At 34.0% G+C, this 44,405-nt stretch carries 46 protein-coding genes, 3 tRNA genes and 1 rRNA gene; 28 read left to right on the top strand and 22 right to left on the bottom strand.

Translation table 11 applies throughout. From position 1 onward, the window contains the following. The first annotated feature begins 23 nt into the window (after nt 1–23). Nucleotides 24–140 (top strand): 5S ribosomal RNA (rrf, locus tag ACQY56_RS10065). A gap of 72 nt (nt 141–212) precedes the next feature. Further along, nucleotides 213–289: transfer RNA gene (locus ACQY56_RS10060), tRNA-Thr, on the top strand. Here the strand turns inward: ACQY56_RS10060 and aat are convergent. The 4 genes from aat to ACQY56_RS10040 are packed head-to-tail and all read right to left on the bottom strand — an operon-like array spanning nt 252 to nt 4,664. After that, nucleotides 252–935, bottom strand: coding sequence for a leucyl/phenylalanyl-tRNA--protein transferase (gene aat / locus ACQY56_RS10055; RefSeq protein WP_428738903.1), 684 nt, complete (start codon nt 933–935; stop codon nt 252–254). The two genes, ACQY56_RS10060 and aat, sit on opposite strands and share 38 nt — an antisense overlap. Next, nucleotides 916–3,117, bottom strand: a complete 2,202-nt coding sequence (gene clpA / locus ACQY56_RS10050; RefSeq protein ID WP_428738902.1) for an ATP-dependent Clp protease ATP-binding subunit ClpA — start codon at nt 3,115–3,117, stop codon at nt 916–918. Before clpA ends, aat begins: the two co-directional genes overlap by 20 nt. 3 nt (nt 3,118–3,120) lie before the next feature. Beyond that, the gene (gene clpS / locus ACQY56_RS10045) at nt 3,121–3,420 is read right to left on the bottom strand and encodes an ATP-dependent Clp protease adapter ClpS (protein ID WP_428738901.1); all 300 of its coding nucleotides are present in this window, start codon (nt 3,418–3,420) and stop codon (nt 3,121–3,123) included. 5 nt (nt 3,421–3,425) lie between these two features. Beyond that, on the bottom strand, nt 3,426–4,664 hold the full coding sequence (locus tag ACQY56_RS10040) for a PLP-dependent transferase (protein WP_428738900.1): 1,239 nt from the start codon (nt 4,662–4,664) through the stop codon (nt 3,426–3,428). A 120-nt stretch (nt 4,665–4,784) separates the two neighbouring features. Here ACQY56_RS10040 and ACQY56_RS10035 point away from each other — a divergent pair, with 120 nt between their 5' ends. The 3 genes from ACQY56_RS10035 to ACQY56_RS10025 all read left to right on the top strand — a co-directional run bounded on the left by ACQY56_RS10035 (nt 4,785) and on the right by ACQY56_RS10025 (nt 5,376). Next, complete coding sequence (locus ACQY56_RS10035; protein ID WP_428738899.1) at nt 4,785–5,012, top strand: hypothetical protein; 228 nt, start codon at nt 4,785–4,787, stop codon at nt 5,010–5,012. 6 nt (nt 5,013–5,018) lie between these two features. Continuing rightward, nucleotides 5,019–5,243: a hypothetical protein gene (locus ACQY56_RS10030; RefSeq protein ID WP_428738898.1), complete on the top strand. Its 225-nt coding sequence runs from the start codon at nt 5,019–5,021 to the stop codon at nt 5,241–5,243. 56 nt (nt 5,244–5,299) lie between these two features. Beyond that, nucleotides 5,300–5,376 (top strand) — tRNA-Arg (locus ACQY56_RS10025). Between the two features lie 48 nt (nt 5,377–5,424). Here the strand turns inward: ACQY56_RS10025 and ACQY56_RS10020 are convergent. The 5 genes from ACQY56_RS10020 to ACQY56_RS10000 form a co-directional block, all read right to left on the bottom strand. Beyond that, nucleotides 5,425–6,486: a tyrosine-type recombinase/integrase gene (locus ACQY56_RS10020; RefSeq protein ID WP_428743756.1), complete on the bottom strand. Its 1,062-nt coding sequence runs from the start codon at nt 6,484–6,486 to the stop codon at nt 5,425–5,427. Nucleotides 6,487–6,654: 168 nt separating this feature from the next. Continuing rightward, nucleotides 6,655–7,746, bottom strand: coding sequence for a replication endonuclease (locus ACQY56_RS10015; protein ID WP_428738895.1), 1,092 nt, complete (start codon nt 7,744–7,746; stop codon nt 6,655–6,657). Continuing rightward, nucleotides 7,739–7,933, bottom strand: coding sequence for a hypothetical protein (locus ACQY56_RS10010; protein WP_428738894.1), 195 nt, complete (start codon nt 7,931–7,933; stop codon nt 7,739–7,741). Before ACQY56_RS10010 ends, ACQY56_RS10015 begins: the two co-directional genes overlap by 8 nt. Nucleotides 7,934–8,175: 242 nt before the next feature. Continuing rightward, on the bottom strand, nt 8,176–8,442 hold the full coding sequence (locus ACQY56_RS10005; protein WP_428738893.1) for a hypothetical protein: 267 nt from the start codon (nt 8,440–8,442) through the stop codon (nt 8,176–8,178). Continuing rightward, nucleotides 8,439–8,819, bottom strand: a complete 381-nt coding sequence (locus ACQY56_RS10000; protein WP_428738892.1) for a hypothetical protein — start codon at nt 8,817–8,819, stop codon at nt 8,439–8,441. Before ACQY56_RS10000 ends, ACQY56_RS10005 begins: the two co-directional genes overlap by 4 nt. 279 nt (nt 8,820–9,098) lie before the next feature. On the opposite strand from ACQY56_RS10000, the gene ACQY56_RS09995 reads away from it, so the two are divergent. From ACQY56_RS09995 to ACQY56_RS09985, 3 genes are read left to right on the top strand one after another with little or no spacing between them, the layout of a single operon-like run. Next, nucleotides 9,099–9,488, top strand: coding sequence for a hypothetical protein (locus tag ACQY56_RS09995; protein WP_428738891.1), 390 nt, complete (start codon nt 9,099–9,101; stop codon nt 9,486–9,488). Nucleotides 9,489–9,533: 45 nt separating this feature from the next. After that, nucleotides 9,534–9,956, top strand: a complete 423-nt coding sequence (locus ACQY56_RS09990) for a MarR family winged helix-turn-helix transcriptional regulator (RefSeq protein ID WP_428738890.1) — start codon at nt 9,534–9,536, stop codon at nt 9,954–9,956. A gap of 45 nt (nt 9,957–10,001) precedes the next feature. Beyond that, nucleotides 10,002–10,568: an NAD(P)H-dependent oxidoreductase gene (locus ACQY56_RS09985; RefSeq protein ID WP_428738889.1), complete on the top strand. Its 567-nt coding sequence runs from the start codon at nt 10,002–10,004 to the stop codon at nt 10,566–10,568. Here the strand turns inward: ACQY56_RS09985 and trpA are convergent. Both trpA and ACQY56_RS09975 read right to left on the bottom strand, forming a co-directional pair. Then, nucleotides 10,558–11,298 carry a tryptophan synthase subunit alpha gene (gene trpA, locus ACQY56_RS09980; protein ID WP_428738888.1) on the bottom strand — a complete coding sequence of 247 codons (741 nt, stop codon included), beginning with the start codon at nt 11,296–11,298 and terminating at the stop codon, nt 10,558–10,560. The genes ACQY56_RS09985 and trpA overlap by 11 nt on opposite strands. Continuing rightward, nucleotides 11,295–11,702 (bottom strand): Hpt domain-containing protein, encoded by a 408-nt coding sequence (locus ACQY56_RS09975; protein WP_428738887.1) that lies wholly within the window; start codon nt 11,700–11,702, stop codon nt 11,295–11,297. Before ACQY56_RS09975 ends, trpA begins: the two co-directional genes overlap by 4 nt. Before the next feature lie 79 nt (nt 11,703–11,781). On the opposite strand from ACQY56_RS09975, the gene panB reads away from it, so the two are divergent. From panB to ACQY56_RS09960, 3 genes are all read left to right on the top strand, one after another. Next, nucleotides 11,782–12,573, top strand: a complete 792-nt coding sequence (panB, locus tag ACQY56_RS09970; protein ID WP_428738886.1) for a 3-methyl-2-oxobutanoate hydroxymethyltransferase — start codon at nt 11,782–11,784, stop codon at nt 12,571–12,573. Continuing rightward, nucleotides 12,573–13,586: a Holliday junction branch migration DNA helicase RuvB gene (gene ruvB, locus ACQY56_RS09965; RefSeq protein WP_428738885.1), complete on the top strand. Its 1,014-nt coding sequence runs from the start codon at nt 12,573–12,575 to the stop codon at nt 13,584–13,586. Before panB ends, ruvB begins: the two co-directional genes overlap by 1 nt. A gap of 91 nt (nt 13,587–13,677) precedes the next feature. Then, complete coding sequence (locus tag ACQY56_RS09960) at nt 13,678–14,733, top strand: AI-2E family transporter (protein ID WP_428738884.1); 1,056 nt, start codon at nt 13,678–13,680, stop codon at nt 14,731–14,733. On the opposite strand, the gene ACQY56_RS09955 is transcribed toward ACQY56_RS09960, so the two are convergent. Both ACQY56_RS09955 and waaC read right to left on the bottom strand, forming a co-directional pair. Then, nucleotides 14,730–15,626 (bottom strand): lipid A biosynthesis lauroyl acyltransferase, encoded by an 897-nt coding sequence (locus ACQY56_RS09955; protein ID WP_428738883.1) that lies wholly within the window; start codon nt 15,624–15,626, stop codon nt 14,730–14,732. The two genes, ACQY56_RS09960 and ACQY56_RS09955, sit on opposite strands and share 4 nt — an antisense overlap. Then, complete coding sequence (gene waaC, locus ACQY56_RS09950) at nt 15,617–16,615, bottom strand: lipopolysaccharide heptosyltransferase I (protein ID WP_428738882.1); 999 nt, start codon at nt 16,613–16,615, stop codon at nt 15,617–15,619. The genes ACQY56_RS09955 and waaC overlap by 10 nt, the downstream gene beginning before the upstream one ends. A gap of 79 nt (nt 16,616–16,694) precedes the next feature. Between waaC and ACQY56_RS09945 the strand changes: the two genes are divergently transcribed. The 7 genes from ACQY56_RS09945 to ACQY56_RS09915 all read left to right on the top strand — a co-directional run bounded on the left by ACQY56_RS09945 (nt 16,695) and on the right by ACQY56_RS09915 (nt 22,812). Continuing rightward, nucleotides 16,695–17,600, top strand: a complete 906-nt coding sequence (locus ACQY56_RS09945; RefSeq protein ID WP_428738881.1) for a PDC sensor domain-containing protein — start codon at nt 16,695–16,697, stop codon at nt 17,598–17,600. Then, entirely contained in the window at nt 17,597–18,208 is a 612-nt protein-coding gene (gene hisH / locus ACQY56_RS09940) for an imidazole glycerol phosphate synthase subunit HisH (RefSeq protein WP_428738880.1), read from the top strand. The genes ACQY56_RS09945 and hisH overlap by 4 nt, the downstream gene beginning before the upstream one ends. A gap of 19 nt (nt 18,209–18,227) precedes the next feature. Further along, entirely contained in the window at nt 18,228–18,938 is a 711-nt protein-coding gene (gene hisA, locus ACQY56_RS09935) for a 1-(5-phosphoribosyl)-5-[(5-phosphoribosylamino)methylideneamino]imidazole-4-carboxamide isomerase (RefSeq protein ID WP_428738879.1), read from the top strand. Nucleotides 18,939–19,008: 70 nt separating this feature from the next. After that, nucleotides 19,009–19,383 (top strand): chemotaxis response regulator CheY, encoded by a 375-nt coding sequence (locus ACQY56_RS09930; protein ID WP_428738878.1) that lies wholly within the window; start codon nt 19,009–19,011, stop codon nt 19,381–19,383. Then, the gene (locus ACQY56_RS09925) at nt 19,383–20,210 is read left to right on the top strand and encodes a 50S ribosomal protein L11 methyltransferase (RefSeq protein WP_428738877.1); all 828 of its coding nucleotides are present in this window, start codon (nt 19,383–19,385) and stop codon (nt 20,208–20,210) included. The genes ACQY56_RS09930 and ACQY56_RS09925 overlap by 1 nt, the downstream gene beginning before the upstream one ends. Nucleotides 20,211–20,213: 3 nt before the next feature. Continuing rightward, nucleotides 20,214–22,190 carry an ATP-dependent zinc metalloprotease FtsH gene (ftsH, locus tag ACQY56_RS09920; protein ID WP_428738876.1) on the top strand — a complete coding sequence of 659 codons (1,977 nt, stop codon included), beginning with the start codon at nt 20,214–20,216 and terminating at the stop codon, nt 22,188–22,190. After that, a complete protein-coding gene (locus ACQY56_RS09915) occupies nt 22,177–22,812 on the top strand; it encodes a phosphatidylserine decarboxylase (protein ID WP_428738875.1) in 636 nt (211 codons plus the stop codon). The genes ftsH and ACQY56_RS09915 overlap by 14 nt, the downstream gene beginning before the upstream one ends. Before the next feature lie 9 nt (nt 22,813–22,821). On the opposite strand, the gene ACQY56_RS09910 is transcribed toward ACQY56_RS09915, so the two are convergent. The 3 genes from ACQY56_RS09910 to ACQY56_RS09900 all read right to left on the bottom strand — a co-directional run bounded on the left by ACQY56_RS09910 (nt 22,822) and on the right by ACQY56_RS09900 (nt 27,404). Beyond that, on the bottom strand, nt 22,822–25,155 hold the full coding sequence (locus ACQY56_RS09910) for a tetratricopeptide repeat protein (protein WP_428738874.1): 2,334 nt from the start codon (nt 25,153–25,155) through the stop codon (nt 22,822–22,824). A gap of 80 nt (nt 25,156–25,235) precedes the next feature. Next, nucleotides 25,236–26,480, bottom strand: coding sequence for a serine--tRNA ligase (gene serS / locus ACQY56_RS09905; RefSeq protein WP_428738873.1), 1,245 nt, complete (start codon nt 26,478–26,480; stop codon nt 25,236–25,238). A gap of 12 nt (nt 26,481–26,492) precedes the next feature. Further along, nucleotides 26,493–27,404, bottom strand: coding sequence for a methylenetetrahydrofolate reductase (locus tag ACQY56_RS09900; protein WP_428738872.1), 912 nt, complete (start codon nt 27,402–27,404; stop codon nt 26,493–26,495). Between the two features lie 54 nt (nt 27,405–27,458). Here ACQY56_RS09900 and serB point away from each other — a divergent pair, with 54 nt between their 5' ends. Genes serB through ACQY56_RS09885 form a run of 3 tightly spaced genes read left to right on the top strand, consistent with a single transcriptional unit; the run spans nt 27,459 to nt 28,808 of the window. Then, on the top strand, nt 27,459–28,082 hold the full coding sequence (gene serB / locus ACQY56_RS09895) for a phosphoserine phosphatase SerB (protein WP_428738871.1): 624 nt from the start codon (nt 27,459–27,461) through the stop codon (nt 28,080–28,082). Further along, nucleotides 28,082–28,408, top strand: a complete 327-nt coding sequence (locus ACQY56_RS09890) for a hypothetical protein (protein ID WP_428738870.1) — start codon at nt 28,082–28,084, stop codon at nt 28,406–28,408. The genes serB and ACQY56_RS09890 overlap by 1 nt, the downstream gene beginning before the upstream one ends. 58 nt (nt 28,409–28,466) lie before the next feature. Beyond that, entirely contained in the window at nt 28,467–28,808 is a 342-nt protein-coding gene (locus ACQY56_RS09885; protein WP_428738869.1) for a cytochrome C, read from the top strand. Nucleotides 28,809–28,832: 24 nt separating this feature from the next. On the opposite strand, the gene ACQY56_RS09880 is transcribed toward ACQY56_RS09885, so the two are convergent. The 4 genes from ACQY56_RS09880 to rpsF are packed head-to-tail and all read right to left on the bottom strand — an operon-like array spanning nt 28,833 to nt 31,868. Then, the gene (locus ACQY56_RS09880) at nt 28,833–30,542 is read right to left on the bottom strand and encodes an OmpA family protein (protein ID WP_428738868.1); all 1,710 of its coding nucleotides are present in this window, start codon (nt 30,540–30,542) and stop codon (nt 28,833–28,835) included. A 54-nt stretch (nt 30,543–30,596) separates the two neighbouring features. Then, nucleotides 30,597–30,860 (bottom strand): 30S ribosomal protein S18, encoded by a 264-nt coding sequence (rpsR, locus tag ACQY56_RS09875; RefSeq protein ID WP_428738867.1) that lies wholly within the window; start codon nt 30,858–30,860, stop codon nt 30,597–30,599. A gap of 28 nt (nt 30,861–30,888) precedes the next feature. After that, nucleotides 30,889–31,449 (bottom strand): single-stranded DNA-binding protein, encoded by a 561-nt coding sequence (locus ACQY56_RS09870; RefSeq protein ID WP_428738866.1) that lies wholly within the window; start codon nt 31,447–31,449, stop codon nt 30,889–30,891. A gap of 14 nt (nt 31,450–31,463) precedes the next feature. Then, nucleotides 31,464–31,868, bottom strand: a complete 405-nt coding sequence (gene rpsF, locus ACQY56_RS09865) for a 30S ribosomal protein S6 (protein WP_428738865.1) — start codon at nt 31,866–31,868, stop codon at nt 31,464–31,466. Between the two features lie 242 nt (nt 31,869–32,110). Here rpsF and ACQY56_RS09860 point away from each other — a divergent pair, with 242 nt between their 5' ends. From ACQY56_RS09860 to ACQY56_RS09835, 6 genes are read left to right on the top strand one after another with little or no spacing between them, the layout of a single operon-like run. Next, a complete protein-coding gene (locus tag ACQY56_RS09860; protein WP_428738864.1) occupies nt 32,111–33,121 on the top strand; it encodes a divergent polysaccharide deacetylase family protein in 1,011 nt (336 codons plus the stop codon). 5 nt (nt 33,122–33,126) lie between these two features. Then, nucleotides 33,127–33,909: a DNA-processing protein DprA gene (locus ACQY56_RS09855; protein WP_428738863.1), complete on the top strand. Its 783-nt coding sequence runs from the start codon at nt 33,127–33,129 to the stop codon at nt 33,907–33,909. 57 nt (nt 33,910–33,966) lie between these two features. Then, nucleotides 33,967–36,483, top strand: coding sequence for an EAL domain-containing protein (locus ACQY56_RS09850; RefSeq protein WP_428739951.1), 2,517 nt, complete (start codon nt 33,967–33,969; stop codon nt 36,481–36,483). A 57-nt stretch (nt 36,484–36,540) separates the two neighbouring features. After that, the gene (locus tag ACQY56_RS09845; protein ID WP_428739952.1) at nt 36,541–37,749 is read left to right on the top strand and encodes an HD-GYP domain-containing protein; all 1,209 of its coding nucleotides are present in this window, start codon (nt 36,541–36,543) and stop codon (nt 37,747–37,749) included. A gap of 52 nt (nt 37,750–37,801) precedes the next feature. Beyond that, on the top strand, nt 37,802–39,784 hold the full coding sequence (gene uvrB, locus ACQY56_RS09840) for an excinuclease ABC subunit UvrB (protein WP_428738860.1): 1,983 nt from the start codon (nt 37,802–37,804) through the stop codon (nt 39,782–39,784). Between the two features lie 9 nt (nt 39,785–39,793). After that, a complete protein-coding gene (locus tag ACQY56_RS09835) occupies nt 39,794–40,351 on the top strand; it encodes a DedA family protein (protein WP_428738859.1) in 558 nt (185 codons plus the stop codon). Nucleotides 40,352–40,372: 21 nt separating this feature from the next. Here ACQY56_RS09835 and pckA read toward each other — a convergent pair whose 3' ends face one another. Then, a complete protein-coding gene (pckA, locus tag ACQY56_RS09830) occupies nt 40,373–41,950 on the bottom strand; it encodes a phosphoenolpyruvate carboxykinase (ATP) (protein WP_428738858.1) in 1,578 nt (525 codons plus the stop codon). 268 nt (nt 41,951–42,218) lie between these two features. Between pckA and ACQY56_RS09825 the strand changes: the two genes are divergently transcribed. Next, a tRNA-Val gene (locus ACQY56_RS09825) sits at nt 42,219–42,293 on the top strand. Between the two features lie 8 nt (nt 42,294–42,301). On the opposite strand, the gene ACQY56_RS09820 is transcribed toward ACQY56_RS09825, so the two are convergent. Next, nucleotides 42,302–44,143, bottom strand: a complete 1,842-nt coding sequence (locus ACQY56_RS09820) for an EAL domain-containing protein (RefSeq protein ID WP_428743755.1) — start codon at nt 44,141–44,143, stop codon at nt 42,302–42,304. Between the last annotated feature and the right edge of the window lie 262 nt (nt 44,144–44,405).

Below are 44,405 nucleotides of genomic sequence, written 5' to 3'. Positions count from 1 at the left end.
CTTACCTTTACACTTGATCTTGTCTAGGTGGCTATAGAGAGAGGGAAACGCCTGGTCCCCATTCCGAACCCAGAAGCTAAGCCTCTCATCGCTGATAATACTGCTCTTTGCAAGAGTGGAAACGTAGGTCGCTGCCTAGTTCGATCAATTTCTCCAATCCAATTTTAACTGTTTATAAAAAGTTAACGATGGGATAGAAGTCTTTAAAATTTGCCGACATAGCTCAGTTGGCTAGAGCAGCTGATTTGTAATCAGCAGGCCCGGGGTTCAAATCCTCGTGTCGGCACCACTTCGTAAGCTGATTTTTCTAATCTCATTAAAAAATAATCACGAGCAACCTCTTTGGCACCTAAACTTTTTAGATGATTTGTTGGTACTTGACAATCTACAAAATCAAAATCCAATTTTTTGAGATGATCAATTAAAACTGCGTAAGCAGCTTTGGAAGCATCATTCATGTGTGCGAACATAGACTCGCCACAAAATACTTTTCCCACTACCACACCATATAATCCACCTACTAGCTTATCATCATAGTAGGCTTCAATAGAGTGAGCATGACCCATATGAAAGAGTTCCGTATACGCTTCTATAACATCTTTATTTATCCATGTACCTATTTGATCTCGTCTTGGTGTAGAGGCACATTTAAGCATAACCTCTTGGAAATTATTATCAAACTTATAGGTGAATTTTTTCATATTTTTTTTAAGAGATTTGGAAAGTTTAAAATCATCAAGCTCCATAATGAGTCTTGGATTAGGTGACCACCAAATGATAGGATCACCTTGTGAATACCATGGAAAAATTCCATTTTGGTATGCACGTATTAAGCGGGAAGGGTTTAGATCGCCTCCCCATGCGAGGATACCATCTTCATTGGTATCTCTTGGATTAGGGAAGGTTAGGGAGTATTTATTGAGCTGGGGTATCATCAACTTCTAGTGGCGAAAAATTTAGTTGTAATTGCTCGTCTAAAACTGTTACATTTACTAGCCCACCTTTTTGAAGTGCACCAAATAAAATCTCATCACTGAGTTTATTTGTAATATTATCTTGAATGTAACGCTTTAACGGTCTAGCTCCCATCTCTTTTGAATAGGCTGATTTTGCTATAAACTCTCTAGTACTCTGATCAATTGTGACTGTGATTTTTTTCTTTTTAAGATCACTGTTTAGATCAGATATAAATTTATCCACAATACCTTCAATAATCTCTTGAGTGAGTTGGTTAAACTCTACAATAGCATCAAGTCTATTTCTAAATTCAGGTGCAAAGAAAGATTTTAACTCCTCATCTTTTGAAAGTGATTCATCTTTATTAAATCCCATTACTGAACGAGAATTTGCAGTAATATTTGATGTCATAATGAGTATAACGTTTTGAAAATTTGCCTTATATCCGTTGTTATCAGTAAGTGTCGCACTATCCATGATTTGAAGTAAAATGTTGATCAGATCAGGGTGTGCTTTTTCGATCTCATCTAAAAGCAGTACACAGTACGGATGCTTTTTAATAGCCTCAGTAAGTAGTCCACCTTGTTCAAAACCAACATAACCTGGAGGTGCACCGACTAAGCGCGAGAGTGCATGTTTTTCCATATATTCACTCATATCAAACTTCTCAAAATGAATGCCTAATGTTTGACTTAGTGCCAGTGCTAATTCTGTTTTACCAACACCAGTTGGTCCGGAGAATAAAAACGATGCTATAGGTTTATTTTCTGGTGTAAGACCGGCTTTAGAGATTTTTATAGCTTGTGATACAAGCTCTACTGCTTTATCTTGTCCGATAACACGAGATTTTAGTTTCTCTTCAAAACTTTGTAAAAGCTCAATATCATTGTTTTTCATTTTACCAGTTGAGATACCTACAATTCTTGCGATCGTATTTTGGATATCTTTCGCATTTACTTTAGATTTGTGTGCTTTTTTTAGATGAAACGATGCTGCAGTTTCATCGATAAGATCAATTGCTTTATCTGGTAAAAATCTATCTGTGATATATCTTTTGGATAGCTCTACGGCAGATCGCAGTGCTTTGTTTGTATACTCAACATTATGGTGTTGTTCATATTTTGATTTTAAACCTTTTAAGATTTTGTAACTAACTTCTAGTGATGGTTCAGCTACATCTACTTTTGAAAATCTACGACTGAGTGCTTTATCTTTCTCAAAACTATTTCTATACTCTGCAAATGTTGTTGCACCCATACATTTGATCTCTCCAGATGCAAGTGCGGGTTTAAGTTGATTTGCAGCGTCCATACTACCACTTGTGCTTCCTGCACCTATAAGTGTGTGAATTTCATCTATAAATAAAATAGCTTTTGGTTTTTTCTTTAACTCATCCATAACAGCTTTGAGACGTTTTTCAAAGTCACCTCTGTACTTTGTTCCAGCAAGTAGGGCACCAAGATCAAGAGCATAGAGTTCTGATCCTAGAAGTAGTTCAGGGACTTTATTTGCAGCAATGTTAATAGCCAAACCTTCAGCAATTGCAGTCTTACCAACACCTGGTTCACCAACTAAAATAGGATTGTTTTTTTTACGTCTGCATAAGATTTGCGTTACACGTGCTATCTCTTTATCTCTACCAATTACTGGATCGATTTTCCCCTCTTGTGCCTTTTTTATAAGATTAAAAGAGTACTTTTCTAAAGCAGATTGTTTTTCGTCTATTTCTGGTTTGATCTCTGTATGTGAAATAAGCTCTAGAATGTCTAGTCGAGAGATATTATAATGCTCTAGTAACATATATGAAAAAGTATTTTCCTCTTCATACAGTGCAGCAACTAGATCACCTACATCGGCACTCATTTGTCCAGCAGATTGAATATGACGTACCATTTTATCGATTAAACGAGAAAGCGCTACACTTTCATAAGGCTCTTGAACTATATTTACAGGAAGTTGCTCTATATTTTCTTGTATATATTTTGAGAGAAGTTGTTTCATACTTGTAACATCCCCACCACAAGTTTCAATGATATGTGCCCCCTCTGGTGAAGATAATAAAAGATAGAATACATGCTCTATCGTTAAATATTCATGACGTGAGTTTTTTGCGTATAGTATAGACTTTTGAAAAATATCATTTAAAGTAGAGCTAATCATCTTTTACTCCTCTTCCATAGTCGCTTTAAGTGGAAAGCCATTTTCTTTAGCTTTTGTAGTTACTTGCATAACTTTTGTTTCTGCAATCTCATGGGTATAAACTCCACATAAACCCCTCTCTTTTTTATGTACTTCTAACATTATATCTTGTGCTTGTTCATATGTTTTGTGAAATATGCCCATTAAAATATCAATAACAAATTCCATAGTAGTATAGTCGTCATTTAAAAGGTATACTTTATATTTTTTTGGATGTTTGAGTTTTAAATCTTCTGAAACTTCAAATTTTGTATCTGTTGCCATAATATTTATACCCTTGCTGCATTTAAAAAATCTTCTATGATATCTTGAGGGTTTTCAAGTCCGATTGAGACGCGAATAAGACCGTCTGTAATACCTAAGAATTTTTTTTCATCTTCATCAAAATCACTGTAGATAGTAGATGCCATATGCAAAGCTAAAGTTCTACTATCTCCAATATTTGCAGTTATAGTTGCAAGTTTCGTTCTATTGAGAAATTCATACGCTTTTTCTTGTGAACCCATATCGATTGTAAGTAATGTTCCACAACCATTAGAGAAGTCACTTCTATAACGCTCGTTGTGTGGATGTGACGCTAAAGATGGGTGGTTTATAGTTAAACCTTTCTCACTTAAAACTTTTGCAATCACTTCTACACTTTGAACAACTCTAGGCATTCTAAGTCCGAGTGTCTCTAGACCTAACATAGTTTGGTAAGAAGCATGTGCATTTGCACTCATTCCAAAGTCTCTAAGGGCACGTTTTTTTGCATTTGGTATAAGTGCCATTTTTCCAGCACCTTTAATGAACTTTGCCATAAAAGGGTAACGCTGGGATTTAAACTTGTCATCGCCCTCATTGATAGCACGAAAAGTTGCACACCCTCCAAGAGCTGAAGCATTTCCAGAGATGATTTTTGTAGTCGAGTATACTACGATATCGGCACCAAGTTCTAATGGTTTTATACTCAGTGGTGTAATCGTATTGTCAACTATAAGTGCGATTCCAGCTTTATTTGCAATTTGTGCTATTAGTTTAATATCTGGAAGTCTCATATTTGGATTGCCAACGCTTTCTAAAAAGATGATCTTAGTGTTGTCATTGATGGCTGATTTGATAGCATCGCTCTCATCTACATCGAAAAATTTTGTACTTATTCCAAATCTTGGCAATGTTTCATTAAAAAGTGAATATGTTCCGCCAAAAAGTCCACCAACACTGATAATTTCATCGCCACTTGCGAGTAAACTCATAACACTTAAAGTAATAGCTCCCATTCCAGAACTTGTAGTTATAGCTCCAACTCCACCATCCATCATTGCCATTATAGATTCTAATTTTGCTGATGTAGGATTGCCAACGCGCGAGTAAAGTGGTTTTTTAATACTACCATTAAAAATACCCTCTGCTGTATCGCAATCACCATAAGCAAATGAAGCTGATGATGTGATAGTTGGAGAAATTGCACCCTCTTTTGAACCTACGAGTTGAACAAACTGTGTGCAAAAGTTTTCAAAATTATTCATAAAATAAATACCTGTTTAGTTGATTTCATAAATTATATCTAATTCGACATAAAAATTATTCTATTATATTGATTTATGATAGAATTACAAGAATAAGAGAATAAAATTTTAGGATACTCAATGCAAGAAAAAACTTCTTTAGAACTTTTAAGTGAGAAAATTTCAGGAATATTAGAAAAATTTGAAACATTAAAAGAGGAAAATGAATCACTGAGAAATGAACTAACAACTTTAAAAGCAGAGCGTGAGATCAAAGATCAAGAGATAGAAAAACTGATAGATTTAAATGCACAAAAAGATCAAGAGATTGAAGAGATTGTAAATAAAATAGAAAGTATGTTGGATTAATATCTAATGAGTAAAAAATTAGGCTTACATATTGGTGGCAGAAGATTTGATGTAGATGTAGAGGATGATTTTGCTATGTTTTTGGAGTCTCAAATGCAACGAGATTTCAAATATGAAGGTAACAATGATTCCAAAACAATGTTACAAGCGTATGTAAGACAAAGCTACGAACTCTATAAACAAAATAAAAAAATAGATGAGATGTTAGGAAAGTTAACAAAAGAGTTTTGATTTTATATAATTATAAGCTAAAAGTGATATAATTTCGGTCTCTTTAAAATGGATGTGCGCTCGTAGCTCAGCTGGATAGAGCACCGGTTTGCGGTACCGGCGGTCAGGAGTTCGAATCTCTTCGGGCGCACCATTAATTCCTTACTTCCAAGCTATTGTGCCTAATTGTTGTGCCTTTAAATCATAATATATCAATTTTTCGATTTATGTTTTCCGACTCTCCTTTTATGTATTTTGCATATACATTAAACAACATTTGTACAGAATTATGCCCTAACATATCTGAAATCATATTAACGCTAAATTTTCCACTCTGTAACATCATTGTTGCAAATGTGTGTCTTAGATTATACACACGTCTGTATTCTATGTTGCAATCTTTTAAAAGATTTTTCCATGCTACACGATTAAACTGTCCGCTATCTTGCATAGGTCTGTTATCATATGGCATGAACACATAGGCTTTTAGTTTACTTGTTAGTTTGTGCTGATTTTTCATGTATGGCATCAAACTGTCAAAAATTACAATCCTACGAGTAGAACTGCTCGTTTTTGTTGAACCATCAACACCATGATGACGTGAACGCTTTATGTCGATAAACCCATTCTGAAAATCTACATCTTTCCATTTCAAACCTACTATCTCTCCTGAACGCATCCCTGTGTATACAGCTAGTGCGATATAGTTCCTTATCCATCCGTCTGATTTATTTAATAACTTTTCAATTTCCCCCTTTGTAAATGGTTTAATTTCAGTCCTTTTTGCCTTTGGTCTTTCTATATGATTGATAGGGTTTCTTACTATCGCTTCATCATAAAGAGCTTGTTGAAATGTACCATTGAGTATTGTGATATAGTCCTTTAACGTTTTGCCCGTATGTCCTAACGAGTAGATGAAATCTGATATCGTAGATACCTTGAGTGAACTAATAGGTAACTTTCCAAATTTTGCACATAGTTCAGTATTAATTCTTTGATACTTTTTTATTGTTCCGTCTGATACATTAAACTTCTTTTTGTCTAAAAATTTCACAGCATAATACTCGTATGGATGTGACTCTAAAACAATAGGCTTCTTTTTATCTTTGAGAGCTAATCGCATAAGCGGTATTAACTCATCCTCTATCTTTTTACGATTTTCTTTGCTATCTGGTAAACCGCTAGACTTCCTGATTGCTTTTCCATTGTGATAGAGTTTGATCCAAAGTATATTCCTTTTCCCTCGTGAGTATATATAGGGCATCCTCTTTATCCTTTTCGATTAACCATGTATCTAATGCTTCTTTAATAAAAACATATTTACCATGCAGATGTAAATAATGTTTGCCTCTTTTGAATAAATGCAAATTTCTATACATCCATGTTGTTGAAAAACACAAATGTTTAGCAGCTTCTTTTAACGATAACGTTGTCATGCAACCAATCCTTTAACTGTGTGAACTTCAATACATTCCTCACGCATAAAAAGAAGCTCATTGCCTTCCCAAATCTCCATTATTTTGTCATCATCAAGTCTTGCTAATACCTGTAAGCTCTTACGTTTTCTAACTTGTGTAAGGGCATAAAGTGAATATCTATGATGTAGTAATCTGTAAAGATACATTGGAGCAGTTGAACGACTAGAGCAAAAGCGATTTACTCTATTTTTAATATACCACGCATTGAGGTATTCATCCTCTAAAGTGAGTTCATCTTTGGACTTTGGAAGTGTTTTATTTATATATTTCATTATATAGTTTTTTGCACTTTCAATATCTTTAACAAACTTATTTGTCTTAGGATTAAATAGACGATTGAACGCTGTTTCAACTTTTTGTATTTTATCATTTGGGATAAATAAAAGAATGTGTGTGTGCGGTGTACCATCTTTGTGTGGCTCGTTTACTCTGTAATACATACGTTGAGTTTTTGAAAGTTCTTTGAGTGAGCGGTCATGTCTTAACTTACCCCACATCTTTGTTAAAACCTTTACAGCTTCTTTTGGTGTAGTTCCATTGAACTTTTGATTTTTAACTAATTGCTTAGTTTTTTTATCTTCTTTCATTGGATGAAATTCACTTGGGAGTGTAAGTGTTAAAAAGACTGGAATGAGGTTAGCATTGTCTGCTTCACGAGTCAATGTGTCGATACGGTTTTGAATTTCGCCATAATACTGTTTTGGATTATGATTTGCAGAGATTATACAATCTTGCAAAGATATCATTTGTCCTGTGTGATTGTTTTGTACATAGCTATATTTTAAAAAGTTTTCTTGCTTTCTTAGTTTGAGTTTTACCGAAGCTAAATCACTTCTTGTTAAACCATAGTTTTTAACTTTGTCCACAACTTTTTTATAAATAGTCAAGGGGTACTCATCGCTCGTACGTCGTTCCACGCTAGAGCGTTCACTCCTAGCTACGCTCTGATTATCCGATAGGACTCCTACCACCTCGTTTTTTGTTCGGCTCTCACAAAACAACGAGGAGGCAATCGCCCATTCGTTTGATGATGCTGTTTTACTCATCTTCATCTTCTCTTGGATTGTAGTTAAATGAAGTGTGTAAACTATCTAAAATAAGATTGTAGTCTGTTAAATCTAGCGAACCATAAGCATTGAGACCTAATATAAGTCTATGTAACTTATCTAGCTCTTTATGAACTGTTTTCAATTCAACTTTTGTTTCTTTAATCTCTTTTTGTGTATCATTCATTGTTTCTTTCCTATCGTGGTTTTGAGACGCCGTAGGGAGTTCAATCTTTGTCGGAGTGACTCTCTATGTGCATCTACGATTAATTAGCTCTATAAGCAACAATACTAACGCAAATATATAATGCTCTATTCCAAACATTTTTGACTAACGCCTCGTTTATGTTGTAAATAATTACAACTATTTTGGCTCGTTGTTCCCACTTGCACGTTTTTCACTTTGTTCAAACTTTCGCGCAGTGGCTTTTAGCTCACGTAGAAACTTACAGGCGATTTTGAAATGTAACTACATTCAACTTCTACTTTTTTACCTATTTGACTCTCATACTTTGAAAGCATAGTTTTTGGGATAGATACATTTTGGATATCTTGTACTTTTTCTCCATTAGATAACTCGCTATCTACTAAGAGCTGTAAAAAGTTTTTACCTATTGTAACTTCTCCACTTTCTTTATCTGTAAAGTCTGGTTTTTTAGGGATAGATAATAGTGTACCCTCAATTATTACTTTCATTCTTTATCTCCCAAGAATTTACATACATTTTTATATAAATCAACTTCAACTTTTAATCTAGCTTCATATAATTCTCGTTGTTCCTCTGGCATACCATCTATATAGTCATAAAAATTGTCATCTTGGTGTACTTTATGATACATCCATGATTTAGCTTCTGCTAATAAATGTTTAGCAAATTCTAGTTCACTTGTACCTAGTCCTTTAGACTCTTCAATTGTTACTTCCATAAGTGAATTTAACATTGCAGTTAAAGACACTTCATTATCACGACATAATTTGTCGAATTCCTCTTTTAAAGAACTTGGAACTTGAAAGTTAATACTCACTTTCTTTTCCTCATCTTTCTTTGCTTTTTTAAGAGCTTCATTTAGCATCTTATCTCCTTTAAAATTTACTTCAAAATAATTATAGTAAAAAATACTATTATTTGTCAATACCTTTTATGAATAGTTAATATAAATAGTATTGTGCCTAAAGCTTGTGCCTATATCACGAAAAATAGGGTATAATTCGGCAAATTGAAGTTTGGAAAATAGGGAGTTGCATAGAGATTTTTACAATTCGAATCTCTTCGGGCGCACCATTAACTACTTTTATAAACTTCTCGAAACTAATAAAAATCAATTATTTATTTGCTACATAGGTTTAGGTATATGGCTATATTTGCTTTACAGTCACCAGCAGGTGGTTTTTTAGATGAAGATTTAAAACATTTCAATAAAAAGTTTGATGACTGGTGTGTACAGTTTGAGAGTTTTGAAGATGCTGATACACTGGCTCAGAGCCTTAGAAAAAGAAACAGTGTAGAAGTTGTTGAGATCACTCCACTAAGCTACCCACAATACTTTTTTCATGCACTGCAAGGTAACATACATACTACACGTCAAATAGGAGAGAAGATCATCTGCATCGTTGAGCCGTATATGGGTTCAAGCTTTCGTATAGCTATATGTGATCTAAAAACAAAAAAAGTAAGACTTACAAATACGAAGTATAAAAGTGTTCTTAGTGTTGAAGGTGCATTTGCTAATTTTAGTGAATAAAATATTTTACTTGACAAAAGTTAGATATCTAACTATAATGTTCTCATGAAAAAAAATTTAGTTGCACTTAGCAGTAGAGTTGTTGATAATGCTCACAAACTTATTGTTGCAGAACTTAAGAAGCATGGGATTGAAGGGGTTGTACCTTCTCATGGAAGTGTTTTACAACTGCTTTATATGAAAAAAGAGGTTACTATGAAAGAGGTGGCCGATTTTTTACATAAAACAAAACCTACAGTGACAGTGCTTGTAAATAAGTTAGAAACTTTAGGGTATCTTTATAGAGAAAAATCTCTGTCTGATAACCGTATAACGTATATAAAACTTACAAAAAAAGGGGAGGAGTTAGAACCGATATTTGAAAATGTTTCAACTACATTAAACAAACAAGTTTATGAAAACTTGAGTCAAGAAGAGAGTGAAGTTGTTGAAAAAATTTTAGCAAAAGTTCTAAAAAACTTTGAATAAATTTTTTTAATTAAATAGTTAGATATCTAAGTAAAAGGAAAAAAGATGAAAAGTTTAATAGTATTAGCACATCCAAACAAAGAGAGTTTTAATGCAGCAATTGCAAAAAAGTTTGAGAAACAACTCAAAAATAAGGGTGAAGAGGTTGTTGTAAGAGATTTATACGAGTTAGGTTTTGATCCTGTGATGACATGGGATGAGATGAATGAACTTCGCAATGGTAACATTAAAGAGGATGTACAAATAGAGCAAACTTTTGTCAAAGAGTGTGACAACATTATATTTGTTTATCCTATTTGGTGGACATCAATGCCTGCAATTTTAAAAGGGTATATAGATCGAGTGTTTTCATATGGTTTTGCATATGTTTTTAATGAGGAAGGTGGTATTGATGGATTACTCAAAGGCAAAAGTGTTACAGTTGTAAATACTTATGGAACTCCAAAAGAGTATTACGATGCAAGTGGGATGAGTGAAGCTTTTCATAAAACTACGGATGTTGGGATATTTGAGTTTTGTGGGATGAATGTAAAACAACATCTTTATTTGGGCGAGGTACCTTATATAAATGAAGAACAAGGAAGTGCAATCCTTGAGAAGATTAGCTATTAATCTTCTCTTTGATCTCATTTGCTAAAGAGGCACATTGTGTGATTTTACCTGTGTTCGAGAGTGCATCATTTAACAAAATGTTAATAAATGCACTTCCTACGATTATACCATCAGCACCTTTTACTTTTTCTTTTGCAGTTTTTTCATTTACACCAAACCCAACATACACAGGTGTATTTGTAAACTCTTTGATAGAAGCTAAAAATGGCTGCAAGTCTTCACTGACACCTGAACCTGTGATACCAGTATAAGCTACCATGTAGATAAATTTTTGTGCATCACTTACGATCTCTTTGATACGTTGGGGAGAATCTGTTGGAGCTACAAAGCTGATATTGGAAAGGTTATTTGTTTTAAATAAATCTGCATATGCTAGAGCTTCTTCATGAGGTAAATCAGGAATGATGAGACCATTTACACCCAATTGACTTGCTTTTGGAAGTAAAAGCTTCATATTCTGTTGATAAAAACTGTTGAAGTAACCCATCCACAACGTATCTACTTTTGGAGCTATCGCTTCAGAGATTTCAAGGAGATGTTGAAACTTAAAACCAAGTTCTAATGCTTTGTGGTTTGCTGCTTCAATGGAAGGTCCATCAGCGACAGGATCAGAAAAAGGTACACCTAATTCTAATGTGTCCACACCGTTTTCTCCTAAAGCTAATCCTAAATCAATACTAAAGTTTTTATCTGGATATCCAGAAGTTATATATGCTACTAAATCTTTCAAATTTTATTGTCCGTGTCTGGTATTTTTAATAGAGAATATTTTATTTTTGTGAGTTCATTATCTAGTTTTAAGTCATCTTGCCATGCTGCGAACATATCACTTACTGCTAAAAGCCAGTTGACTGTTTCATCATTGATTGGGGGTTCTTTTGTTCTTAAAACTTCGAGCTCCGATTCAACAAAAGCTGCTAGTTTTGACATAGGTTCTATCTGTAGGTAGCCTGAAGCAGATTTGATATTATGAAAAACACGAAAAAGTTCATTAACTCCTCTATGATACATATTTGGTTTTGTTAGGTCAATGATCATCACTTCCATGCTATCTATCATCATAGAATAGTGGTCTAGAAACTCATCGACTATTTCAAAATCAAAATTGGCATCTAAATCACTTCTTATACCCATAAAATAATTCTCCTGTATTGTTCAAATTATAGCAATTTTTAGTTAAAATAGCATTATTAATGCCAAGAAGGTTTTTTAAATGAATAAAAAATTAACTATATCAGCTATCAAAAAGCAAAAAGGTGTAAAACCAGTTGTTGTGATTACAGCGTATGATGCACTGTTTGCAAAACTGTTTGAAGAGAGTGCCGACATGATTTTGGTTGGCGATAGTTTAAATATGAGCTTCGCTGGTAAAAATGACACAATAAGTGCAACACTTGATCAAATGATCTACCATACAAATGCTGTATGTAGCGGTGCAAAAAATAGTCTTATCATCTGTGATATGCCATTTGGAACTTACATTAACAAAGATGAAGCACTAAGAAATAGTATTGAGGTGTTTCAAAAAACTTCTGCTGATGCTATTAAGATTGAAGGGGGCGTTGATAAAGCAGAGATAATTCAACACCTAACTAGTAATGGTATAGCAGTATGTGGGCATATAGGACTTTTACCACAATCAGTCCGTAGTGATGGTGGATATAAAGTCAAAGGAAAAACAGAAGCACAAAAAGAGCAACTCATTCGCGATGCAAAAGCTGTTGAATCTGCTGGTGCATTTTGTATGGTCTTAGAAGGTACTGTAGCAGAAGTTGCAAAAGAGATAGCTAAAAGTGTTTCTATCCCAATTATAGGAATTGGAGCTGGTGCTGATGTAGACGGACAAGTACTTGTTTTTTCTGATATGTTAGGTCTATTTGAAGAGTTTACCCCTAAATTTGTCAAAAAATATTTAGATGGTGCAAGTTTGGTAAGAGAAGCAGTAGCTTCATATGCTGATGAGATTCAAAAAAGAGAATTTCCAAAAGAGGAACATACGTATTAATGGAGAGAGTTGTTGAGATCGAGACATTTAATGCACAAGAAGAGAGTGCTGAGGTAACACTTAGACCTGATGCTTGGAGTGAATATGTTGGACAAGATCAGATAAAAAAAAATCTTGGTGTTTTTATAGAAGCGAGTAAAAAACGCTCCGAAGCACTTGACCATGTTCTGTTTTTTGGACCTCCCGGTTTAGGGAAAACGACACTTGCTCTTATCATTGCCAATGAGATGAATTCAAGCATTAAAGTTACAGCTGCACCGATGATTGAAAAAAGTGGTGATTTAGCGGCAATTTTGACAAATTTAGAGGAGGGGGATATCCTTTTTATAGATGAGATTCATCGTTTATCTCCTGCTGTTGAGGAGATACTTTACTCCTCTATGGAAGATTATCGTATAGATATTATTATAGGAAGTGGACCAGCTGCCCAAACGGTAAAAATTGATCTACCACGTTTTACTTTAATTGGAGCAACAACTCGTGCAGGAATGCTTTCAAATCCATTACGCGATCGATTTGGGATGAATTTTCGTATGAACTTTTATACACCGGAGGAATTAGCACAAATCATTGCACAGGCTTCAAGAAAACTTGATAAAGAGATCGTACATGAAGCAGCACTTGAGATTGCAAAAAGAAGTCGTGGAACACCGCGTATAGCACTTAGACTACTTCGTCGTGTAAGAGATTTTGCAGATGTTGCCGATGAAAACTCAATTACAATTACAACAACACAATATGCACTTGATGAGTTAGGAATAAACTCACATGGTTTTGATGAGATGGATATAAAACTTTTAAATCTACTAGTAAGTTCAAGAGGTAAACCTATGGGACTTAGTACAATTGCAGCAGCACTCAGTGAAGATGAAGGTACGGTTGAAGATGTGCTAGAGCCTTATTTAATAGCCAATGGTTATTTGGAGCGAACAGCAAAAGGCAGACGTGCCACACGTGCAACATATGATGTACTCAATATGGAATATGTAAATTCAGACGGGACTTTATTTTGAAAGAAAAAATGACAAATCTAGCTGTAAGATATAGCTTCAGTGAGAGGAATTTTGCAAAGAATTTACTTCTTTATAAAAGGAGACGGATATAGTGAAACCTCAATATTTCATAGCGATACTTTTCGCAACAGCGTTGTACTGGATGTATCTTTTGTACGCACCCTATTTGATGGCTATTACAATTGCGGCACTTTTGGCAATCTCAACATCAAATATTCAAAATTATTTAGAAAAACATCTTAAATCAAAGTTAGGGGCTTCTTTTATCTCAAGTCTTTTACTTGCAGTACTCTTTTTTGCTCCACTAGGTTATTTTTTAACAACATTAACGCTACAACTTAATAATCTTGAAGCAGATACGATTAAAAAAGTAGAAGAATATTTGACAAATTTCGTTGAAAATCCTCCAAGTTATTTAGTTTTTATAGAACCGTACATTTCAGATAGTTTACAAGATCTTGATGTAAACGCTTTAACCGCAGGAGCTTTAAAATTTGCTGGAAAAGTTGGAAGTTTCTCAGCAGGATTTTTGAAAAATGCTTTTTTAGTAATAGTGTTTTACTTTTTTGCGCAATACAACGGTGCAACTATAGTTTCATTTTTAAAACGTGTAGTGCAGATGTCTTCAGAGGAGGGGACACTTTTAGCACGTGAGCTTTCATCTGTTATGAGTGTTGTTTTTTACTCTATTCTGACTACAGCGATGTTTGAGGGTGCTTTGTTTGGAATTGCTATCTCATTTATAGGTTACAATGGGCTTTTATTTGGGATAATGTATGGTTTTGCTTCACTTGTCCCAGTTGTGGGTGGGATTATGATGTGGTTACCATTCATGCTTTATGAGTTTTCAATCGGCAATAGTTTCAATGCTTGGTTTATTGCAATATATTCGATTGTAATGATTTCAATAATTGCAGATACATTTGTAAAACCGATTATCATTAAAGAGATAAATATGAAACTTCTTAATGAAGATGATGCAAAGCTAAATGAACTTGTAATCTTTTTTGCAATTATTGCTGGGCTTACAACATTTGGTTTTTGGGGGATGATACTTGGACCTGCAATTACTGCATTTTTCTTAACAATTCTCAAACTTTTTGAAGCAAGAACTGCAGAGTGTGAAAAACACTATCCAATAAACTAATTTTTTTCGTATATTTCTGGATGGTCATTTTTCCATCTTCTATGAAGCCAAAACCAAAATTTTGGCTCTTTAGTGATAATAGATGTGAGCCAATCAGCTTGAAGTTGTGTTGATTTTTGGATATCTGAAAGTTCATCATCAGTTTTTTCTACAGGAATCTCATCAAAAAGTATAATAGTAAAATTTTCTTCATCATCAGTACGGATAATTCCAGGTATGATAGCTGCATCAAACTTTCTAGCCAAATAAGCTGGAGTGGATGTTTGGCGAATAGTTCTACCCATAAAATTTACTAATACACCCTCTCTTTGATTAATGTTTGTATCAATTAAAAATGCAGGGGTATATCCTTTTTTTAAATACTTGATTAATGGTCGAACTACATTTGTTTTTTCAACTGATATATTTCCAAAATGGCTTCGAGATTCTAAAAGCCATTCTTGAAATGTTGCTTTTTTCATTTTTTTGTAGACGGCGATAGCAGGATTAATTAAAGCTCCTATCGAACTTCCAGCTAATTCCCAAGAAGAGTAATGCGGTGTTATATAGATTATGGGACGGTTTTGTTCACGTACTTTTTGAATTACTTCGATGTTTTGTATAGTAACTCTTTTTGCAAGTTCCTCTTTACTCATATGACGAATTTCCATCACGTGTAAAAAATTGAGTGCTAAATTTTTAAAACCATACTTTACAATCGCAGTTTTTTCCTCTTCCGAGAGCCTATCTTCAAAGGCAAAGTTAAGATTTTGATATGCTACAGTTTTATATCGTTTTGAAAATAGATAGCCTAAATGAGCAAGAGAAAAGAAAAAACTTTTTCGAAAAGAGTGTGGTAATACCATGAGAAATTTTTCAAAAGCTAAAAAAAGATAAAAGCCAATTAATTGCATAGAAGTTCCTTTGCTTTTTCAACAACTGTTTCATAAGGGATATCTTGGATTGAAAAATCATTTTTATCAATTTTTAGAATGTTGACTTTTGATGGTGACTTGATCCCGATATTTTTTGGTGTTTCATATATCATTCTAGTTGTTGTTGGACCTAAAAGTGTAATAGATGGGATGTTTTGTGCCCATGCCATATGAGTTGGTCCTGTGTCGTTTCCTATAAGAAGATCAAGATGAGATATAAATGAAACGAGTTCATCAAGTTGCATTTTTGGTGCTAAAGTTGCATATTCGCAATGTTGTTCAATCCACTTGGCATTTGCTTTTTCTTGCTCACTTCCCCAAATTATATATACCTGTTCTTTAAGTGCATTACACACATCGACAACTTTTTCTTTAGGAAATATTTTTGATTCCCATGATGCACCGATTACAAAGCCTATATTTTTTTTATCTTGCATGAGTTGAAAATCATATGAAACTGGGAAAATGGGTGTTTTATTTAAAAGCATTTCATCTGTGATTGTGAACCCAAGCGCATCTGCGACAACAAAGCAATTTCTCTTGACTACATTTTCTTTATAAGCGATATGTGAAGTTGTTTTATAAAGTAAACTTGCTAATGATTCTCTTGTTGAATTACTGTCAAAACCATGTGTATTTTTTGAGATAAGTCGAGCAACAATAGCTGATTTTATAAGTCCTTGCATATCAATGACAAGATCATAATCTTCTAAAGAACGAAGTTGTAAAATCTGTTGTTTTAGGAGTGTGAAATTTTTTTCTTTTTTGATTTTTTTGAGATTTATAGGATAGAGAGTACTAATTTCATTATTATGCTTTAAAATAGAATTAAATGTCTCTTCTGTGAACCAGTCTATTTGTACTAAAGGATAGAATCGCTTTATAAATTGCAATACTATTGCACTGTTGACAATATCACCAAGAGCTGATAAACGCACGATAGCGATTTTTTTAATTTCTTTATTCATTGATGTAATTATAGCTAACTAATTGGTTTGTAATCATCAATTTGATATAATCCAAACATAAATTTAAGGAGTGAACTCAATGGTACCTGTAGATATTCAAAGGTTTTCAGAAAGTCGTACAAAAGCACGTGCTTATTTTTGTTATTTGCTCTCAAAAAACATTCCAAATAGACTCCCTTCAATTACTCAAGAGATGATTGTACCGAGACTTTTAAAAATTAAAGCAGATTTGCAAAAGTGTGAAGGTGTATATCTATTAGATTCTAAAGGTGTTCAAGTCTCTCCAACATATACAGAAGAGACAACTATAGATGATGATATAGGAAAAATTCGTGCTCATCGTGCCTATTATTACCGTGCAGTGCGAGAAGAGCGATGTACTATCACTGATCCATATCCATCTTTAATCACCGGAGATTTAACAGTAACTGCTTCAGCACCGATTTTTTGTGAAAATGGTGATCTCAAATATGTAGCGTGTATAGATATGCCGTTAAATGAGGTATTAAACCTTTCGCAACTTACAAAATTCGATATAGGGTTTAGTAACTTTTTCAAGTATGCATATGCAGTTTTTGCTTTTGCACTTATGGCAGTTGCTATTTTACTTTTTGCAAAAGGGGTGCAAAGCTTTTTTATTTATGAGATTACACCAAATACTTTTGATATAAAGAATGTATTTGAAGCGACAATTTTACTCACTTTGTCCTTGGCAATATTTGATCTATCAAAAACCTTGATTGAAGAGGAGATGTTAGGTCGGCATAAGGAACATAATATCTCAGGTCCACATAAAACGATGGTACGGTTTTTAGGCTCGATCATCATTGCACTTTCGATCGAAGCATTGATGTTAGTATTTAAGTTCGCAATTACCGATCCAGATAAATTGCAGTACTCTATGTTTATTATAGGTGGTGTTGCATTTTTACTAGTAAGCTTGGCGATATATATAAAATTTACAAAATTAAAGATTGATGAATGATAGCAATAGTGGACTATAATATGGGAAATTTAGCAAGTGTACAAAATGCATTTGCTTTGTTGGGTGAAGAGACCATTGTAGAGAGTGATCCTGCAAAATTTAAAGAGTACGATAAGCTGATACTTCCAGGTGTTGGTGCTTTTGGGGATGCGATGGAACATCTCCGTGAGAGAAACATGATCGAAGCTATCAAAGAGTTTGCAGCAAGTGGGAAACCGATGCTAGGAATTTGCTTGGGGATGCAGTTACTTTTTGAGAGTAGTGAAGAGTTTGGTAGTCATGAGGGTTTAGGGCTTATCAAAGGGAAAGTAACACGCTTTGATGAGTCAAAATTTGAAGAAAAACTCAAAGTACCACATATGGGTTGGAATAGAATGTTTACAAAAGAGCATCCGCTATTTAATGGGCTTGATGATATGCACTACTTGTATTTTGTACATACATTCCATGTAAACTGTGATGATGAAAATGACATTATCGGGCGTACAAATTATGGATATGAATTTACATCAGCTGTAGCACATAATAATGTAATGGGCATCCAGCCACACCCTGAAAAAAGCCACACAAATGGCTTAAAAATACTAGAAAATTTTATAAAGATGTAACAAAGGAAACGAGAATTTTATGACATTATATCCAGCAATTGATCTAAAAGATGGACAGGCAGTAAGACTTACAAAAGGTTTGATGGAAAGTGCAAAAGTGTACTCAAACGAACCATGGGAGTTAGTAAAGCGATTTGAAGAGATGGGTGCTAAATGGGTGCATTTAGTTGATTTAAATGGTGCATTTGCAGGTGAGCCAAAAAACTTAGAACAAATCAAAAAAATTCGTGCCAACTGTAACGTAAAACTTGAACTTGGTGGTGGTATTCGTGATGAAGCTACTATAAAAAATATGCTAGAAATAGGGATAGATAGAATCATATTAGGTTCCATTGCAGTAAAAAATCCACAGTTTGTAAAAGATATGGCTTCAAAATATCCAATAGCAGTTGGGATTGATGCAATCGATGGATATGTAGCAGTTGAGGGCTGGGGTGAAGTTTCTTCTATGAAAGCTACAGATTTAGCACGTGAATTTGCAAATGCTGGAGTTGAAGCAATCATTTGTACAGATGTTGGTAAAGATGGAACACTGAGTGGTGTAAATGTGGAGTTTACACTTGATATTGCAAGAGCAAGTGGTGTAAGTACAATCGCAAGTGGTGGTGTAAAAGATGAAGCAGATATAGAAGCTTTGATAAATACAAAAGAGGTTGATGGTGTTATCATTGGAAAAGCTTTTTATGAGGGAACTTTAGACCTTGCAAAGATGTTTAAATTGCTCAATTAATGGTAAAACAATAAAAATTTAGCTATTATTAGAGAAATAAATTTGCAAACTTTATAAAAAAGGATTTCGCTTGAAATTACTTGTTGTTGATGATAGCTCTACAATGCGCCGCATTATTAAAAACACTTTAGCTCGTTTAGGTTATAAGGACGTACTAGAGGGTGCTGATGGTGTTGAAGGTTGGGAGCAAATGAATACTCACCCAGATATTGAAATGTTAATTACTGACTGGAATATGCCAGAGATGAATGGTTTAGAACTTGTAAAAAAAGTTCGTGCTGATGATCGCTTTACTGATTTACCAATTATTATGGTTACAACAGAGGGTGGTAAAGCAGAAGTAATTACAGCTTTAAAAGCTGGTGTAAACAACTATATCGTTAAACCTTTTACTCCACAAGTTTTAAAAGAGAAACTTGGTGCAGTTATGGGTGTAAGTGAATAATGCCAGAGCATTATTATGAACTGACTGTTAAAGTTTCCTCTCATCACTCTTTATTTTCAGATTTTTTATCAGATACATTGCCTGTAGGATTTGAGGAAAATGATAACGGTTTTATCATCAGAAGTGAAGATGATCTAGAAACTATAGCTTGGGGTTTGGAGCAGTTTTGTGAAGCATTGCAAAAAGCTCTTAATATAACCATTGAGCTTGAAACTGCGCAAGTTAAACTTCAAAATAGTGACTGGGTGCAGATGTACAAAGACAGTATTGAACCACTTAGCATTGAAAAATTTTATATCCATCCAACTTGGAGTGAAGACAATCCCGATTTAATCAACATTATTATTGATCCAGCTTTAGCATTTGGTACTGGACATCACCCAACTACAGCTTCGGTTTTAAAAGCGATTTCAAAGTATGTTCAAGAGGGTGATGAAGTTTTAGATGTTGGTTGTGGGAGTGGTATACTTTCACTTGCTTCTATGAAACTAGGTGCAAAAGTTGATGCGTGTGATACAGATGAAGAGTCTGTAAAAAACTCTTTGGAAAATGCAGAACTCAACTCTTTGGAGTTTGAAAAAATCTGGGAAGGTTCTTGTGCTAACTTAGATAAAAAATATGATGTAGTAGTTGCAAATATCGTTGCAGATGTTTTAATATTTTTAGCGAATGATTTGAAAAAAGCTTTAAAAGATGATGGTATATTAATCTTATCAGGTATATTAGATAAGTATGAAGATAAAGTTTTAAAAATGTACGCTGATTGTGATATTGTAGAAAAAATCCACCAAGATGAATGGGTAAGTTTATTAGTAAAAAAGAGATAAATTATGGCAGAAAATCAAAATAATAAAAATAACAATAACAACAATAATAATTTTTTTAATCAAAATCCTTTAATCACATTTGCAATTTTTTCAGTTGCAGTGATTTTGATTTTTAAATTGATTGTTGGAGAAGGAAATGGTGGCACTTCAACTATAGGTGCTGGTACAAAAGTAAAACAAGTAAGTTATTCTGAACTAAAATCATTGGTTCAAGACAAACAACTTGGAAATGTAGAGATTGGACAAAGTTATATTCGTGCAAAATCAAGTGATGGTGCAACACTCTATACTACAAGAGTGATTCCTGAAGATAGAGGACTTGTAGAGCTACTTGATAAAAATAAGATCGAATATACAGGCTTTAGTGAATCTAATTGGTTTACAGAGATGTTTGGTTGGTTATTTCCATTTTTACTCATACTTGGTATCTGGATGTTTTTTGCTTCACGTATGCAAAAATCAATGGGGAATGGTATCCTTGGAATGGGTTCAAACAAAAAAATGGTGAACTCTGAAAAACCAAAAACAAAGTTTGATGATGTAGCTGGTGTGCAAGAAGCAAAAGAGGAAGTACAAGAGATTGTTGACTTTCTAAAATATCCAGGACGCTATGTTGAAATCGGAGCAAAAATTCCTAAAGGGGTACTTCTTGTTGGTAGTCCAGGTACGGGTAAAACACTTTTAGCAAAAGCAGTTGCAGGTGAAGCTGAGGTTCCATTTTTTTCAGTAAGTGGTTCTAGTTTTATTGAGATGTTTGTTGGTGTTGGTGCTGCACGTGTACGTGATTTGTTTGAACAAGCAAAAAAAGATGCTCCTTCTATCATTTTCATTGATGAGATTGATGCTATTGGTAAAAGTCGTGCAGCTGGCGGTGTAATGGGTGGAAATGATGAGCGTGAGCAAACACTCAATCAACTTTTAGCAGAGATGGATGGTTTTGGAACAGATACACCTGTCATTATCTTAGCAGCTACAAATAGACCAGAGATTTTAGATCAGGCACTTCTTCGTCCAGGACGTTTTGACAGACAAGTTTTAGTTGATAAACCAGATTTTGAAGGGCGCATACAGATACTTAAAGTACATGTTAAAGATGTAAAAATGGATGATGATGTAGACCTTGAAGAGGTTGCTCGTTTAACTGCTGGACTTGCTGGAGCAGACTTAGCAAATGTTGTAAATGAAGCTGCACTTTTAGCAGGACGTAAAAGTCAAAAAACTGTCAAGCAACAAGACCTTTTTGAATCAGTTGAGAGAGCATTAGCGGGACTTGCTAAAAAATCACGCCGTATCAATCCTAAAGAGAAAAAAATTGTAGCGTATCATGAGAGTGGTCATGCACTCTTAGCTGAGACAACTGAGGGTGCAAAAAAAGTTTCTAAAGTTTCTATCGTTCCTCGTGGACTTGCAGCACTTGGATACACACTCAATAAACCAGAAGAAGATAAATTTATGATGCAACGGCATGAACTTTGGGCGGAAGTGGACGTTCTTTTAGGTGGACGTGCAGCTGAAGAGGTTTTCTTAGGCGAAATTTCAACAGGTGCTGGAAACGATTTAGAACGTGCAACAGATATTATCAAATCAATGGTACAAACATATGGTATGACAGATATTGCAGGACTTATGGTATTAGAAAAATCTCGTCAATCATTCTTAGGACCAACAGGTGGTAGTGCTAGAGAGTACAGCGATAAGATGGCTGAAGATATGGATAGTTTTATAAAAGCATCTTTAGAAACACACTATCAAGCTGTAAAAGATCGTTTAGAAGAGTATCGCGAAGCTATAGAAGATATGGTTGCACTTCTTTACAAAAAAGAGAATATTACAGGTGAGGATGTTCGTAAAATCATTACTGAATTTGAAGAAAAAAGTGGCATTGAGTCAAAACTTGTAGAAGATGTTGAAAGTATAGAAGAGGAACTCAAAGAGGATGCTTCTATGAAAGAAAAAGAGTATAAAGATGATGAACAATAACCTTTTTATCGTTGCAAAATACTCATACAGTTATATCACTTTTTCGGCATTAGCATTTGTGATTTTTTATATCTTTGGTTTTGAGTTTTTTAGCACTATAGCTTTTTTTGTAACACTCTATTTTATAGCGATTTTTAGAAATCCAGAAAGAGAGTTACAACAGTTTGAAGCAAGTAGTATTATCGCTCCATGTGATGGAGTTGTAAGCTCTATAGAAGAGTTGGAGGATGATGAATATCGTTACAAAATAGAGATCGACTCATCGATCACTGATGTAGGGATTTTACGTGCCCCTATAAATGCAAATGTGGCAAGTTGTGTTTTAACAAAAGGTGCAAAACTCTCTAAAAATTCAAAACTTTTTAATGATTTGAGTGAGAGTTTAAGTATAGAGTTTATAGATGAAAAACAAAATAGTGTAAAAGTTATTCATCGCTCAAAACAATCTTTGGTGCCAATTTTTTCTGATTTAAAAGAATCTCAAGAAGTTGTTAAATCTATACGATATGGATTTGCTACAAATAGTGTTACTACACTCTATCTCAAAAGCAATGTAAGAGTAAATCTACAATTAGCACAGCAAGTAAGAGCAGCAGAAAGTTTGATAGCTAATTTCTCTTAAAAGCTGTTTTTAATGCTGTTTCTCAAACAGTAGTTTTTGCTGATTTATCTCAAAATCAAAATATTTTGATCGAAAATTATTTGAATCTATATGTGAAAGTTGAATAATTGCCGCTTCATAATTTTTTGCTTCTAAATAAAGCATAGCCAAAGCATATCTACTCTCATAAAAAGACTTATTTTTCATTTTTGAAAGTTCTAAAAGAGCAATAGCATTTTCATTATGCTCGGCTGCTGTTGATGCAACTGCTCCAAGGTAAAGTGTATATGGATCAGTTACCTTACGATCATCTATAAGGTGGTTATAGAGTGTATATGCTTCTTCAAATTGTTTATCAAACAGTGATGCAAGAGCAAGAGTATTTTCAATCTCTTGTGTATAACTAACAGAAGTTTCAAGTTTCTCTTTAAGTTGCTTACGTAAATAATAGAGTTGTCCAGTTATAAGGTTTACTTGAATATACAAATATCTTGTAATATATGGACCATAATAAAGGTCATTATAGGTAAAACTTTGCTCTTTTAAGTAGCGGATGACCTCTTTAGGGTATTTTACATCGTCATATTTGTGAAAATGAGTATCCATATACATTATATGTGGCAATATGTCATTTGGCAATAAAGAAACCAACTCTGATGTAGCATTGTTGGCAACATCATAGTTATTTATTTTCGTTCCAATGATAGTATTTAAAACTAGGTAGAGTGGTCTTTTTTTATCACTTACATGGAGCCAGTCAGCAGCTAACATATAATTGTTTTCTGAGATTGCTACTAATGTTTTGTATAACTCTTTCTCTTCACTTTCATCCTCTAAGTGGATAGAGTCTTTTAAAATAGAGCGTAATTTTTCATATTTATTATTTGTAAGCTGTGCAGTATATACAGCATAAATCCCAGCTAAATAGTTTTTTGAATCTAGATAATATGAGCGTAAAAAGTGTTCATACGCTTTGTTCAAATTACCAAGTTGTGCGTATGTTAATGCAAGATTGTACTGTAAAATTGAGTGTTTTGGTTGTATAGCAACTAGTTTTTGAAAATCTTCATTAGCTTCTCTTAGATGTAGGTTAAGTGCTTTTTTGATAGCAATTGTTAGCCCTTTATTTACATTTGAAGAGGAGGAGCTTTTTTTGAGATACTCTTCAGCTGATTTTATATTGTCAATAAAAGTGTTTGCATTTCCTTTACGGATATAGCTGATAGTTTGGTCAGCATTAAACATTTTATATGGTGAATAGTAAAATATTTTTTGATAAGAACTATTTTTTGATTGGCGAATCACATCTCTATAATTTTTTTGAGCTTTTTTAGGCTCAAAAAGAAGGTCTCTTAATTTCACTTGAATAGGATAAGGTTTTGCTATTTGATCGGGGTATTTATCAAAAACTTTTTTAAGTTCACTAGTACCTTTTTGAATTTGCCCAGCTTTGAGTAATGTAAATGACATTGCAAGACGTGAACGAAATTCATCTTTACCTTCGAGTAAAGATTTTTCAAAATGTTTCACAGCTAAAGTGACATCTCCCACACGAGCGTATAATAAACCTAAAGACAAATCATTTGCTTGATCTTCATTGTTTATCTCTAGTGCATCAATAGCATCATAATTATTTCCATAGAGTGCATTGATTCTTGCTTTTAAGTTATTTTGCACAAGTGGATAAGAGTTTGATGTTGCATTGTTTAAAGAGTTAAGTGCTGCTAAATAGTTATGTTTGTAGTAGTTGATAAGTGCATAATAGTACGAATATAATGGAGAATCTATCTCATAGGGTAAATAGGCATATGCAAGGTCTATATAGTAGTTGAAATTTTCTTTATCTTTTAAGTAAAGACAGCAAACAGCAGCATTTAAAGCACTGACACAACGTTTTTCATCATTCTCAATTGCTTTTTGGAAAGTTTGTAGTGCTTGTTTATATTGTTGATCTTTAAGTTGAGCAACTCCTAAGTTGTACATAGAGATTGCTTGAGAATATTGTGCTATTTTTTGATAGAGTGAGAGTGCTTTATCTTTATCTCCATTCGAATAAAGATAGTTTGCTTTTACAATCATCTTTTCGAGTTTACTAGGTTCAATCTGTGCAACTGGTTCTACAGTAAGTTTATCTTCTAAGATTGTTTCGTCTGTAAGAGGCATCATCTGTTCATTAGATGAACTAGAAAAGAGTAAAACTATGATGATAAGTAAAACAAGTACAATGGCAATAAGACCAAAGATAATGAGCTTTTTATTTGAACCATCATCTTCTATAGCATCAGAAGATTCTGTATCATGTGCATTATTGGCAGCATCAATATCTTCAATAATTATGATCTCTTCTTCTAATTCGTTCGCCATAGGTACCTAGTTTTTTAAATTATATCATACTAGCAATTTTAATACCAAATATAGGGCAACTCTCAAAGAAAAAAGAGTTTTTACATATACCTTTGGAGTACTTTTGGAATTGTGATGCTTCCATCTTCTTCTTGGAAATTTTCCATGATAGCTACCATTGTTCTACCAACTGCTAAAGATGAACCATTAAGTGTATGTACCATCTCATTTTTCTTACCATCTTTAAAACGGATTTTTGCACGACGTGCTTGGAAGTCACGAGTATTAGATACAGAAGAGATTTCACGGTAAGTATTTTGTCCAGGAAGCCAAACTTCTATATCTGTTGTATGTGCAGCTCCAAAACCAAGATCACCTGTACATAAATTTACTAAGCGGTGAGGAAGTTCTAGTGCTGTAAGGATATCTGATGCACAAGCAACCATCTCATCAAAAACGCTCTCGCTTGTCTGCGGAGTTGTGATAGCTACGAGTTCAACTTTATGAAACTGGTGTTGGCGAATCATCCCACGCGTATCGCGCCCAGCAGCACCTGCTTCTTTTCTAAAACAAGATGTATACGCAGTCATCTTTTTAGGAAGTTCTTCAGGTGTTAAGATCTCATCTTGGTAGAGGTTTGTTACAGGAACTTCAGCAGTTGGGATCAAAAACATCTCTTGATCTTGCACTTTATACAGGTCATCTTCAAATTTTGGAAGTTGCCCAGTACCTTCTAGGGCTTCACGATTTACAAGTGCTGGTACACTTACCTCTTCAAATCCACGTTCACGGTTAAAATCAAGCATAAAGTTAATAAGTGCACGCTCTAGCCTAGCACCAACTCCAAACTGAACACTAAAACGGCTTCCTGAGAGTTTTACACCGCGTTCAAAGTCAATCCAGCCATTTTGTTCTGCTAGTTCCCAGTGCTCTTTTGGCGTGAAACTAAACTCTCTTGGAGTGAGCACTTTTTTTAGCTCTATATTGTCGTTTTCATCTGTACCCTCTGGAACATTATCATCTGGCATATTAGGAATAGCCATGGCAACAGCTTCAAGCTCTTCTTGTTTAATACGTTGTACTTCAATAGCATCTGCCACTTTTACTTTGTTTTCATCAACACGGCTTTTAAGTTCAGAGATATCTTTACCTTCACGTTTATACACACCAAACTCTTTACTCATTGCATTCTGAGCAGCTTGAAGTGCTTCGTACTCTTTTTTTGCTTCTTTTAACTCTTCATTTTTTACTCTAAGGTTTTCTAGTGTAGATTCTTCAACACCTTTACGCAGAAGTTTTCTTTTTACTTCTTCAAAATCTTTTTGTAATAGTTTTAAATCGATCATTTTTTTCCTTGTTTATACGAGTATATCTTTTGCTATTTGAAATTGGTTTGCAGTCATGAGATGGATTTTTGGATGCAGAGCTTGTATATCATCAAAAAGTTTTTTGCTCAGTTCAAATCCAACTTTATACTCTTCTTCTTCACCGCCATTACTAGCTTTACGAAGTTTTTCTAACCAACAATCAGGTACATTGATCCCAGGAACATGTGCTGATAGAAATTGTGCAGTACGGAGTTTTGTAATTGGAAAAATTCCCATCACAAGTTCTGCACTTTTATTTTCTGCACAACACTCTTTGTTTGCTTTGTCTTTTAACTCTAAGAGAAGTTTTGCATTCTCTACATCATAGACAGGTTGTGTAATAATCCCAAGTGCACCATGTTTTATCTTTTTTTGCATCTTTTTTTGTAAAGTTCTAGGATTTTTTGCATACGCATTTACAACTGCTAATGGATAGATAGGTTTTGGTGGAACATTAAAAGGTTTTCCAGCATAATCCATCCCAGTATTAAAAGCAGAGATGATGTCTAATAAAAGTGAACTATCACCTTCAAACACACCTTTTGTAGCAGGTTGATCTGAAATAGTAGCAGGATCGCCAGTAAGTGCTAAAATAGCTCGAATATCAAACTCATTTGCTCCAAGAAGATCAGATTGTAGGGCTATTTTATTGCGATCACGCATACTCATTGTAGCAATGACAGGTTTGTTAAATCTATCTTGTAAAAGTTTTGCACCAAATAAAGCATTTAATTTTAATTTTGCAAGTGGATTGTCTGTTGTAGTAAATCCATCAACAAGTTTATCAAGTCCTAGTTTTTCAATCTTATCGATTGTAAGAGAAAAGGAAGCATTGTGTGCAGGTGTTGTCTCTAGGGTTAAATATTTATCATTTTTTAATTTATCTGTCAGTTTTTCAAACAAAAAAAGTCCTATTTCGCTATAATTTCGAAATTATAACAAAATAGAAGGTATTTAATGCTAAAACTTGCAGTATTTGACTTTGATTCTACTCTAATGGATGGCGAAACTATCGATTTTTTTGCTGAGGAATTAGGGATCGGGGAGAAAGTGGCACATATCACAGAAGAAGCGATGAGTGGCAGACTTGATTTCTTTGAATCATTGCAGCAAAGAGTAGGGCTTTTAAAAGGGCTGGATTTTAGTGTTGTAGAGAAAATTTCACACAATTTGCCATATATGAAAGGTGCGCAAGAAACTATCACTGCACTTAAAGAAAAAGGCTTAACTGTAGTGTGCTTTTCAGGTGGATTTAGAACGGCTACAATGTATGCAAAAAATATCTTAGGATACGATGCAGATTTCTCAAATGCCCTGCATGTAAAAGATGGAAAACTTACAGGACTTGTAGGTGGAGATATGATGTTTAACTACTCAAAAGGGGATATGTTAGTGCGTCTGCAAAGCATTTTAGGTGTCAGCCCAGAGGAAACTTTAGTGTGTGGTGATGGTGCAAATGATTTGAGTATGTTTGCTCACGCTGGGACACGTGTAGCATTTTGTGGTAGAGAGATCTTAAAAAAAGAAGCCAATATCATCGTTGATGAAAAAGACTTAACAAAAATTTTGGAGCATATATAGTGTCAGAAAACAGTGTTTTAGAAAAGTCAGTATGGAGACAATACCATAAAGAGAACAATTTTAGAGAGATGATCGTTGAATATTCAAAGTTAGAGAGTATTGATCTCATTCAAGATGATAAAGAACTTTACGGAGTTTTAAAATCAAAACTTACAAAAAAAGAGCTTAAACTTTTTGCAATGGATACAGCAGGTGTTAATGATGAAAATATCAAAGATGCTTTTGAGTACTCAGATGATGATTTAGAAAAAGCAAAGTTTAAACTCTATAAAAAACTCAAACAAGATAAAACGAGACTTCCATTTCGTCAAACATCAGAGGATTAATCTACGATTTACCTAGATGATTGTACTATAATGCAGAATTATATTTGAAAGGACAGAAATGAAGAAAACAACTTCTTTACTTTTAACAGCTTTAGTGGCAAGTTCAGTACTTGCAACAAGTGTAGTTGCAGACCCATCAAAAGGACAAAGAGTTTATCTAAAAAAACTCAAAGGTGTGTGTAAAAAAGATGGGCTAAAAAATGGTGCAGACCTATCTAAAAAGAAAAATAGAAAAGATTGGGAAGCGATCAAAGAAGCTGGAAAACTTCAAGAGGAATGGATTGGTATCTGTCCAAGTGGAGAACAAAAAATCAATAAACTGAGAGATAAAGATGTAGAAGATCTTTACGATTTTTGTTGGAAATATGCAAATGATGGCGATATGCCAGCTTGCGGTTAATTTTAGACTCTTTTGAGTCTAAAATTACTTTGAAATTATTTTAAAACTTACCCTTCGAGATAAACTCTTATTTTCAATATTATTATAAACTTTTTTCTGTGCTGAGCTATAACCACTGCCTACTATAATTTTACTCAACCATTTCTGTGTTTGCACATCTTGTGATCTAAATAAGAATGTATAAACTGAATATGCACGTTGCATAGAGAGTTTTTCATTTTTTAGGTATCTGTTTGTATATTTTTCTTCTGCCCATTCACTTGAAGTATGTCCGTTGATTTGAAGTTGTTTTATTGACTCTTCATGTTGTGTTAGAAATGGGATTAGTTTATTGCCAAAGCTGCTTAGAAAAGTTTTTTGTTTTTGTGTGAGCTGATAGACACCTGCTTGAAAGTATAAACTTGTATCAAGAAGTTCAATATTTAGATCAGGTGTGATAGAGAGTTGTTTTTGTTTGATCTCATCTGCAAAAAGAGCACATAATTGTTCATATAATGACTGAGTGTTCAGTTGGATTTTTACAACCGAGGTATCTTTATTGAGTTTAGTTATCCACATGTTTGCTTCTTGTGAGTCATTATCTGTATGAATTCCTGCAACTGCTACTTCTGAGTTATTTAAAATTACTAGGGAGTTAAATACATCGTAGTTCTCACCGCCATAATGCTCTTGGCGTAACATTGCTAAATTTGAGTCTAGCAACATTGCTAGTGCATCAGTATTGAAACTATCTTTTACATATCCAACACCCATGATAGTTCCATCTGAGAACTCTTTGATGTCATTAAGCCCACTTGGATAGGTTGTAAATATTTTTCTATCCTCTAAAAGATTTTTATAAAGATCAAATTTTATGAGACGGATGTGTTCTTGTTGTAATGCATTATATTCGATAAGAGCGATGAGAAAATTGTTATCTCTTAAGCGGATTATTTTTTTAGGGGTGATTAAATCATCTGATTTATATTGTTTAAGCCAAAGTTTATTTCCATTTTCAGTAATTCTCATCAAAGTCGCATCGGTATGTTTTTGGTAGGAGCTTGTACTTATAACAACGATACTACCATCAGTAGCTTCAGCTGCATCTATCCCTTTGTCATCATAGGCAGTTCCATACTTTTTACTCCAGAGTTTACTACCATCTTTAGCAAAACGAGTTAGAAATATATCACTTACTCCAAGACCTGTTTCAAACATATTGTCATTAGTGTCTCTTGAAGTAAAAGAGGAACCAACAGCAAGAACACCGCCATCACTTAAAAGTACCAAGTTTTCCATGCGATCGTAATTTTTTGTACCAAACATTTGAGAGTACATAATGTTTGCTTTTGCATCTAATTTTGCAATTAAAAGCTCACCATCAAGTGTATATCCACCAACAAAATAGCCATCATCAGGTGTTTTTACAAGAGCTACTGCTTTGTTAAAACGTGGTAGTTTAGCAACTTTTGAGAGTAAAACTTTTGCTTGGTCATCTGCTTGGACTAGATGCATCTGCATCCCATACGAACCAGATACACTTGCTAAATATTCAAAAGGATCACTATATGTTTGTGATTCGTGGTGCATTTGTTTGTTTTGATTTGAAAAACCTATAGCGGATATGGTGCGATCATAGTTTTGAGTAATATCTAAAAGAGCAGCATCAAATGGTTTATGGATAATGATAGAATAATTTTGTTGCTGTGCTAATAATGGGATAAAAAGTAGGAGGGTTAAAAGGATATTTCTCATATGCTCACTTTTTTTCAAAAGTTAAAGCAAGAAATATTCCTTTTTGCTATTTGATTATTTTAAATTTTCAAATGGGTTAGTTACAACTGTTTTACGAGTTACAGTATATGGTACAAGTGCAGCTGCACGAGCACGTTTGATCACAGTTGAGATCATGTCTTGGTGACGTTTACAGTTACCTGTTAAACGACGTGGCATGATTTTATATCTCTCTGAAAGAGAAAAACGTAAGTTTGCTACATCTTTATAGTCGATGAAGTCAACTTTTGCTTCACAATATTTACAATATCTTTTTTTGTATTTTCTTTTTTCTGACATGGTATTACCTTTTTTTATCTATTTTTTTCTAAAATGGAATTTCATCTTCATCTATATCTATTTCAGGTATAGAGTTTGCACTTGGCATCTCTCTGCTTTGTTGTGTTGCAGTGCTTTGTGGTTGTGGCTGTCCATAACTCGGCTGTTGCTGTCGTTGTGGTGCTTGATATGATTGTGGTTGACCTTGAGCAGGTGCACTATAATCATTGTCGTAACCTTGAGGCATATCTTGATTCATCCCAGGTGCACCCATTGATGGGTTTGAACCTTTTGTGTCAAGCATTTGCATAGACTCAACTATAACAGAGTGTTTTGATCTTTTTTGTCCATTTTGGTCTACCCATTGTTCAAAGTTTAATCTTCCCTCTACTAGGATTTTACTTCCTTTTCTAAGGTATTGGTTTGCAATCTCTCCACTTCTTCCAAAGAAAGTGATATCTACAAAACATACTTCCTCTTTTTTTTCACCATTGCTAGTGAATCTACGAGTAGTGGCAATTGCAGATTTAGCAATTGAGCTTCCACCTTGAGAGTATCTAAGTTCGATATCGCGTGTTAAGTTTCCAACCAAGATTATTTTATTGAACATAAGTTTTCCTTAAATTATTCAGCAGCTTCTTCTGTCGCTGGTGCTTTTGTAGCAGCTTCTGGCGCCTCTTCTTTAGCAACTGGAGCTGTGTTAGCTTTTGCAACAAGTGCATCCCAAGCTTTTACTTCACTATTTTTTTCGTATTTGATTGTAACGAAACGAAGAATTTCCTCATTGATACGGAAACGTCTTTCAATTTCAGCGATAGCAGCAGGTGCTACTGAATAGTAGATTACATGGTAATAACCACGTTCATTTTTAGCAATTGGGTAAGCAAGTTTTCTCATCCCCATTACATCTCTAGCAGCTATTTCACCACCGTTTGAAGTGATTACTTCTTCGATAGCAGCAATGCTAGATTGAATCTCTTCAGCAGTTAATGTAGGTTTTACGATTACTAAGTTTTCGTATTTTCTCATATAATATGATCTCCTCTTGGTATTGCCTATCTCTAGGCTTTTGTTTCCCTTTCGGATCTGAATATAGTGTCTTAAACGACATTACAAAGAGAAAGGAACACGGGATTATACAGAAATTATGCTTAAACCTAGCACAAGGCTTTTTATGGCAAATTGTCATACTTTTTAGTGATTTAATTTTTTTAGGCTATAGTGTCATAAATTATTTAATAAAAAGAATAAAAAAGAAAAGTTTACGCTCGATGACAAAAAGAAAAACAACACGAAAAAAGAAAACTACAAATAACTCTAATATCTTAACTTATATTGCTTGGTTTTTAGCCATCATTGCACTTATGCTCTCTTCATTGGTTGCTGGATATTATTTTGGTTTTAAAGATGCCAAAGAACAGAGTGCAAAAACGCTTAAAAATGAGCAAAATAAGAGAGTGAAACTTTTACAAAAACTTGAACAAACAGCAAAAATAGAAAAAAAAGATGTAACAAAAAGACTTCAAGAAGTTTTGAAAAAAGAGTCAAAAACATATACCTCGGCATCTCATGAGATAGATGATGATACACTTGTAAATCCTCCTAAACAGACTGAAAAAAAACAGGTGCATACAAATACAAAACCAAAGTTGGCGATTATTATTGATGATGTGAGCACTGCATCACAAATCAATGCAATAAAGTCTTTACATTTGCCACTTACGATGTCGTTTTTACCACCAAGTTCAGCACGACCACACTCAGCCCAATTAGCTGCAAAAGAGCCTTATTATATGGTGCACTTGCCGATGGAAGCACAACATTTTTCTAAAGAAGAACCTTATACATTGCGTGTAAGAGATTCCCAACAGGAGATTTTACAAAGAGTGGGCGAGATTAAAAAACTTTTTCCAAAAGTACACTATATCAATAACCATACAGGGAGTAAATTTACCGCCGATGAGATTGCAATGAACAGACTTTTTTTTGCATTTGGTAAGTTGGGAATTCATTTTGTCGATAGTCGTACAACTGCACAAACAAAAGCACCAATAGTATCAAAAAATTTTGGTTTAAAATATGTAGCACGCGATGTATTTTTAGATCACCATATGGAAAAAGAGTATGTTAAAGAGCAGATAAAAAAGGCTGTAAAATTTGCACAAGAACATGGTAAAGCAATTGCGATTGGGCATCCTCATCAAAATACTTTAGAGGCTTTAAAAGAATCCAAAGCTGTGCTTAAAAATGTACAGCTTGTAAGAGTAAAAGATATTTATTAAACAAGATGATTCAAACACTTGACTTTCAAATAGATGCGTTAAAGGGGATGAAAAATTATCCCGAAAAACTTTACTATATTGGAAATCTTGATTTACTCCAATCAAAAAAAATCTCTGTTGTCGGAAGTCGAAAACCAAATCAATATGCACGAAATCTTACACAAGAGCTTTGCTCAAAATTGAGTCTTGTGGATGTTAAAATAGTTAGTGGTGGAGCGATAGGAATAGATGCTATTGCACATAAAAGTGCAGGTGCAAAAAACACTATCATGGTAGCTGGAACAGGATTAGATACAAGATACCCAGCAGTAAATAAAACGCTTATACAAGATATAGAAAATAATGGTTTGGTGCTGAGTCAATTTGAAGCTGGAGTTGCTTCAAGAAAGTATAACTTTCCACTAAGAAATGAATTGGTCGTTGCTCTTGGAGATGCCTTGGTTGTTGCCTATGCAGATGAAAACAGTGGGACAATGCGAAGTGTTGAGTACGCTTTAAAAATGAACAAACCTATTTATGTTTTCCCACATAGACTAGGCGAGAGCAAAGCAACAACTGAACTAGTTAAACAAGGTCTTGCAAAAGTTATATATGACATAGATGAATTTATTGCACAATATGGAACTGTAAAAAAAGATGAGAAATTAGATGAGTTTTTAGAGTTCTGTAAAACAGCTCCAACTTATGAAGAAGCAATCATGAAATATGCTTCAGAAGTATTTGAATATGAGCTTCTTGGAAAAATTAAAATTTATAACGGAAAAATTTCGATTAACTATTGTCCTTAAGGACAATATCAATAAAAATTATGAGATGCTAAAATAACTCCACTTAAAAGGGAGATGATGCATAATACAAAACTAAAAAATATTCTCCAGTATAATGATGCTGGAGTCGTAGCACTTGAAAGTAGTGTTGAATATGCGATTCAAGTGATGTCTAGTGATGAGATTAGTTCGGTTATTGTAATTGATGAGAGTAAAAAACCTATGGGGATTTTTACTGAATATGATGTACTCAAAGTAATTGCTCAAAATATTGCACTAGATATTTCAATCAAAGAAGTTATGACAAAAAATGTTGTCACAATTTCGCAAAATAAATATTTGCATGATGCATACGTATTTTTAGTTGAGAGTGGACATCGTCATCTCATTGTTGTTGATGAAGATGAGAAGTATATTGGTATTGTTAGTGAAGGGGATTTTTTACGCTTTATCAGCCTTGACTATCTGGGTAAAATGGAGTTAGTTGAAGAGGTGATGGATAAAACCCCTTTGATTGTAGAAGCTTCTAGTAAAATAAGAGAGGTCGCAAAACTAATGAGTGAGCAGCACCTTGATTATGCTATTGTTGTTCAAGGTAGAAAGCCTTTAGGGGTAGTAGATGAGAGAACGATCACATCTTATATTTCAAAACATGTAGAGCATAATGGAACACCTATTAAAGAACTTATAAGTGAAAAAGTACATTTTATAGATAAAACTCTTTATCTGCAAGAGGCTGCAAAAATTTTGACTGAGCATGGAGTTCGTCAACTTGTTGTTCTGAACAAAGAGGAAAAGATAGTTGGGTTACTTAGACGTTTTGATGTATTAAAAGCAATTAATGGTTCATATTTTGAGTTTTTGGTTGAAACTATTGAGAAAAAAAGTCAAATACTCGAACAGCTGATAACTCAACATAAACAACTAGAACAGGTTGATGCAGAACTCCAAGCTGCTGAAGAGTTGGCGCATGTTGGATCATGGACATGGGATATCATAAAAGATCAATTTCACGGCTCTAAGGAATCTCTTAAGATTTTTGGTTTAGCAGAAGATGCAACAATAGATACTGAGAGACTATTCAAAGCAACTCATCCTGATGATAGAAAATATTTTTTGAAAAAAATCATTCAGGCAATGAAGAGTGGTGAGTATGATGTAACTTATAGAATTATAGTTGATGGTGAAGTGAAATGGATTGCTGGGTCTGCGAATTTTTTTCAAGATGATACAGGTAAATACATACAAGCACAAGGGATGTTGCAAGATATTACTGTACAAAAAATGTATGAACTTGAACTTGAAAAACTTGCAAACTATGACAGTTTAACAGGTTTGACAAATCGTATTTATCTTTTAGCACACCTTAAAAAACTGATACAAAGAAATAAAAGAAATCAAAACAATGCAGCTATTTTACTTCTTGATATTGACCATTTTAGAGATATAAATGATAGCTTTGGACACAATGTAGGGGATGAACTGCTTTTACAAATAGCAAAACGAATATCAAATCGAGTACGTCAGGAAGACCTTGTATGTCGTATGAGTGCCGATGAGTTTGTTTTGGTACTTGAGAGATTACACAATAAAGAGGATGTAGCACAAGTCGCACAAGAGATGATTGAGATGTTATCAGAACCTTTCAATCTTTCTAATAACATAGAAGTACATGTAGGTGTAAGTATTGGGATTACATTGATAGCGCAAGATTACAAAGATGAAAATGAGTTATTGCAGTTTGCCGATACCGCACTTTTTCAGGCGAAAAATGAGGGAAGAAATTGTTATAGATTTTACAGTGATAAATTAACAGCAAGTATCCAAGAGAGGATACGTTATCAAAATGAGATTTTTCATGCTCTGCAAAATAACGAATTTGAACTCTATTATCAGCCACAAGTTCGTATAGGTAGTGATCGGATTATAGGTATGGAAGCTTTGATACGGTGGAATCATCCTCAAAAAGGTTTAATAAATCCAGATGTTTTTATCCCTATAGCAGAGGAAAGTTCTTTAATTGCACAGATAGGTCAGTGGACACTACAAGAAGCGTGTAGACAAGGAAAAATATGGCAAGATAAAGGGTATGATTTTCATATATCTGTAAATGTATCGATGAATCAGCTACATTATCACGATATTGTTGCAGTGGTAGATCATGCTTTGAATAAGAGTAGTTTTAAAGCAGACAGTTTGATCTTAGAGTTAACTGAGAGTGCTATGATGATGCAAGAAGAGAAACTATTGACAATTTTACATACGCTTCGTTCAAAAGGGATTGGGATTGCTATAGACGACTTTGGAACAGGGTACTCTTCGTATAGTTATCTGAAAAAATTTCCTGTAGATATCCTCAAAATTGATAAAAGTTTTATAGATGATATCCCATATAAAAAAGATGCAGAAGCTATTGTAAAAGCGATTATTGCAATGAGTGAAATTTTAGAGTATCAGATTTTAGCTGAAGGGGTAGAGTATCCTGAACAAAAAGAGTTTTTAGATGCAAATGGATGCCATTATTATCAAGGATATCTCAAAAGCAAACCACTTCCAGCAAAAGAGTTTGAAAAACTTTTATTTAAAAATATGTGACAATTTTGGAGGCCTTTTAATGAATTTTTTGAGATATTGTATGATGAGGTGTAAACTATGATTATGTTTAATTTAAATTCTTTTCTGATGAGTGTGAGTTTAGCTTTGGACCTTGTAGAAAAAGAGATATTGGGTACAAAAGATTTTCATTCAAAACGGGTTGCGTATATGGCTTTACGTCTATCGCAGTTTTTAAACCTAACTCCGCAAGAATCTTTTGATCTCGTTTCACTTGCTATTATGCACGATAATGGACTGACTGAAGCACTCCTGAAATCAGATATGTCTCAAGAAAACTTTTTTCAGATGGAAACAATTCATGAACATTGCATAATAGGTGAAAAAAATACTAAAAACTTTCCATTTTTAACTGCTCCAACAAATGTGATTCTATATCATCATGAAGCGTATGATGGGAGTGGTTTTTTTGGGAAAAAAGGGGATGAAATCCCTTTTATGTCACAAATTATTGCATTTGTAGATGCATTAGATACACAGTTTTATCTTATGGATGATTGTTTAGAAAATAAAAAAAGAGTTTGTGAGTATGCAAAACAGCATAGTGGAACATATTTTAACCCTAAAATTGTTGATGCTTTTTTAAAATTAGCGGATACAACTGCATTTTGGCTTGATCTTGATACTTTTGTATTAGTAGATGCTATAAAAGAACATCTTGAAGAGTTTGAAGTAAAGCTCAGTTGGGAAGATATTTTTGTTATGTCAAATGTTTTTTCAAAAATTATTGATTCTAAATCTACTTTTACCGCACAGCATACATCTGAATTGATAGAAAAAGTTGAAACTATGGCAAAGTTTTATCAGTTTGATAAAGAAAAAATTCTTAAACTTAAAATTGCAGCAGCTCTACATGATCTAGGAAAATTAGTAGTTCCAAATGATATATTAGAAAAAAATGGTGCATTAGATGATGAAGAGTTTAATACTATACAGTCACATACCTACTTCACACATGTTACACTAAAAAATGTTGGTGTTTTTAGTGATATTGAAAAATGGGCATTTCAACATCACGAAAAATTAGACGGGAGTGGTTATCCTTATGGATTAAATGGTGATGAATTGTCTTTTGAGTCAAGAATGATGGGGTGTTTAGATATTTATCAGGCGATAACAGAAATAAGACCTTATAGAGATAGTTTATCTCATGAAAAAGCAATCTCAATAATGGATGAGATGGTACTTTCCAACAAAATTGACAAAAACATTACAAATGATATAAATTTGGTTTTTGGTAAAAGATGACAAATAGCAATATTTTCTGCCTTACAAAGTAAATTTTGCTATAATCGCAAACATGAAGAAAGAGCCAGAATTTACAGTTTCATCATCATACCAACCAGCAGGTGACCAGCCACAAGCTATTGAAAAATTAGCAGCTTCGATACTTGCTGGGAATCGTTACCAAACCTTAGAGGGTGTAACTGGTAGTGGAAAAACACACACTATGGCTCGTATAATTGAGAAAGTAAAGCGTCCAACCATTATTATGACGCATAACAAAACACTAGCAGCTCAGCTTTACTCCGAATTTCGCCAATTTTTTCCAAATAATCATGTTGAATATTTCGTGTCCTATTATGACTACTATCAACCTGAAGCGTATATCCCTCGTCAAGATTTATTTATTGAAAAAGATAGCTCTATAAATGATGAATTAGAGCGTTTACGTTTAAGTTCTACTGCGAACTTGCTCTCCTATGATGATGTTATAGTCATTGCATCCGTTTCAGCTAACTATGGTTTGGGTGATCCTGAGGAATATATGACAATGGTACAAGCTATTGCAGTGGGTGATGAGATCAATCAAAAACAGCTTTTGTTACGACTTGTAGAGATGGGGTATAGTAGAAACGATAGTTATTTTGATAGTGGGCATATCCGTGTAAATGGAGAATCTATCGATGTATACCCACCATATTTTGAGCAAGAGGTGATTCGTATAGAGTTTTTTGGCGATGAGATAGAAGCTATCTATACTTTTGAAGTGATTGACAATAAACGTCTTGAAGATCATAAAAGTTTTACTATCTATGCAACAAGTCAATTCAGTGTATCTCAAAGCAAAATGGCACTTGCTATAAAAAGGATAGAAGAAGAACTAGACGAGCGACTAGAGTTTTTCCAAAAAGAGAACAAACTTGTAGAGTACCAGCGTTTAAAGCAACGTGTAGAGTTTGACTTGGAGATGTTAGAAACTACTGGAATGTGTAAAGGGATAGAGAACTATTCAAGACTTTTAACAGATAAAAAGCCAGGTGAAGCACCTTTTACATTGCTGGATTATTTTGAAGTTTCACATAAAGATTATCTGGTTATTGTGGATGAATCACATGTTTCACTTCCTCAGTTTCGTGGGATGTATGCAGGAGATCGTGCTAGAAAAGAAGTACTTGTAGAGTATGGTTTTAGATTACCAAGTGCACTTGATAATAGACCATTAAAGATAGATGAGTACATAAACAAAGCACCCCATTATCTATTTGTTTCAGCGACACCAAATGAGTATGAGTTAGAGCTTTCTGCTGTAAAGGCCCAGCAGATTATCCGTCCAACTGGTTTACTTGATCCAATTGTTGAGGTCAAACCTTCCGATAATCAAGTGGAAGATATTCACGATGAGATTAAAAAGATAGTTGCTAAAGATGAAAGAGTTCTACTTACTGTACTTACAAAAAAGATGGCAGAGGCACTTACAAAATACTTAGCCGATCTAGGGATAAAAGTGCAGTATATGCACTCAGACATAGATACTATTGAGAGAAACCAGATCATCCGTTCACTTCGTCTTGGGGAGTTTGATGTACTTATCGGGATCAATTTGCTTCGTGAGGGACTTGACCTGCCAGAAGTGAGTTTAGTTGGAATCTTAGATGCAGATAAAGAGGGATTTTTACGAAGTGAAACTGCACTCATTCAAACGATCGGGCGTGCTGCAAGAAATGAAAATGGAAAAGTTATTTTATATGCAAATAGAGTAACAGGTTCAATGCAACGGGCAATGGATACTACAGCACACAGACGTGACTTACAAGAGAAGTTTAACCAAGAGCATGGGATAACTCCAAAGACAACAAAAAGAGCTTTAGATGAGAATTTAAAACTTGAAGATGCAAGTGGTATTTACCAAAAGCACAAAAAAATGGATAAAATTCCAGCAAGTGAGAAAAAAGGGATCATCAAAGAGTTATCGCTAAAGATGAAACAAGCTGCAAAAGAGTTGAACTTTGAAGAGGCGGCTCGGTTGCGGGATGAAATTGCAAAAATTAAGCAGTTATAAGGAAAAAATTTGGAAGACACATTTAGTAGTCTAGCTACGTATGGATACATAGCACTATTTATTTATTCACTCGGTGGTGGATTTGTTGGGGTGATTGCTGCTGGTGTACTTAGTTATATGGGTAAGATGGATTTAACCACTTCTATAGCAGTTGCTTTTATGGGAAATATGCTTGGGGATATACTTCTATTTTGGCTCACACGTTACCAAAAATCTATGATGATGGATACATTACGAAAACATAGACGTAAACTAGCACTCTCTCATATAATGATGAAAAAACATGGGGATTGGGTGATTTTTATTCAAAAATATATATATGGACTAAAAACTATCATCCCGATTGCAATTGCACTTACAAAATATGATTTTAAAAAGTTTGCAGTATTAAACTTTTTTGCAGCAGCTATTTGGGCACTCTTTTTTGGATTAGCAAGTTATTTTTTTGGAGCACCGCTCAAAGCTTTTGCACTTTTTATATCTGACAATAAATGGTTAGCGCCAGTTATTATATTTAGTATTGGTGGGATTATTTGGTTGTATTTGACAAAAGCTACTAAAAAGTAGTCTTTGTCAGAAGATCAAAACTTATAGTTTTGGACCAGCTGTAGAGTAATCAAACTCGTGTGAAGCATCTTGGTATCTATGGAAATTTTCTATAAAGAGTTGTGCTAAAGCATTTCTTGTTTCATAGTATGCATTGCTGTCCGCCCAAGCAAGTCTAGGGTTTAAAATATCAGGGTTGATATCACCTAATGTAAGTGGAATATCTAAACCAAATACATCTGTTGTTTGAAATTCACTCTCTTTTATGCTACCATCTAAGATAGCATTGATACATGCGCGAGTGTCTTTTAGGCTCATTCTTTTCCCAGTACCATATTTTCCACCTGTCCATCCAGTGTTTACTAGGTAAACATGAACGCCGTGTTCATCGATTTTTTCACCAAGAAGTTTTGCATATACTGTTGGGTGAAGTGGTAAAAATGCTTCTCCAAAACATGCAGAGAAAGTTGCAACAGGTTCAGTGATACCACGTTCAGTTCCAGCAACTTTTGCAGTATAACCACTTAAGAAGTAGTACATTGCTTGTTCACGGTTCAGTTTTGAAACTGGAGGTAATACACCAAAAGCATCTGCTGTTAAGAAAATGATGTTTTTAGGATGACCTGCCATAAGATCGTGTTTGTGGTTTTCTATATGCTCAATTGGGTAAGATACGCGTGTATTTTCAGTTTTAGAATCATCATCATAATCTACTTCACCATTGTGGAGTACTACATTTTCTAAAAGTGCATTTGCTTTGATAGCACCATAGATTTCAGGTTCACCTTTTGGATCAAGGTTAATAACTTTCGCATAACATCCACCTTCAAAGTTAAATACCCCGTGGTTATCCCAACCATGCTCATCATCACCGATAAGTGCACGATTTGGATCAGTTGAAAGTGTAGTTTTTCCTGTCCCTGAAAGACCGAAAAATAAAGCTGTATCACCATCTTTACCAACATTTGCAGAACAGTGCATAGAGAGTTTGCCCTCTAGTGGTAGCCAGTAGTTCATCATAGAGAATATTCCCTTTTTCATCTCACCACCATACCATGTACCACCAATGATAGCGATGTTGTTTTCAACATCAAACATTACAAAAACTTCAGAGTTTAGACCATGTTCTTTCCATTTATCATTCACAGCTTTACAAGCATTTAGTACAGTAAAATCAGATTTGAAAACTTCTAGTTCAGAAGAGGTTGGGCGGATAAACATGTTTTTAACGAAGTGAGATTGCCAAGCGATTTCAGATACAAAACGAACTGAACGCTTAGAAGCAGCAGATGAACCACAAAATACATCTGTGATATAGAGGTCTTTGTTTGAGAGCTGTTGTTTGGCTACCTCTAAAAGCTCATTAAAGATCTCTTTTGAGACGGGCTTATTGACATCGCCCCAGGCTATATACCTATTCGATGGGTCACGCTCTACGAAGTATTTATCCTTAGGGCTACGACCGGTAAAGATACCAGTGTCAACTGCGGTAGCTCCTTGTGTGGTTTGTGCAACTTCACCATTGGCTAGTTCGTGCTTTATAAGCTCGTCATAGCTAAGATTGTGAAAGACTTGACCAATATTATGTAGTCCTAAATCTTCTAATTCTTTAATATCCATTTTTTACCTTCGGGGTATTTTAGGGCACCTCTGAAAATCTTAGTAATACTCAGCATCACTAAGATTTTCAGAGGTGCCCTTTAAATTCGATACCTGTATCTTAGTATCATCTAAGGAGTGAAATTATACTATGTGTATACCTAAATTCCAAGTAAAATAATTAGAATATTTAAATATTTTAGAAAATCTTTTTAAGGTTAAAATTTTTTTTAACATTCTAAATTAATTTAAGATTTTTTCGATAAAATTTCACCCTACTTTGTATAGTGGTCGCGTAACTCAGTGGTAGAGTGCTTCCTTGACATGGAAGTGGTCGTTGGTTCAAGTCCAATCGTGACCACCATTTATATCTTATAACTTGATTTTATCAAGTGGTTCTGCTAAGAAAAATCCTTGTGAACGCTCTATATGTAACTCTTTTACTTTTGCTTGAATTGCTTCATTATGTACATACTCTGCAACAACTATCATATCAAGCTTTTTAGCAAAGCTTACTATTGTTTCAACAACTATTTGTGAATTTTTATCAGTATCTAGATTTTTTATGAGTGAGCCATCAATTTTAATATAATCAACATTAAGTTGGAGTAGATATTCAAAGTTTGAGTATCCTGAACCAAAGTCATCAATAGCTATTCTACAACCTAAAAACTTCATCTCATCGATAAAAAGGGAGACCTCTTCGTAATTTTCAATCCCTTCTGTTTCTAAGAGTTCAAAAACAATCTTATGAGCGACATTGTATTTTTTGATATTGTATAAAATGTAAGATACTATCTCTTGGTCTAACATATCTTCAACAGATAGATTCACGGAAAAATCACAATCTAAATGTTCAAAATGTTGACAACTTTTTTTGATCATTATTTTTGTGAGTTTTGAGTAAAGCTTACTTTTTTTTGCGATTGTTAAGAAATGGTATGGAGTGATGATGTTATTATCGATATCAATTAAGCGTATCAAACATTCTGCACTCACAAGTTTATTTGTTTCATTGTCATATACTGGTTGATAAAATGGTGTAATCCTATCATTTTCAATCGCCCAGTTGAGTTTTTTTGTCCACTCCATATTGTTTCTGTATTGCTGTTCAATATTTAAAGTTTCATCATACAGCAAGAAACCTTTACTCTGTTTTTTTGCAGATTTTAGAGCAATATCAGCTTTTTCAAGAGCTTCTTGAACTTGGTAAGTTCCCCCAATACTAACCCTTAGGGAGAGTTCATTATCTTCAAGGTAAAAGACCATTTTTTCAATTTTACTAATGAGTTCCATCGCAAACTGAATAAACTCTTCTTTTGAAGGTTTATTTATAAAAAACAAGGCAAATTCATCACCACCAAGATGGATAAGTGTAATATATCTTTCATTTGATAATACGAAGTTAGATAATTTTTGTGAAAATGATATAAGTACATTATCACCAGCTGCTTGACCAAAAAAGTCATTGATCTCTTTAAAATCATCAATATTTATAATGAGTAATGCTCCATTGTCATAATCATTGATATCACGTAAAAGACTTAATCTATTTGGTAGACCTGTTAAAGCATTTGTATAAAGTTGTTTGAGTAGTTCTTGTGTTTTTTCATTCACTTTTTCTTCAAGGTAGCTATTGAGATCTTTTTGTTGCTTTGAATACTGCACTATACTTTGTTGCATATTATTGAGTGCATTTGAGATGAAGCCTATCTCATCATTCTGGTGGTTAAAAGGTATATTGATGTGTTTATTTGGAGAGTAGCCTCGTAGTAGTTTTGCAATTGTACGTAAAGGGGAGAGTAATTGTTTTACATACAAACTAAAAAGCATAAAAAGCACTACAAATAAGAAAAGTACTTTCAGTAAGAGAACTGTATAACTATTGATAAGTTCTATAAAATTTTTATTTGAGTATGTAAGTTCGAGTTTTCCTATCTCTTTTTTTGAATTTGGTTCGTAAATAGGAGTTTGAACAGTAAAAGAGTCTTCAATGTTTTTTTCAAAATTTTCAGATTCATTTTCATTTATAAGTTTGTCATTTTGAAAGACTTTTACAGCCAAAATATTAGGGTTTGAGAGCAGTTGTTTGGTAAGTTGATCTATTCTATCATCTAAATTGAGGTAAATATTTAAAGCTACAAGAGGCTCAATTGTACTTAAAACAAGTTTTGCTTTTTCTTGTTCGACTTCAAAAAAAGCTTTTTTATTCATTTTTTCAAAGATACTGAAAATTAATAGGATCGAAACTAATGTTACTACAGCAATAGAAAAAACAATTTTACGCGATAAAGATTTTTGTTTTTTTATCATATTAAGCTTTTTCATAAGTCAGTTTTCACCATATTAGAAGTTTTAGCATAAAAGACTTTGACATCAAAGATATCATTATAAAGTCTTTGATCTTCATAGACATAATCATTTTTTTCAATAAAACGAACCATTTGTAAAAGAGCATCCACAAACACTACTTTTT

This window comes from Sulfurimonas sp. (assembly GCF_050296975.1).
In the GTDB taxonomy this organism is placed as follows: Bacteria; Campylobacterota; Campylobacteria; order Campylobacterales; family Sulfurimonadaceae; genus Sulfurimonas.
Note: the sequence above shows the minus strand (reverse complement) of the source record. Positions and strands in the feature narration are given on the sequence as shown.

Coding starts and splice junctions, on each gene's coding strand:
- aat (WP_428738903.1), bottom strand. CDS start 935: ATGATACCCCAGCTCAATAAATACTCCCTAACCTTCCCTAATCCAAGA.
- clpA (WP_428738902.1), bottom strand. CDS start 3,117: ATGATTAGCTCTACTTTAAATGATATTTTTCAAAAGTCTATACTATAC.
- clpS (WP_428738901.1), bottom strand. CDS start 3,420: ATGGCAACAGATACAAAATTTGAAGTTTCAGAAGATTTAAAACTCAAA.
- ACQY56_RS10040 (WP_428738900.1), bottom strand. CDS start 4,664: ATGAATAATTTTGAAAACTTTTGCACACAGTTTGTTCAACTCGTAGGT.
- ACQY56_RS10035 (WP_428738899.1), top strand. CDS start 4,785: ATGCAAGAAAAAACTTCTTTAGAACTTTTAAGTGAGAAAATTTCAGGA.
- ACQY56_RS10030 (WP_428738898.1), top strand. CDS start 5,019: ATGAGTAAAAAATTAGGCTTACATATTGGTGGCAGAAGATTTGATGTA.
- ACQY56_RS10020 (WP_428743756.1), bottom strand. CDS start 6,486: ATGCCCTATATATACTCACGAGGGAAAAGGAATATACTTTGGATCAAA.
- ACQY56_RS10015 (WP_428738895.1), bottom strand. CDS start 7,746: ATGAGTAAAACAGCATCATCAAACGAATGGGCGATTGCCTCCTCGTTG.
- ACQY56_RS10010 (WP_428738894.1), bottom strand. CDS start 7,933: ATGAATGATACACAAAAAGAGATTAAAGAAACAAAAGTTGAATTGAAA.
- ACQY56_RS10005 (WP_428738893.1), bottom strand. CDS start 8,442: ATGAAAGTAATAATTGAGGGTACACTATTATCTATCCCTAAAAAACCA.
- ACQY56_RS10000 (WP_428738892.1), bottom strand. CDS start 8,819: ATGCTAAATGAAGCTCTTAAAAAAGCAAAGAAAGATGAGGAAAAGAAA.
- ACQY56_RS09995 (WP_428738891.1), top strand. CDS start 9,099: ATGGCTATATTTGCTTTACAGTCACCAGCAGGTGGTTTTTTAGATGAA.
- ACQY56_RS09990 (WP_428738890.1), top strand. CDS start 9,534: ATGAAAAAAAATTTAGTTGCACTTAGCAGTAGAGTTGTTGATAATGCT.
- ACQY56_RS09985 (WP_428738889.1), top strand. CDS start 10,002: ATGAAAAGTTTAATAGTATTAGCACATCCAAACAAAGAGAGTTTTAAT.
- ACQY56_RS09975 (WP_428738887.1), bottom strand. CDS start 11,702: ATGGGTATAAGAAGTGATTTAGATGCCAATTTTGATTTTGAAATAGTC.
- panB (WP_428738886.1), top strand. CDS start 11,782: ATGAATAAAAAATTAACTATATCAGCTATCAAAAAGCAAAAAGGTGTA.
- ruvB (WP_428738885.1), top strand. CDS start 12,573: ATGGAGAGAGTTGTTGAGATCGAGACATTTAATGCACAAGAAGAGAGT.
- ACQY56_RS09955 (WP_428738883.1), bottom strand. CDS start 15,626: ATGCAATTAATTGGCTTTTATCTTTTTTTAGCTTTTGAAAAATTTCTC.
- waaC (WP_428738882.1), bottom strand. CDS start 16,615: ATGAATAAAGAAATTAAAAAAATCGCTATCGTGCGTTTATCAGCTCTT.
- ACQY56_RS09945 (WP_428738881.1), top strand. CDS start 16,695: ATGGTACCTGTAGATATTCAAAGGTTTTCAGAAAGTCGTACAAAAGCA.
- hisH (WP_428738880.1), top strand. CDS start 17,597: ATGATAGCAATAGTGGACTATAATATGGGAAATTTAGCAAGTGTACAA.
- hisA (WP_428738879.1), top strand. CDS start 18,228: ATGACATTATATCCAGCAATTGATCTAAAAGATGGACAGGCAGTAAGA.
- ACQY56_RS09925 (WP_428738877.1), top strand. CDS start 19,383: ATGCCAGAGCATTATTATGAACTGACTGTTAAAGTTTCCTCTCATCAC.
- ftsH (WP_428738876.1), top strand. CDS start 20,214: ATGGCAGAAAATCAAAATAATAAAAATAACAATAACAACAATAATAAT.
- ACQY56_RS09915 (WP_428738875.1), top strand. CDS start 22,177: ATGATGAACAATAACCTTTTTATCGTTGCAAAATACTCATACAGTTAT.
- ACQY56_RS09910 (WP_428738874.1), bottom strand. CDS start 25,155: ATGGCGAACGAATTAGAAGAAGAGATCATAATTATTGAAGATATTGAT.
- serS (WP_428738873.1), bottom strand. CDS start 26,480: ATGATCGATTTAAAACTATTACAAAAAGATTTTGAAGAAGTAAAAAGA.
- serB (WP_428738871.1), top strand. CDS start 27,459: ATGCTAAAACTTGCAGTATTTGACTTTGATTCTACTCTAATGGATGGC.
- ACQY56_RS09885 (WP_428738869.1), top strand. CDS start 28,467: ATGAAGAAAACAACTTCTTTACTTTTAACAGCTTTAGTGGCAAGTTCA.
- ACQY56_RS09880 (WP_428738868.1), bottom strand. CDS start 30,542: ATGAGAAATATCCTTTTAACCCTCCTACTTTTTATCCCATTATTAGCA.
- rpsR (WP_428738867.1), bottom strand. CDS start 30,860: ATGTCAGAAAAAAGAAAATACAAAAAAAGATATTGTAAATATTGTGAA.
- ACQY56_RS09870 (WP_428738866.1), bottom strand. CDS start 31,449: ATGTTCAATAAAATAATCTTGGTTGGAAACTTAACACGCGATATCGAA.
- rpsF (WP_428738865.1), bottom strand. CDS start 31,868: ATGAGAAAATACGAAAACTTAGTAATCGTAAAACCTACATTAACTGCT.
- ACQY56_RS09860 (WP_428738864.1), top strand. CDS start 32,111: ATGACAAAAAGAAAAACAACACGAAAAAAGAAAACTACAAATAACTCT.
- ACQY56_RS09855 (WP_428738863.1), top strand. CDS start 33,127: ATGATTCAAACACTTGACTTTCAAATAGATGCGTTAAAGGGGATGAAA.
- ACQY56_RS09850 (WP_428739951.1), top strand. CDS start 33,967: ATGCATAATACAAAACTAAAAAATATTCTCCAGTATAATGATGCTGGA.
- ACQY56_RS09845 (WP_428739952.1), top strand. CDS start 36,541: ATGATTATGTTTAATTTAAATTCTTTTCTGATGAGTGTGAGTTTAGCT.
- uvrB (WP_428738860.1), top strand. CDS start 37,802: ATGAAGAAAGAGCCAGAATTTACAGTTTCATCATCATACCAACCAGCA.
- pckA (WP_428738858.1), bottom strand. CDS start 41,950: ATGGATATTAAAGAATTAGAAGATTTAGGACTACATAATATTGGTCAA.
- ACQY56_RS09820 (WP_428743755.1), bottom strand. CDS start 44,143: ATGAATAAAAAAGCTTTTTTTGAAGTCGAACAAGAAAAAGCAAAACTT.